Annotated in this window: 46 protein-coding genes; 36 read left to right on the forward strand and 10 right to left on the reverse strand. The window is 65.0% G+C overall.

Translation table 11 applies throughout. From position 1 onward, the window contains the following. Window positions 1-140: 140 nt before the first annotated feature. The gene (locus RhoFasB10_RS22970; protein WP_068423691.1) at window positions 141-704 is read right to left on the reverse strand and encodes a type II toxin-antitoxin system PemK/MazF family toxin; all 564 of its coding nucleotides are present in this window, start codon (window positions 702-704) and stop codon (window positions 141-143) included. A 150-nt stretch (window positions 705-854) separates the two neighbouring features. On the opposite strand from RhoFasB10_RS22970, the gene lepA reads away from it, so the two are divergent. Continuing rightward, window positions 855-2,702, forward strand: coding sequence for a translation elongation factor 4 (lepA, locus tag RhoFasB10_RS22975; protein WP_243636952.1), 1,848 nt, complete (start codon window positions 855-857; stop codon window positions 2,700-2,702). Between the two features lie 91 nt (window positions 2,703-2,793). Beyond that, window positions 2,794-3,813 (forward strand): nitronate monooxygenase, encoded by a 1,020-nt coding sequence (locus RhoFasB10_RS22980; protein WP_068423687.1) that lies wholly within the window; start codon window positions 2,794-2,796, stop codon window positions 3,811-3,813. Window positions 3,814-3,868: 55 nt separating this feature from the next. Here RhoFasB10_RS22980 and RhoFasB10_RS22985 read toward each other — a convergent pair whose 3' ends face one another. Further along, window positions 3,869-5,911, reverse strand: a complete 2,043-nt coding sequence (locus tag RhoFasB10_RS22985) for a glycoside hydrolase family 15 protein (protein WP_068423685.1) — start codon at window positions 5,909-5,911, stop codon at window positions 3,869-3,871. A gap of 77 nt (window positions 5,912-5,988) precedes the next feature. On the opposite strand from RhoFasB10_RS22985, the gene RhoFasB10_RS22990 reads away from it, so the two are divergent. The 5 genes from RhoFasB10_RS22990 to RhoFasB10_RS23010 all read left to right on the forward strand — a co-directional run bounded on the left by RhoFasB10_RS22990 (window position 5,989) and on the right by RhoFasB10_RS23010 (window position 10,383). Then, a complete protein-coding gene (locus tag RhoFasB10_RS22990) occupies window positions 5,989-6,219 on the forward strand; it encodes a hypothetical protein (RefSeq protein ID WP_174551379.1) in 231 nt (76 codons plus the stop codon). A 449-nt stretch (window positions 6,220-6,668) separates the two neighbouring features. Next, window positions 6,669-7,691 carry a sulfate ABC transporter substrate-binding protein gene (locus RhoFasB10_RS22995; protein ID WP_167678793.1) on the forward strand — a complete coding sequence of 341 codons (1,023 nt, stop codon included), beginning with the start codon at window positions 6,669-6,671 and terminating at the stop codon, window positions 7,689-7,691. Window positions 7,692-7,696: 5 nt separating this feature from the next. Continuing rightward, window positions 7,697-8,560: a sulfate ABC transporter permease subunit CysT gene (gene cysT / locus RhoFasB10_RS23000; RefSeq protein WP_068423681.1), complete on the forward strand. Its 864-nt coding sequence runs from the start codon at window positions 7,697-7,699 to the stop codon at window positions 8,558-8,560. Continuing rightward, window positions 8,557-9,357: a sulfate ABC transporter permease subunit CysW gene (cysW, locus tag RhoFasB10_RS23005; RefSeq protein WP_068423679.1), complete on the forward strand. Its 801-nt coding sequence runs from the start codon at window positions 8,557-8,559 to the stop codon at window positions 9,355-9,357. The genes cysT and cysW overlap by 4 nt, the downstream gene beginning before the upstream one ends. Beyond that, the gene (locus tag RhoFasB10_RS23010; RefSeq protein WP_068423678.1) at window positions 9,358-10,383 is read left to right on the forward strand and encodes a sulfate ABC transporter ATP-binding protein; all 1,026 of its coding nucleotides are present in this window, start codon (window positions 9,358-9,360) and stop codon (window positions 10,381-10,383) included. Here RhoFasB10_RS23010 and RhoFasB10_RS23015 read toward each other — a convergent pair. From RhoFasB10_RS23015 to RhoFasB10_RS23035, 5 genes are read right to left on the reverse strand one after another with little or no spacing between them, the layout of a single operon-like run. Further along, a complete protein-coding gene (locus RhoFasB10_RS23015; protein ID WP_167678795.1) occupies window positions 10,380-11,174 on the reverse strand; it encodes a sirohydrochlorin chelatase in 795 nt (264 codons plus the stop codon). The two genes, RhoFasB10_RS23010 and RhoFasB10_RS23015, sit on opposite strands and share 4 nt — an antisense overlap. 1 nt (window position 11,175) lies before the next feature. Continuing rightward, a complete protein-coding gene (locus RhoFasB10_RS23020; RefSeq protein ID WP_167678797.1) occupies window positions 11,176-12,513 on the reverse strand; it encodes a GTP-binding protein in 1,338 nt (445 codons plus the stop codon). After that, window positions 12,513-13,448 (reverse strand): sulfate adenylyltransferase subunit CysD, encoded by a 936-nt coding sequence (cysD, locus tag RhoFasB10_RS23025; RefSeq protein ID WP_068420397.1) that lies wholly within the window; start codon window positions 13,446-13,448, stop codon window positions 12,513-12,515. The genes RhoFasB10_RS23020 and cysD overlap by 1 nt, the downstream gene beginning before the upstream one ends. Further along, window positions 13,445-14,155 (reverse strand): phosphoadenylyl-sulfate reductase, encoded by a 711-nt coding sequence (locus RhoFasB10_RS23030; protein ID WP_167678799.1) that lies wholly within the window; start codon window positions 14,153-14,155, stop codon window positions 13,445-13,447. Before RhoFasB10_RS23030 ends, cysD begins: the two co-directional genes overlap by 4 nt. After that, entirely contained in the window at window positions 14,152-15,885 is a 1,734-nt protein-coding gene (locus tag RhoFasB10_RS23035) for a nitrite/sulfite reductase (protein WP_167678801.1), read from the reverse strand. Before RhoFasB10_RS23035 ends, RhoFasB10_RS23030 begins: the two co-directional genes overlap by 4 nt. Window positions 15,886-16,262: 377 nt before the next feature. Here RhoFasB10_RS23035 and hemW point away from each other — a divergent pair, with 377 nt between their 5' ends. Beyond that, window positions 16,263-17,471, forward strand: coding sequence for a radical SAM family heme chaperone HemW (hemW, locus tag RhoFasB10_RS23040; RefSeq protein WP_167678803.1), 1,209 nt, complete (start codon window positions 16,263-16,265; stop codon window positions 17,469-17,471). Between the two features lie 4 nt (window positions 17,472-17,475). Here hemW and RhoFasB10_RS23045 read toward each other — a convergent pair whose 3' ends face one another. After that, window positions 17,476-17,781, reverse strand: a complete 306-nt coding sequence (locus tag RhoFasB10_RS23045; protein ID WP_068378754.1) for a type II toxin-antitoxin system VapB family antitoxin — start codon at window positions 17,779-17,781, stop codon at window positions 17,476-17,478. A 119-nt stretch (window positions 17,782-17,900) separates the two neighbouring features. Between RhoFasB10_RS23045 and hrcA the strand changes: the two genes are divergently transcribed. From hrcA to RhoFasB10_RS23180, 27 genes are all read left to right on the forward strand, one after another. Beyond that, window positions 17,901-18,944 (forward strand): heat-inducible transcriptional repressor HrcA, encoded by a 1,044-nt coding sequence (gene hrcA, locus RhoFasB10_RS23050; RefSeq protein ID WP_068420403.1) that lies wholly within the window; start codon window positions 17,901-17,903, stop codon window positions 18,942-18,944. A gap of 74 nt (window positions 18,945-19,018) precedes the next feature. Further along, a complete protein-coding gene (dnaJ, locus tag RhoFasB10_RS23055) occupies window positions 19,019-20,173 on the forward strand; it encodes a molecular chaperone DnaJ (protein WP_068420404.1) in 1,155 nt (384 codons plus the stop codon). Between the two features lie 2 nt (window positions 20,174-20,175). After that, window positions 20,176-20,952, forward strand: coding sequence for a 16S rRNA (uracil(1498)-N(3))-methyltransferase (locus RhoFasB10_RS23060; RefSeq protein WP_068420410.1), 777 nt, complete (start codon window positions 20,176-20,178; stop codon window positions 20,950-20,952). Continuing rightward, window positions 20,949-21,707 carry an alpha/beta hydrolase gene (locus tag RhoFasB10_RS23065; RefSeq protein ID WP_167678805.1) on the forward strand — a complete coding sequence of 253 codons (759 nt, stop codon included), beginning with the start codon at window positions 20,949-20,951 and terminating at the stop codon, window positions 21,705-21,707. The genes RhoFasB10_RS23060 and RhoFasB10_RS23065 overlap by 4 nt, the downstream gene beginning before the upstream one ends. A 135-nt stretch (window positions 21,708-21,842) precedes the next feature. Further along, on the forward strand, window positions 21,843-22,844 hold the full coding sequence (locus RhoFasB10_RS23070) for a PhoH family protein (protein ID WP_240931419.1): 1,002 nt from the start codon (window positions 21,843-21,845) through the stop codon (window positions 22,842-22,844). 41 nt (window positions 22,845-22,885) lie between these two features. Further along, window positions 22,886-23,428, forward strand: coding sequence for an rRNA maturation RNase YbeY (gene ybeY, locus RhoFasB10_RS23075; RefSeq protein WP_068420416.1), 543 nt, complete (start codon window positions 22,886-22,888; stop codon window positions 23,426-23,428). Further along, on the forward strand, window positions 23,425-24,747 hold the full coding sequence (locus RhoFasB10_RS23080; protein WP_068420418.1) for a hemolysin family protein: 1,323 nt from the start codon (window positions 23,425-23,427) through the stop codon (window positions 24,745-24,747). Before ybeY ends, RhoFasB10_RS23080 begins: the two co-directional genes overlap by 4 nt. Further along, the gene (era, locus tag RhoFasB10_RS23085; protein WP_068420902.1) at window positions 24,740-25,654 is read left to right on the forward strand and encodes a GTPase Era; all 915 of its coding nucleotides are present in this window, start codon (window positions 24,740-24,742) and stop codon (window positions 25,652-25,654) included. The genes RhoFasB10_RS23080 and era overlap by 8 nt, the downstream gene beginning before the upstream one ends. Window positions 25,655-25,873: 219 nt before the next feature. Continuing rightward, window positions 25,874-26,566, forward strand: coding sequence for a response regulator transcription factor (locus tag RhoFasB10_RS23090; protein ID WP_240931418.1), 693 nt, complete (start codon window positions 25,874-25,876; stop codon window positions 26,564-26,566). Window positions 26,567-26,846: 280 nt separating this feature from the next. Further along, on the forward strand, window positions 26,847-28,451 hold the full coding sequence (locus RhoFasB10_RS23095) for an ABC transporter substrate-binding protein (protein ID WP_068420420.1): 1,605 nt from the start codon (window positions 26,847-26,849) through the stop codon (window positions 28,449-28,451). Beyond that, the gene (locus RhoFasB10_RS23100; RefSeq protein ID WP_068420421.1) at window positions 28,448-29,407 is read left to right on the forward strand and encodes an ABC transporter permease; all 960 of its coding nucleotides are present in this window, start codon (window positions 28,448-28,450) and stop codon (window positions 29,405-29,407) included. Before RhoFasB10_RS23095 ends, RhoFasB10_RS23100 begins: the two co-directional genes overlap by 4 nt. Beyond that, a complete protein-coding gene (locus RhoFasB10_RS23105) occupies window positions 29,404-30,327 on the forward strand; it encodes an ABC transporter permease (RefSeq protein ID WP_114332109.1) in 924 nt (307 codons plus the stop codon). Before RhoFasB10_RS23100 ends, RhoFasB10_RS23105 begins: the two co-directional genes overlap by 4 nt. Then, window positions 30,324-31,202: an ABC transporter ATP-binding protein gene (locus RhoFasB10_RS23110; RefSeq protein ID WP_068420424.1), complete on the forward strand. Its 879-nt coding sequence runs from the start codon at window positions 30,324-30,326 to the stop codon at window positions 31,200-31,202. The genes RhoFasB10_RS23105 and RhoFasB10_RS23110 overlap by 4 nt, the downstream gene beginning before the upstream one ends. Window position 31,203: 1 nt before the next feature. Further along, window positions 31,204-32,016, forward strand: coding sequence for an ATP-binding cassette domain-containing protein (locus tag RhoFasB10_RS23115; RefSeq protein WP_068420426.1), 813 nt, complete (start codon window positions 31,204-31,206; stop codon window positions 32,014-32,016). Beyond that, window positions 32,013-32,195: a hypothetical protein gene (locus RhoFasB10_RS23120; protein ID WP_068420428.1), complete on the forward strand. Its 183-nt coding sequence runs from the start codon at window positions 32,013-32,015 to the stop codon at window positions 32,193-32,195. The genes RhoFasB10_RS23115 and RhoFasB10_RS23120 overlap by 4 nt, the downstream gene beginning before the upstream one ends. Next, window positions 32,192-33,607: an amidase gene (locus RhoFasB10_RS23125; RefSeq protein ID WP_068420429.1), complete on the forward strand. Its 1,416-nt coding sequence runs from the start codon at window positions 32,192-32,194 to the stop codon at window positions 33,605-33,607. Before RhoFasB10_RS23120 ends, RhoFasB10_RS23125 begins: the two co-directional genes overlap by 4 nt. Then, window positions 33,604-33,801, forward strand: a complete 198-nt coding sequence (locus RhoFasB10_RS23130) for a hypothetical protein (protein WP_068420430.1) — start codon at window positions 33,604-33,606, stop codon at window positions 33,799-33,801. Before RhoFasB10_RS23125 ends, RhoFasB10_RS23130 begins: the two co-directional genes overlap by 4 nt. Before the next feature lie 28 nt (window positions 33,802-33,829). Next, complete coding sequence (locus RhoFasB10_RS23135) at window positions 33,830-35,245, forward strand: amidase (RefSeq protein WP_167678807.1); 1,416 nt, start codon at window positions 33,830-33,832, stop codon at window positions 35,243-35,245. Next, window positions 35,242-35,718 (forward strand): urease accessory protein UreE, encoded by a 477-nt coding sequence (locus tag RhoFasB10_RS23140; protein ID WP_068420433.1) that lies wholly within the window; start codon window positions 35,242-35,244, stop codon window positions 35,716-35,718. Before RhoFasB10_RS23135 ends, RhoFasB10_RS23140 begins: the two co-directional genes overlap by 4 nt. Beyond that, on the forward strand, window positions 35,715-36,365 hold the full coding sequence (locus RhoFasB10_RS23145) for an urease accessory UreF family protein (protein WP_114332114.1): 651 nt from the start codon (window positions 35,715-35,717) through the stop codon (window positions 36,363-36,365). Before RhoFasB10_RS23140 ends, RhoFasB10_RS23145 begins: the two co-directional genes overlap by 4 nt. Before the next feature lie 22 nt (window positions 36,366-36,387). Further along, window positions 36,388-37,026 (forward strand): urease subunit beta, encoded by a 639-nt coding sequence (ureB, locus tag RhoFasB10_RS23150; RefSeq protein WP_114332115.1) that lies wholly within the window; start codon window positions 36,388-36,390, stop codon window positions 37,024-37,026. Then, the gene (gene ureC, locus RhoFasB10_RS23155; protein WP_206031261.1) at window positions 37,026-38,729 is read left to right on the forward strand and encodes an urease subunit alpha; all 1,704 of its coding nucleotides are present in this window, start codon (window positions 37,026-37,028) and stop codon (window positions 38,727-38,729) included. Before ureB ends, ureC begins: the two co-directional genes overlap by 1 nt. Beyond that, complete coding sequence (gene ureG, locus RhoFasB10_RS23160) at window positions 38,726-39,340, forward strand: urease accessory protein UreG (RefSeq protein WP_167678809.1); 615 nt, start codon at window positions 38,726-38,728, stop codon at window positions 39,338-39,340. Before ureC ends, ureG begins: the two co-directional genes overlap by 4 nt. Next, window positions 39,337-40,110: an urease accessory protein UreD gene (locus RhoFasB10_RS23165; protein ID WP_114332118.1), complete on the forward strand. Its 774-nt coding sequence runs from the start codon at window positions 39,337-39,339 to the stop codon at window positions 40,108-40,110. The genes ureG and RhoFasB10_RS23165 overlap by 4 nt, the downstream gene beginning before the upstream one ends. Next, window positions 40,107-40,931: a DNA repair protein RecO gene (gene recO, locus RhoFasB10_RS23170; RefSeq protein ID WP_084423493.1), complete on the forward strand. Its 825-nt coding sequence runs from the start codon at window positions 40,107-40,109 to the stop codon at window positions 40,929-40,931. Before RhoFasB10_RS23165 ends, recO begins: the two co-directional genes overlap by 4 nt. Further along, a complete protein-coding gene (locus RhoFasB10_RS23175; protein ID WP_068420444.1) occupies window positions 40,888-41,706 on the forward strand; it encodes an isoprenyl transferase in 819 nt (272 codons plus the stop codon). Before recO ends, RhoFasB10_RS23175 begins: the two co-directional genes overlap by 44 nt. Then, window positions 41,699-42,094, forward strand: a complete 396-nt coding sequence (locus RhoFasB10_RS23180) for a hypothetical protein (RefSeq protein WP_068420445.1) — start codon at window positions 41,699-41,701, stop codon at window positions 42,092-42,094. Before RhoFasB10_RS23175 ends, RhoFasB10_RS23180 begins: the two co-directional genes overlap by 8 nt. A gap of 1 nt (window position 42,095) precedes the next feature. On the opposite strand, the gene RhoFasB10_RS23185 is transcribed toward RhoFasB10_RS23180, so the two are convergent. Both RhoFasB10_RS23185 and RhoFasB10_RS23190 read right to left on the reverse strand, forming a co-directional pair. After that, on the reverse strand, window positions 42,096-42,518 hold the full coding sequence (locus RhoFasB10_RS23185) for a Fur family transcriptional regulator (protein ID WP_068420447.1): 423 nt from the start codon (window positions 42,516-42,518) through the stop codon (window positions 42,096-42,098). Window positions 42,519-42,523: 5 nt separating this feature from the next. After that, window positions 42,524-42,913, reverse strand: a complete 390-nt coding sequence (locus tag RhoFasB10_RS23190; RefSeq protein WP_068420448.1) for a metalloregulator ArsR/SmtB family transcription factor — start codon at window positions 42,911-42,913, stop codon at window positions 42,524-42,526. A 205-nt stretch (window positions 42,914-43,118) separates the two neighbouring features. Here RhoFasB10_RS23190 and RhoFasB10_RS23195 point away from each other — a divergent pair, with 205 nt between their 5' ends. Further along, the gene (locus RhoFasB10_RS23195; RefSeq protein ID WP_114332122.1) at window positions 43,119-44,504 is read left to right on the forward strand and encodes a glycine--tRNA ligase; all 1,386 of its coding nucleotides are present in this window, start codon (window positions 43,119-43,121) and stop codon (window positions 44,502-44,504) included. Window positions 44,505-44,632 lie beyond the last annotated feature (128 nt).

The raw sequence follows: 44,632 nt of genomic DNA on the forward strand, positions 1-44,632 counted from the left end.
AAACGACTCGCCCAAGGCAAAAGCAAACGCGACATCATCCGCTGCCTCAAACGAGCCGTCGCCCGCGAAATGTTCCAGCTACTCACACAGAAAATCAGCAGTTGACACTCATAGGAGCATCACGGGTCGCGCAGCGGCACTCAGGACCAGCTGTACTCCGAACGCAAGCGCGCCGCGACGGCGTCGAACTTGCCCTTCGCGAGAACGGCACCCTCGCGGCGGATTCCGGTCTCCGGGACGTCCAGGACACGGTCGAGTCGGATCCAGCTCGGCCGTCCTTCGGCATCCCATGATCCGGAGCCGATCGCGACCCAGTCTCGGTCACCGTCGTGCTTCTGCTGGCTGGACAACATCAGTCCGAGAAGGGTGCTGCCGTCGCGGCCGACGACGAGGACGGGACGGTCCTTGCCCTGGCTCGCGTCCTCCTCGTAGGTGACCCACGTCCACACGATCTCGCCGGGGTCGGCTTTGCCGTCGAGGTCGGGGGAGTATTCGACGCGTCGTGCCCGGTGTGCCGTGGGAACGGCGTTCGACGACACCGGCCGCCCGGCGGGAGCGCTCGGGGCGGGCGTGGTCCTGGAGGCGATAGCGTCCTTGCCCTTCTGGAGGGCACCGGAGTTCTGCAGCTGGCGAAAGAGCCTGGGGCCCTCGCGGAGTGCGATCTTGCCGAGTTCCTTACCGAGTCTGCTCCAGTTGCCAGCCATGGGAGCCGAGTGTAGTCAGGCGGTGAATCGGCTGCGGCGCGACGCGGAACCGGTGGAACGACGCCGGTGTGGGACGGGCGGGAGTGAAGCCTGCGGAACGACCCTCGTGTGGGAGCATGGAGCAGTTGCTCCTGCAAACGCCAGCAAAGGATACGAGTGCCCAGCTTCGCCGACACGACGTTCACCGATCCCACCCGGATCAGGAACTTCTGCATCATCGCCCACATCGACCACGGAAAGTCGACGCTGGCCGACCGGATGCTGCAGCTCACCGGTGTCATCGACGATCGCTCGATGCGGGCGCAGTACCTCGACCGCATGGACATCGAACGCGAGCGCGGCATCACGATCAAGGCGCAGAACGTCCGGCTGCCGTGGACGGTCGACGGCGAAGAATTCGTGCTGCACCTCATCGACACACCCGGGCACGTCGACTTCACGTACGAGGTGTCGCGTGCACTCGAGGCCTGTGAAGGTGCCGTGCTGCTCGTCGATGCGGCGCAGGGCATCGAGGCGCAGACTCTGGCGAATCTTTATCTGGCGCTCGAGAAGGACCTGACGATCATCCCGGTCCTCAACAAGATCGACCTCCCTGCCGCCGACCCGGATCGCTACGCGGGCGAGATCGCGCACATCATCGGCTGCGAGCCGGACGAGGTGCTGCGTGTGTCCGGCAAGACCGGCGTCGGCGTCACGGAACTGCTCGACGAGGTCGTCAAACAGATGCCTGCACCCGTCGGCGACCCCGACGGCCCGGCCCGCGCGATGATCTTCGACTCGGTCTACGACACCTACCGCGGCGTCGTCACCTACGTTCGTGTCGTCGACGGCGAGCTCAAGCCGCGGGAGAAGATCACCATGATGTCGACGGGTGCGACGCACGAGCTTCTCGAGGTCGGCATCGTGTCGCCCGAACCGAAGGCGTCGACGGGTCTCGGCGTCGGCGAGGTCGGCTACCTCATCACCGGTGTGAAGGACGTGCGCCAGTCCAAGGTCGGTGACACGGTCACGACGTTCCGCAAGGGCGCCACCGATCCGCTGACGGGATACCGCGAGCCGCGCCCGATGGTGTACTCCGGCCTCTATCCGGTCGACGGCTCCGACTACCCCGATCTGCGCGACGCGCTCGAGAAGCTGCAGCTCAACGATGCGGCGCTCACCTACGAGCCGGAGACGTCGGTTGCGCTTGGGTTCGGCTTCCGCTGTGGCTTCCTCGGCCTGCTGCACATGGAGATCACCCGCGAACGTCTCGAACGCGAATTCGGCCTCGACTTGATCTCGACGTCACCGAACGTGGTCTACCGCGTCGAGATGGAGGACGGCACCGAGCACACCGTCACCAACCCGTCGTACTGGCCCGAGGGCAAGACACGCGACGTGTTCGAGCCGATGGTGCGATGCACCATCATCTCGCCGAGCGAGTTCATCGGCTCGATCATGGAGCTGTGCCAGGGACGACGCGGTGAGCTGGGCGGTATGGACTACCTGTCGGAGACCCGCGTCGAGCTGCGGTACACCATTCCGATGGCCGAGATCATCTTCGACTTCTTCGACATCCTGAAGTCGCGGACCCGCGGATACGCCAGCCTCGACTACGAGGAGGTCGGCGAGCAGAGCGCGGCCCTCGTCAAGGTCGACATCCTGCTGCAGGGTGAAGCCGTCGACGCGTTCTCCGCGATCGTGCACAAGGACGCGGCTGCGGCCTACGGCAACAAGATGACAACCAAGTTGAAGGAACTGATCCCGCGCCAGCAGTTCGAGGTGCCGATCCAGGCTGCCATCGGCTCGCGCATCATCGCCCGCGAGAACATCCGCGCCATCCGCAAGGACGTCCTCGCGAAGTGTTACGGCGGTGACATCAGCCGTAAGCGCAAGCTGCTCGAGAAGCAGAAGGAAGGCAAGAAGCGCATGAAGACCATCGGTCGCGTCGACGTGCCGCAGGAGGCCTTCGTTGCAGCGCTGTCGTCGGAGTCGTCGGCGGACAAGCCCAAGAAATAGTGCGCCTGCGGCGCCCGTGCGCGAAAAGTTGGCGCCCGCTCCAACTATGCACGCACGGGTGGCGCAGCCGCCGGGAGTAAGTTCGCACAGTATGACGACACGGATACTGAGCGAACTGAGGATTCCCATCGTCGGAGCACCCATGGCGGGAGGTCCGTCGACGCCCGAGCTGGCGGCAGCAGTGTCGAGCGCAGGTGGCCTCGGCATGATCGCCGGTGCGCTGCTGACGCCCGAAAAGCTTGCCGAGCAAGTGAATTGGGTGCGTGGCACGCTCGGGTCGGTGCCGTTCGGTGTCAATCTGTTCATGCCCGAGGACGCGACGGGCGCCGACGTCGACGCCTACGCAGCTCGGCTGCAGCCCTGGTTCGAGAAGTACGACGTCGAACCAGGAGCGCTGCCGCGTCGCGACGACTTCTACCCCGAGAAGTTCGAGTGGCTGATCACCGACCCGGTGCCCGTCGTGTCGAGCACGTTCGGCACGTTCACCGCCGACGAGGTCGCACGTCTGCACGCCGTCGGGACCGAGGTGTGGGCGACGGTCGCGCGCGCCGAGGACGCGTCGGTGGCCACTGCGAACGGGGTCGACGCGCTGATCGTGCAGGGGCCGGAGGCCGGGGGTCATCGCGGTACGTTCGACGGTTCTGCGCCCGAGGCTCCGCTGGCCGAGGTTCTCGACGCGGTGGCCGCGGTCTCGGGCCTGCCGCGCATCGCAGCAGGCGGCCTCATGGACGGCAACGACGTTGCGCCGCTGTTGGATTCGGGTGCAGCGCACGCAGCTCAGCTCGGGACCGCGTTGCTCGACACCCCGGAAGCCGGCACGAGGCCGGTGCACCGTGAACAGCTCACCCGCATCGCGAACACTGCTGTCACGCGGGCGTTCTCGGGGCGCCCTGCACGGGGTCTCGAGAACGACTTCATGCGCGAGAACTCCGCTGACGCACCGCTGGCGTACCCCGACGTGCACTACCTGACCGGGCCGATGCGCGCGAAGGCCGCGGCCGCACACGATCCGTCGGCGCTGTCGATGTGGGCCGGTACGGGACATGCTCGCGTGCAGTCGCTTCCGACTGCCGAGCTGATGGCGACATGGGCGAGGCAGTTGGGCCGCTGACGCGGCCCGTGCGTGCGAATGTGCAGCCCGCTGCACATTCGCACGCACGAAAGGGTCAGCTGGTGTGCGCCGGCTGGAAGTGCCCGGCCGCCTGTGCTTCCTCCGCACGGATGACGTGCACGACGGCGTTGATCAGCGCGAGGTGCGTGAACGCCTGCGGGAAGTTGCCGAGGTGCCGACCGGTGCGCGCGTCGATCTCCTCCGCGTACAGCTTGAGCGGACTCGCGTATCCGAGCAGACGCTCGCACAGGTGCTTGGCCCGCTGCAGTTCACCGATCTCGACGAGCGCCGACACCAGCCAGAAGGAACAGATGGTGAAGGTGCCTTCCTCGCCCTCCAGGCCGTCGTCCGTGGTGTCGACCTTGTATCGGAGAACGAGTCCGTCGACGGTCAGCTCGTCGGCGATCGCGAGAACCGTTGCGCGGACGCGTTCGTCGTCGGCGGGCAGGAACCGCAGCAGCGGCACGAGCAACAACGACGCGTCGAGCGAGTCGTGGCCGTACCGCTGGGTGAGTACGCCACGCTCGTCGACGCCGTTCGCGAGCACGTCCTCGCGGATCTCGTCGGCGATCTTGTTCCACTCGTCCGCGTACTCGTCCTCGCCGTGGATCGACGCCAGCTTGGCGCCGCGGTCGAGCGCGACCCAGCACATCACTTTCGACGACGTGAAGTGCTGCGGCTCGCCGCGCACCTCCCAGATGCCGCGGTCGGGCTTTCTCCAATTGGCGATGGCCTCTTCGACCTGACGCTTGAGCAGCGGCCACAGCGACTCCGGAACGTGCTCCCGTGAACGCACGTGCAGGTACACCGAATCGAGCATGGTGCCCCAGATGTCGTGCTGCTCCTGGTTGTACGCGCCGTTGCCGATGCGGACGGGCTTCGCGCCGTCGTAGCCGGAGAGGTGGTTCAGTTCGCTTTCCTCCAGCGTCTTCTCACCACCGATTCCGTACATGACCTGCAGGGGATTGGCGCTGCCGTCGTCGGAGACCGAGACGTCCGACATGAACGAGAAGAAGTCGTTGGCCTCACGGTCGAGTCCGAGTGTGTACAGGCCCCACAACGCGAACGTCGAGTCGCGCACCCAGGCGTAGCGATAGTCCCAATTTCGTTCGCCCCGTGGGGTCTCCGGTAGAGACGTGGTCGACGCGGCCAGTAGGGCGCCCGTCGGCGCGTACGTCAGGCCCTTGAGAGCCAGTGCGCTGCGCTGAAGGTATCCGCGCCACGGGTGATCGGGGAAGCGTCCGATGGTGATCCACTGACGCCAGCATTCGGACGTGCGCCACATCTTCTCGGCGGCCTCGTCGAACGTCTTGGGTGCCGGGAGGTCGGACCACGAGAGTGCGACGAACACGTTGTCACCCTCGGTCATTCGCGTGCGGGCGCGAGCCTCGCGACCTTCGATGCCGATGCGCAGGTTGGTGGTGAGCTTGAGCGTCGGCTGATCACCGATCGAACTGGCCTCGCACGTCGCAGTCGCTTCTTCGTAGACCTTGCCGGTGTACTCCCAGCGGGCGGGCGCTCGGTGGTAGTCGAACGCGGGCTCACAGCTCATCTCGAGTTCGACGGTCCCGCTGACGCATTTGACCGTGCGAAGCAGTATGTGTTCGGCGTCCCAGTCGCTCGGGGCGCGCTTGTGCGTGCGGGAACGCTGATCGGTGTTGTGCCAGGGCCCCATCACCAATGCGTCGCGCACGATGATCCACCCGGTTTCGGTCTGCCACGTCGTCTCGACGATCAGTCCGCCGGGCAGGTAGCGACGCGCGGCGGGAACCGACTGTCCGTAGGGGCCGACGCGGAAGTGGCCTGCGCTTCGGTCGAGGACGGCGCCGAAGACGCTGGGGGAGTCGGGACGCGGCACACACATCCACTCGACCGACCCGTTGCGCGCGATCAGGCATGTGGTCTCGCAGTCGGAGAGAAACGCGTAGTCGTCGATGGGGGGAAACGCGCTGCGGTAGGAGATCGGAGTCGAGATCGGGGCTTCCGTGCTGGCCAGGGCGCCCTGGCCGTCGTGTCCGTCCATGTCGGGTGCGCCCGGTAGCGGAATCATGTCGTCGCGTACGGGTACGTTGATCGACTTGTCCTCGTATGCCGTCATACGCCAATCATCGACGCAGGAGTGCGCGTCGTCCACCGATGCGGGTCGTCGGCGTGGCGGCTACTACAGTGACACAGGTGCACGCGTTAGCCACATGGTGGGACGGAATCGAGCTGTGGGTCACCGGACTCCCGTTCGTTCCCCAGTCGATCGTCGTGCTTCTGGTTCTCGTGCCGATCGCGTTCGGGGTGGCGCGGTTGTTCGACCGCGTGCTGGCCGAGGTTCTGCGTGCGCTCGGACGCGATGCCCGGTCCGACCGCGACGTCGCTGTCGCAACGGACGATTCACCGTCGAGGGAAGGTCACTGATGCCGAAGTCGAGAGTCACTCTCGCGCTGATCGCGCTGCTGGTACTCGTCGTACTGGCGTGGCTGCTGACCCGGTAGACCGACGCGATGAGGGGCGCGGAGTCGGATTTTCGGTCCGTCGAAGTCCTCTGCTAGATTTCTGACCGTGTCTGCCGCTGCCGAGTACCGGGTCCGCCATGAGTTGGCGTTGATTGCGGTCGGCAAGCTCGATGTCGCAGATATCGACTGTTGTCGAATCACGTCCTAGACGCGAACTGTTCTCCGGCGGTAGATCGCGCATCCATGTAGAGGGTGCGCCTGCGTCGGTGCACGTCTCGCGGACGGTTCGGCTCGTTCGTCGCCCTCTCGGGGGTTGTCGACGGCGCAGTCCACGGACCGTCCTCCGGCACGACTTCCGTACGACCTTCCGTGGATCCATCCGAGGCAACACTCGATGAAAGGCCCTACTCGATGAGGCACAGCTCTCGTTACCTGCTCACCACGTTCGCAGCCGTCGGAACCCTCGTTCTCGCTGCGTGCGGGGGTGGATCGAGTGACACGGTCGGCGGCTCGACCGACACGTCGAGCGGTCCTGCTCTGACGCTGGTCGGCTACGCGGTGCCGAAGAACGGGTGGGACGCCATTGCTCCCGCGTTCGCGGCCACCGAGGACGGCGACGGTACGTCGATCAATGCCGACTACGGCGCGTCGGGCAACCAGTCGCGCAAGGTGGCCGACGGCGCGCCCGCCGACATCGTCAACTTCTCCGTCGAGCCGGATGTGACCCGTCTGGTCAAGGCAGGCAAGGTCGACGAGGACTGGAACCAGAACGCATACGGCGGTGTTCCATTCGGTTCGGTGGTGACTCTCGTTGTGCGCGAGGGTAATCCGAAGAACATTCAGACGTGGGACGATCTGCTGAAGCCGGACGTCCAGGTCATCAGCCCCAGCCCGCTCAGCTCCGGCTCGGCCAAGTGGAACCTGTTGGCTCCTTACGCGGCCAAGAGCAACGGTGGCCAGGACAAGCAGGCCGGCCTCGACTACGTGCAGCAGCTGGTCTCCGGCCACTTCCCCGTGCAGCCCGAGTCGGGACGCGCGGCGACCGAGGCGTTCCTGCAGGGACAGGGTGACGTCCTGATCAGCTACGAGAACGAGGCGTTGCTCATCGAGGAGCAGGGACAGCCGGTCGAGCATGTCGACGTCGCCGACACCTTCCGCATCGACAACCCCGTCGCCGTCGTCAACACGAGCGCGCAACTCGACAGGGCGAACGCGTTGAACGATTTCGTCTACACCGACGAGGGACAGCGCATCTGGGCCGAGGAAGGGTTCCGGCCGACGAACCCGGAGATCGCCGCCGAGTTCACGGACAAGTTCTTCACGCCCGCGACGCTGCGCACGATCGACGATCTCGGTGGTTGGGAAGCCGTCGACGCCGAGCTCTTCGGTGACAACGGAGCCATCACCACTATCTACAAAGAGAACACGCAGTAATCACCATGTCCTCGACGCACATCGATTCGGCCCCCGGCACGCGGCCTTCCCCCCGAAAGGGGCGGAAGTTCCGCGGGTCGGGTTCGGTCGGGCCCTTCGGTCTCGGGGTCGCGGTGCTCTGGCTGAGCATCATCGTTCTGCTGCCGCTGGCGGCTCTGACCGTGAAATCGTTCGACGACGGCATCTCGGGCTTCTGGGATGCGATCACCGAGCCGCGCGCCATCGCCACGTTCAAGGTCACCCTGGAGGTGTCGGTGGCCGCCGCGGTCATCAACCTCGTGTTCGGAACGCTGATCGCCTGGGTGCTCGTCCGCGACGATTTTCCGGGCAAGCGCATCGTCAACGCGCTGATCGATCTGCCGTTCGCTCTGCCGACGATCGTCGCGAGCCTCGTGCTGCTGTCGCTGTACGGTCCCGCGAGTCCGATCGGTCTGGTGTTCAACGCGACGAAGCCGGCAGTCGTCGTCGCGCTGCTGTTCGTGACGCTTCCGTTCGTGGTGCGCGCCGTCCAGCCGGTCCTGATCGAGCTGGACAAGGAAGTGGAAGAGGCTGCCGCGTCCCTGGGCGCGAACAACTGGACGATCTTCCGCTCGATCGTTCTCCCCGTGTTGCTGCCGTCGATTCTCAGCGGTGCCGGCCTTGCGTTCGCCCGTGCCATCGGCGAGTTCGGTTCCGTCGTGCTGATCGGCGGCAACATTCCCGGTGACACGCAGATCGCGTCGCAGTACATCCGTGAGCTGATCGAGTACGACCAGCCCGTCGATGCCGCTGCCATCTCCGTCGTCCTGCTCGCGCTGGCGTTCGTGGTGCTGTTCGTGCTGCGCATCGTCGGTAACCGGCTCGCTCGGCGTGAGGAGCAGATCCGATGAAGGTCGGGCTTCCCGTCAAACTGTCGCTGCGCACGGTCGCGCTGCTGTACCTCGCGGCACTCGTGCTGTTCCCTCTTGCGGCGATTCTCTACCGCACGTTCGAGAACGGTTTCGCCGAGTTCTGGGGACTGATCACGACGCCTGCAGCGCAGTCGGCGCTGCAGTTGTCGTTGCTGATCGTCGCGATCGTCGTGCCGGTCAACGTCGTGTTCGGTGTCATCACCGCGTTGGCTCTCGTCCGCGGGCGCTTCCGCGGCAAGGGCATCCTCGAGGCCGTCGTCGATCTGCCGTTCGCCGTGTCGCCCATCGTCACCGGTGTCGCCCTCATTCTGCTGTGGGGTGCCAACGGATGGTTCGGTGGTGTCGAGTCCCTCGGTTTCAAGATCATCTTCGCGTTGCCCGGCATGGTCATCGCGACGATCTTCGTGACGCTTCCGTTCGTCGTCCGCGAAGTCGAGCCGGTGCTCTACGAGATCGGCGAAGAGCAGGAGGAGGCGGCGTCGACGCTGGGCGCGTCGTCGTGGCAGACGTTCTGGCGCATCACATTGCCTGCGATCCGCTGGGGTCTGACCTACGGCATCGTCCTCACTGTTGCCCGTTCACTGGGTGAGTTCGGTGCGGTGATCATGGTGTCGACGAACCTCCCCGGCATTTCGCAGACGCTCACGCTCCTGGTGAACTCGCGGTACGAGGACTTCAACCAAGCAGGCGCCTACGCCGCGTCGACTCTGCTCATGGCAATCGCCGTCATCGTGTTGCTGCTGATGACTGCCCTCGACAAAAAGAGGACGAAGTAAATGACCGCACAGAAGAGTTCCGACATCGAGATCTCCGTGGTGGGTGCCAAGAAGAACTACGGCGACTTCGCGGCTCTCGACAACGTGAGCATCGACATCCCCAAGGGGTCGTTGACCGCGCTTCTCGGTCCGAGCGGTTCGGGCAAGTCCACGCTGCTGCGTTCGATCGCCGGTCTCGAACAGCTCGACTCCGGCCAGGTCATTCTGGCGGGCGAGGACGTGACGTGGGTCAGCCCTCAGAAACGCGAGATCGGCTTCGTGTTCCAGCATTACGCAGCCTTCAAGCACTTGAGCGTGCGTGACAACGTCGCGTTCGGATTGAAGATTCGCAAGCGTCCGAAGGACGAGATCAAACGCCGCGTCGACGAATTGCTCGAGATCGTCGGGCTCGCGGGCTTCCAGACGCGTTTCCCCGCGCAGCTGTCCGGCGGTCAGCGTCAGCGCATGGCGTTGGCGCGAGCACTCGCCGTCGACCCTCAGGTTCTGCTGCTCGACGAGCCGTTCGGTGCACTCGACGCGAAGGTGCGCGAAGACCTTCGGACGTGGCTACGCCGCCTGCACGACGAGGTGCACGTGACGACGGTCCTGGTCACTCACGACCAGGAGGAGGCGCTCGACGTCGCCGACCGCATCGCCGTCATGAACAAGGGACGGATCGAACAGGTCGGGTCACCCGAGGATCTCTACGATCGTCCCGAGAACGACTTCGTCATGTCGTTCCTCGGACAGGTCGCCAAACTCAACGGAATGTTGGTGCGGCCGCACGACATTCGCGTCGGACGGGATCCGGCACTCGCACTCGCGCAGAAGAACGGCACCGCGGAGTCGGCCGGTGTGACGCGGGCGATCGTCGAACGCGTCGTTCACCTGGGATTCGAGGTCAAGGTGGAGCTGAAGAACGCTGCGACGGGTGAAGCGTTCTCCGCGCAGATCACGCGAGGCGACAGCGAAGCTTTGCAGCTCGAGCCCGGTGAGACGGTGTACGTGCGGGCGACGCGCATCCCGGAGATCGTCCCGACCGGCTAGGGGCCTGCGGCCCCCGTGCGCGGGAATGTACAGCCCGCTACGCATTCGCGCGCACGGGTGGCGGAGCCGCCCACCGCCGCGTCGTACCGTGCCGACACGACATCGGCGACGAAGGGGTGGTCGCCGAGAACGTCGGCATGGGTGACGTCGATGTCGAGTGCGTCGACCTCGTCGCGCACTCGGTCGGTGAGCAGCCCGGGGGCGATGAACCACGGGGCGATGACGATACGACGCGCCCCGGCTGCCGTCAGGTGCGAGATCGCTTCGGTGGGACCGGGATTGCGGTTCGTCGCGAAGCACGTCACCGCGCCTGCCCATCCCGTTCCGGCGGACACACGCGCTGCCAGTGCGCGGGTACGTCGGTTCGCAGCCTCCCTGGACGATCCGACTGCGGCGACCGCGACGCCGATCGTCGGGTCGTCCATGTCCACGCCGGCGCCGAGAATGCGGGCACGCAGCGCATCGACGAGGCGATTGTCGTCGCCGAGAACCTCGGCTTGCACCAGCGAGAGGGACGGGTGCCGCCGTCGCGCGGCATCCAGAATTCCGGGCAGATCGACCCGGGCATGAAAAGCATTGCCGAGCAACAACGGAACGAAAGCAGCGGATTCGTGCCCGTCGGCGGCGACTTCGTCGATGACCTGTTCCACGCTGGGTTCGGTCAGATCCAGATATGCGACCCTGACGTCGAGGTCGGGCCGACGCACGCGAACGCGGTCGACCACCGCGCCCACGGTCCGCGACGAACGAGGGTCGCGGCTACCGTGGGCGACGGCGATCAACACACCCATGTCAGGACGGAACCGGTTCTCCCAGTTCGACTGCCGACAGCGCGTCGCCGACGAGACCGGCGGCGAGGGTGTTGCCTCCGGCAGGATCGATCAGCAGGAAGCTGCCGGTGTGCCGGTTGACGGCGTAGTCGTCGGCGACGATGGGCTCGGCGACGCGCACAGAGATGCGCCCGATGTCGTTGAGCTCCAACGTTTCCGGAGACGGATCGGCCGTCAGGTTCTGTTCGTCGAACTTCTCGACCAGTGCGCCGACGATGGCCTGCGTCGTCCGGGTTCCGTGCTTGAGCAGCAGGCGTGCACCCGGGCGAAGGGGCTTCTCGGCCAGCCAGCACACGGTGGCGTCGAACTCGCCGATGGGCTCGGGAGCGTCCTGCGGCGAGACGATGGAGTCTCCGCGGGACACGTCGACGTCGTCGGCGAGGATCAGCGTGATGCTGCGTCCGGCGCTTGCGGAATCGAGTTCGCCATCGGCGGTGTCGATGCGCTCGACCGTGGTCCGGGTGCCGGACGGCAGGACGACGACCTCGTCACCGGGGGCGACGGTGCCTGCGGCGACCTGGCCCGCGTAGCCGCGGTAGTCCGGGAATTCGGCTGTGCGAGGACGGATCACGTACTGCACGGGGAAACGAAGTCCGACGCGGTGCGGCTCGGCGTCGACCGGAACCGACTCGAGGTGCTCGATGAGCGTCGGGCCGTCGTAGTAGGGGGTGTTGGTGGATCGGACGGCGACGTTGTCTCCGTGCAGAGCCGACACCGGGATCTCGACGACGTCCTCCGCGGCCCAGCCGAGCGACGAGGTCAGCGAGTTGAACTCGGCGGAGATGTCCGCGAACACCGTCGCCGGATCCTCGACGAGGTCGATCTTGTTGACGGCAAGCACCAGCTTGGGCACACCGAGCAGGGCGAGAACCGCCGCGTGCCGACGCGTCTGCGTGATGACGCCCTTGCGCGCATCGACGAGCAGGATGACGAGCTGAGCCGTCGACGCGCCCGAGACGGTGTTGCGGGTGTACTGCACGTGGCCCGGGGTGTCCGCGAGAACGAAAGATCGTGCAGGCGTGGCGAAGTAGCGGTACGCGACATCGATGGTGATGCCCTGCTCGCGCTCGGCGCGCAGACCGTCGACGAGGAGCGACAGGTCGGGAGTGCTGAGGCCGCGGTCGACCGATGCGCGTGTGACGGCGTCGATTTGGTCCGCGAGAACGGACTTCGTGTCGTACAGCAGCCGACCGACGAGGGTCGACTTTCCGTCGTCGACGCTGCCTGCGGTGGCGAGACGCAGTAACTGGGAGCCGGGAGTGGAGCCTGCGGAATGACCAGAAATGGCAGCACTGCTCATCAGAAGTATCCTTCGCGCTTGCGGTCTTCCATGGCCGCCTCGGAGACGCGGTCGTCGCCGCGGGTGGCGCCACGTTCGGTGAGTCGGGAGGCGGCGACCTCGGCGAGAATCGCCTCGTTGTCCGCGGCGTCGGACAGGACGGCTCCGGTGGTGGACCCGTCACCGACGGTGCGGTAGCGCACGGACAGCGTCTGCAGCTCTTCGGCCTCGGTGGGACCGCCCCACACGCCAGGGGTCATCCACATGCCGTCGCGCTGGTACACCGGACGCTGGTGCGCGTAGTAGATGCTCGCCAACTCGACGTTCTCGCGCGCAATGTAGCGCCAGATGTCCAGCTCGGTGAAGTTGCTGAGCGGGAAGACGCGAACCTGCTCACCGGGGGAGTGCTTGCCGTTGTACAGGTTCCACAGTTCCGGCCGCTGCTTCTTGGGGTCCCACTGACCGAATGCGTTGCGCAGCGAGAAGATTCGTTCCTTGGCGCGGGCGCGTTCCTCGTCCCGTCGGGCACCGCCGAAGACGGCGTCGAAGCGGTTCTCGGAGATGGCGTCGAGCAGCGGCACCGTCTGCAGCGGGTTGCGGATGCCGTCGGGGCGCTCGGTGAGGCGGCCGTCGGCGAGGTAGTCCTCGACCTTGGCCACGTGCAGGCGCAGGTTGTACTTGGACACGACGTGGTCGCGGAAGTCGAGGACCTCCTGCAGGTTGTGCCCGGTGTCGACGTGCAGCAGCGAGAAGGGCAGGGGCGCAGGCCAGAACGCCTTGATCGCGAGGTGCAGCAGGACGGTCGAGTCCTTGCCTCCCGAGAACAGGATGACCGGCCGTTCGAACTCGCCCGCGACCTCACGGAAGATGTGGATGGCCTCGGACTCGAGTGCGTCGAGGGTGTCGAAGCGCGTGCTGTCGACCTGGGGGCGCTCGGTGGCGAAGTTGAGTGTCATGAGGCGTGCAACCCACATTCCGTTTTGGCCTTACCGGCCCACCGTCCGCTACGCGGATCGGCGCCGGGGGCGGGCTTGACGGTGCACGGCTGGCACCCGATCGATGGATACCCCTCGTCGACGAGAGGATTGACGAGAATTCCGTGTTCGTCGATGTACCGCTGCATGTCGTCGTCCGACCAGGCCGCGATGGGATTGATCTTGACGAGGCCGAACGCGTCGTCGAAGGAGATCAGCGGCGCGTTCGCCCGAGTGGGAGCCTCGACGCGTCGGATGCCGGTGACCCACGCGCTGTAGTTCGCGAGTTCCTTCTTCAGCGGCGCGACCTTGCGCAGCGCGCAGCAGCGGTTCGGCTCGCGGGCGAAGAGGTCCTTGCCTTCGATCGAATCCTGTTCGGCGACACTGTGTTCGGCGCGTGCATCGATGACGTTGACGCCGTAGACGGCCTCGACGGCGTCACGGGTTCCGATGGTCTCCGCGAAGTGGTAACCGGTGTCGAGGAACAGGACGTCGACGCCGGGATGCACCTGAGTCGCGAGGTGCACCAACACTGCGTCCTGCATGTTCGACGCCACGATGTAGTCGTTGCCGAACTCGCGCTCGGTCCACTGCATCAATTCGGTGGCATTCGCACCGTCGAGTTCACGGGCGCCGCGCTCGGCGATCGCCTTCAGCTCGTCGACCGTCAGATTCATTCTCGTGCTCATCGCAAATCCGCCTCGTCTGCTCGCACGGCCCACTGCGCGAACCGCTCTCCATCTTCGCGGTGCTTGACGAAGTTCCGCACCACTCGTTCGATGTAGTCGCCCAGCTCGGTGCTGTTCACCTTGTGCTGGCGCAGCTTTCGGCCGAACGCACTGTCCAGGCCGAGGCTGCCACCGAGGTGAACCTGGAAGCCCTCGACCTGATTCCCGTCGCCGTCGTCGACGAGCTGTCCCTTGAAGCCGATGTCCGCGATCTGCGAGCGCGCGCACGAGTTGGGGCAGCCGTTGATGTTGATGGTCACCGGGACGTCGAGCTGGGCGTTGACGTCGGCGAGCCGAGCCTCGAGATCGGGCACGAGGACCTGCGATCGCTTGCGCGTCTCGGCGAACGACAGCTTGCAGAACTCGATTCCGCTGCACGCCATCAGGTTCTTGCGCCAGTGCGACGGCCGAGCCGGCAGCCCGAGTGCGTCGAGATCGGCGATGAGATCTTCGAGCTTGTCGTCCGGGACGTCGAGCACGATGAGCTTCTGGTACGGCGTGAACCGGATGCGGTCCGATCCGGCCTTCTCCGCGGCGTCGGCCACCTTGCCGAGGATGGTGCCCGAGACACGACCGGCGATCGGTGCGACGCCGACGGCATTGAGCCCGTTCTTGAGCTTCTGGATGCCGACGTGGTCGCGCGGACGCGCGGGCTTCTCGGGCGCGGGACCGTCGATCAGCTTGCGGTGCAGGTACTCGTCCTCGAGAACCTGGCGGAACTTCTCGATGCCCCAGTCCTTGATCAGGAACTTCAGGCGCGCCTTCGTGCGGAGGCGACGGTAGCCGTAGTCGCGGAAGATCGAGACGACGCCTTCCCAGACGTCGGGTACCTCGGCGAGCGGCACCCAGACGCCGACGCGCTGCGCCAGCATCGGGTTGGTCGACAGTCCGCCGCCGACCCACAGGTCGAGACCGGGGCCGTGCTCGGGGTGGTTCACGCCGATGAACGCGACGTCGTTGATCTCGTGCACCACGTCCTGCAGGCCGGAGATCGCCGTCTTGAACTTGCGGGGCAGGTTCGAGTACTCGGGCTTACCGATGTAGCGCTCGACGATCTCGTCGATGGCAGGCGTCGGATCGAGGATCTCGTCGACGGCCTCGCCTGCGAGAGGAGACCCGAGCACGACGCGGGGGCAGTCACCGCACGCCTCGGTGGTCTTCAGGCCGACGGCTTCGATGCGACGCCAGATCTCGGGGACGTTCTCGACCTCGATCCAGTGGTACTGAACGTTCTCGCGGTCGGAGAGGTCGGCGGTGTCGCGAGCGAACTCCTTGGAGATACCGGCGAGCGTGCGCACCTGCTCGACGTTCAGCGCGCCTGCGTCGCACCGAATGCGCATCATGAAGTACTTGGCTTCGAGCAGATCGATGTTGTCGTCGCCGGTGTACGTGCCGTCGTATCCCTGCTCGCGCTGGGTGTAGAGACCCCACCAGCGGAAGCGGCCGCGCAGATCGCTCTTGTCGATGCTGTCGAAGCCTTGCTTGGAATAGATGTTCTCGATGCGAGCCCGCACGTTCAGCGGGTTGTCGTCCTTCTTGGACTGCTCGTTGGGGTTGAGCGGCTCGCGGTATCCGAGTGCCCACTGGCCCTCGGCCCGTCGCTTGGCCGGACGCGGCGTGCGTTCCCGCGGGGCTACGCGCGCCGGGGCGGACGAACCCGCGTCGGTCGGGGCGTCGGTGGTCGACGACATCTACTGCTCCTGCATCTTTTCTCTACCGGGCGGCCAAGGGGAGGGGCTGAGACTCACCACTTGCACACGCGTCCGGACGGATCGGGGGTGTGGCGGGGAACTACCGGGAACGAGCTGTGGGTCGAGGGGGAGCCGGCAACGGGCTCAGCAACACACTCGACAGCATCGACACGACGAGCTGCAGACACGCTTGAGGTCGACGTGGCGGCGCGCCACGAGTCGGATCCCGGTGTCAGTCACGGCGACCATTGTGCCACGTCATTCGGCCAGGTCCGACCATGGACGCCTATTTACCCGAAATTCACGGTAAATAGGCTGGCAGAGACGTTGCCCTCACGCCGGAAAGTGTGCCGCACTCGGTCTGGAACACTGGACGGGTGAACATCGTCGCCGCTCCACCCGTGCCCTTCGAGCTGCCCGACGCGGCATTCGACGGCGTCGGGCAACGGCCGTTCGGTGTGTACGTCCATGTTCCGTTCTGTGCGACGCGGTGCGGCTACTGCGATTTCAACACCTACACCGCCGGGGAACTCGGAACTTCCGCGTCACCGCAGTCCTGGCGCGAGGCGATGCGTCGGGAGTTGGAGGCGGCTGCGTCGCTGCTCGCCGATCGCGCGGGCGTCGTGCCGACGGCCGACACCGTGTTCGTCGGAGGCGGGACGCCGTCGCTGCTCGGAGGCGACGGCTTGACCGACGTTCTGAATGCCGTCCGCGCCAGTTTCGGTCTGACCCCGGGGGCCGAGGTGACGACGGAATCGAACCCGGAGTCGACGTCACCCGAGTTCTTCGACGCGCTCCTGTCGGCAGGGTTCACGCGTGTCTCGCTCGGAATGCAGTCCGCGGCACCGCACGTCCTTCGGGTTCTCGATCGCACGCACACCCCGGGCCGGGCAGTGGCCGCCGCGAGGGAAGCGAAGGCGGCCGGCTTCGGCCACGTCAACCTCGATCTCATCTACGGCACGCCGGGGGAGCGTCCCGAGGATCTCGACAGCTCGCTCGACGCGGTGCTGACGGCAGGCGTCGACCACGTCTCGGCCTACGCGCTCATCGTCGAGGACGGCACGGCCATGGCACGCAAGGTGCGTCGCGGGGAGCTGCCGATGCCCGACGACGACGTCCTCGCCGCCCGCTACGAACGGATCGACTCCGTTCTGTCCGGTGCGGGGCTGAGCTGGTACGAGGTGTCCAACTGGGCGAGCGACGCCGACGCGGAGTGCAAGCACAACGTCGGCTACTGGGACGGCGGAGACTGGTGGGGTGCCGGGCCGGGTGCGCACAGCCACGTCGGCGGTACGCGGTTCTGGAACGTCAAACACCCTGCGCGGTACGCGGATCAGCTGGCGTCGGGCGCGTTCCCGGTGGCAGGCAGCGAATTGTTGACGCGCGAGGATCGGCATCTCGAAGAACTGATGCTGAAGATCAGGCTCAGGACGGGCCTTCCGGCCGACGTGCTCGACGCGGACGAGCGTCACGCGGCGGACCAGGTCGTCGCCGATGGGTTGATGACGTTCGCCGATGGGCGATTCGTACTCACCGATCGCGGCCGACTGCTCGCCGACGCCGTCGTACGCAGCATCGCTGCGTGAGGGCTCAGGCTCCCAACAGGTCGTAGTCGAAGACGCGGGCGTGCAGGACGGTTCGGTTGCGTAGCGCGGCGCGCACGGCCCGGTGCAAGCCGTCTTCCAGGTACACGACGCCTCGGTAGTGCACGGCGTGTGGGAACAGGTCGCCGTAGAACGTGGAGTCCTCGGACAGCAGACGATCGAGTTCGAGCACCTTCGTGGTCGTGACGATCTCGTCGAGTCTGAGCTGGCGCGGCGGGATCTTCGACCAGTCACGCAGCGACAACCCGTGCTCCGGGTAGGGCTTGCCGTCGCGAACGCCTTTGAAGATCATTCGGTATCCGTCGTCGTCGAATGGGGCACCCGACCACAGTAAGGCCTTGCCGTCACCGACGGCGGTAGGGCCACTAGACTCGAACTCCGACGTGAACAGTGGAATGGAGGTGGGCACCGATGTCGAGCACCGAAGACAGACGGTTCGAGGTTCTACGCGCGATCGTCGCCGACTATGTCTCCACCCAGGAACCCGTCGGCTCGCGGGCTCTCGTCGAGCGACACAACCTCGGGGTGTCCAGTGCGACAGTGCGCAACGACATGGCTGTTCTGGAGGCCGAGGGGTACATCGCGCAGCCGCACACCAGTTCGGGGCGTGTCCCGACGGACAAGGGGTACCGGCAGTTCGTCGACCGCATCGCCGACGTCAAGCCGCTGTCGACGTCCGAGCGTCGCGCGATCCTCGAATTTCTCGAGAACGGCGTCGATCTCGACGACGTCCTGCGCCGCGGTGTGAGGTTGCTCGCGCAGCTGACCCGACAGGTGGCCGTCGTGCAGTATCCGACGCTGTCGGTGTCGTCGGTGCGGCACCTCGAAGTGGTCGCGTTGACGCCTGCACGCCTTCTTCTGGTTCTGATCACCGACTCCGGTCGCGTCGACCAACGCATCGTCGAGTTGGGCGACGTCATCGACGACGAGAATCTCTCCCAGCTGCGCAACCTGCTCGGTGGCGCGCTCGAAGGCAAGCGCCTCGCGGCCGCGTCGGCCGCGGTCGCGGAACTCGCCGAGAATTCGCCGCCCGCGTTGCGCGACGCCATGATTCGGTCGGCGACGGTATTGATCGAATCGCTCGTCGAACATCCCGAGGAGCGTCTGGTTCTCGGCGGCACCGCCAATCTGACGCGCAACGCCGCCGATTTCGCCGGGGACGCGGGATTCCCCGGTTCGCTGCGCGCGGTGCTCGAAGCGCTCGAGGAGCAGGTGGTCGTCCTGAAGCTGCTGGCCGTGACGCAGGACACGCGCACGGTGACCGTGCGTATCGGGGAGGAGACGCAGGTCGAGGAGATGCGCGGTACCTCGGTGATTTCCACCGGATACGGTTCGGCTGGCATGGTGCTCGGGGGCATGGGCGTGCTCGGACCCACACGAATGGACTATCCAGGAACTATTGCATCGGTTGCAGCCGTTGCGAGATACATCGGAGAGGTTCTCGCGGAACGCTGAGGGCCGTCATCCACTCATGACGCGTCGACGACGTCGGCGCACACGGAAATTCGACGAGGACGAAAGAGACATACGTGGCACGGGACTATTACGGGACGCTCGGGGTCGGCCAGAAGGCGACCGATCAGGAGATCAAGCGCGCGTATCGCAAGCTCGCGCGCGAACTTCACCCCGATGTCAATCCGGACGAGGCCGCGCAGGCTCGCTTCAAGGAGATCTCGACGGCGTACGAGGTGCTGTCCGACCCGGAGAAGCGCCGGATCGTCGATCTCGGCGGAGATCCGCTGCAGCAGGGCGGCGGCGGAGGCGGCGGCTTCGGCGGCGCGGGCTTCGGCGGTGGACTCGGCGACGTGTTCGAGGCGTTCTTCGGCGGCGGTGGCGGGGGAGCCGGCCGTGGTCCGCGCGGACGCGTCCAGCCAGGAGCCGACTCGCTGCTGCGCACCAAGTTGACACTCGACGAGTGCGCGACCGGCGTCACCAAGCACATCACCGTCGACACGGCGATCCTGTGCGACCTGTGCACCGGCTCGGGCACCAACGGCGACTCGAAGCCCGTTCGGTGTGAGACATGTGGCGGCGCGGGTGAGGTCCAGTCGGTGCAGCGTTCGTTCCTCGGTCAGGTCATGACGTCGCGTCCGTGCCCCACCTGCCGCGGTGCGGGCGAGACCATTCCCGACCCCTGCCGCAAGTGCGCAGGCGACGGTCGGGTTCGTTCGCGACGCGACATCACCGTGAAGGTTCCCGTCGGCGTCAGCAACGGCATGCGTATCCGTCTGGCCTCGCAGGGTGAGGTCGGCCCGGGTGGTGGCCCGGCAGGTGACCTGTACGTCGAGATCGTCGAGCAGCAGCACGAGGTGTTCGTCCGCGACGGCGACGACCTGCACTGCACCATTCGCGTCCCCATGGTCGACGCGGCCCTCGGCACCAAGGTGTCGGTCGACGCGATTCTCGACGGCCCGACGGACATCGTCGTCGATCAGGGCACACAGCCCGGTTCGATCGCGGTCCTGCGCGGACACGGTATGCCCAAGCTGCGTTCCGGCGTCCGAGGCGACCTGCACGCTCACCTCGAGGTCGTCGTGCCGTCGAAGCTCGACAACAAGCAGACGCAGTTGCTCGAAGACCTGCGCGCGCTCCGCGACCGTGACGCGGCCGAGGTGGTCACCACCGGCTCACAGCACAGCGGCGGGTTGTTCTCCCGGCTGCGGGAAGCGTTCAGCGGTCGCTGACGATGGCGGCGACGGTCTTCTACCTCGATCCTCTGCCCGACGTCGGCGGTACGGCCGTGCTCGACGGCAAGGAAGGGCGTCACGCCGCCACGGTGCGTCGCATTCGGGTCGGTGAGCGCATTCTGCTGTCCGACGGTCACGGCCGCATCGCCGAGACCGTCGTCACGGCCGCCGAACGCGACCGCCTCGAGATGGCCGTCGAAACCCGGTCCGACGTTCCCCGCCCGACGCCGTCGGTCGGGGTGGTCCAGGCGCTGCCCAAGGCCGACCGTTCCGAATTGGCCGTCGAACTCGCGACCGAGGCGGGGATCGACAGCATCGTGCCGTGGCAATCGTCACGATGCGTCGCCAAGTGGGAGGGGGCGAAGGCCGACAAGGGCGTCGCCCGGTGGCAGGCCGTCGCGACCGCTGCGGCGAAGCAGTCGCGTCGTCCGTTCGTCCCGGAAGTTGCACCGCTGCACACCAATTCGGCAGTCGTCGCCTTGGCCCGCGGCGTCGTCGAGCGCGGGGGAATCGTCGCGGTGCTGCACGAGGCTGCGTCCGTTCCCTTCTCGTCGCTGTCGTTCCGCGAGGTGCCCGAAGTTCTGCTCGTCGTCGGTCCCGAAGGTGGTCTCACCGATTCCGAGGTCGCTGCGCTGACCGATGTCGGTGCGACCCCGGTCATGTTGGGGCCCACCGTGTTACGGACGTCGACCGCTGCAGCGGTCGCGCTCGGCGCGCTCGGAGTCATGACGAATCGCTGGGCGCAGACGCCGCTCGACTTCCAGGCCACTCGGTGATCCGGCAGACCATCGCCTACGGCGACCATCCCGAACAGTTCGGTCATCTCTACCTCCCGGAAACCCCTGTGACCGTTCCGGTTCCGGTGGTCATGGTGGTTCACGGCGGGTTCTGGCACGGCCGCTACGCGCTGAACCTCGGCACGCAGTACGCCGTCGAATTGTCGCGAGCCGGGTTCGCCGCCTGGAACATCGAGTACCGGCGCGTCGGTGCGGGCGGGTCGTGGCCGGAGGTCAGCCGAGACGTCGTCGACGCACTGCAGGCCGTGGGCGACGTCGTGCAGGAGCGCTCGTCGATCCCACTCGACACCGGCGATGTTCGGCTTCTCGGTCACTCCGCGGGCGGTCACCTCGCGGCATGGCTGGCGAGTCGACGAGAGTTGCCGATCAGGCCGGCGCGGGTCGTCGCGCAGGCAGGGGTGCTCGACTTCGTCGTCGGGCCTGCGGCAGGTGACATCAACCCTGCGGTGCGGGAACTGCTCGGGACGAGCTTCGAGAACGACCCCGATCTGTACCGTTCGGCATCTCCGTTGTGCCTGCTGCCGACCGGCGTTCCGGTGCACTGCATTCATGGCTCGCGCGACGTGCAGGTGCCGGTGTCGCAGAGCGAACGCTACGTGTCCGCGGCCCTCGACGCCGGCGACGACGCGAGTTTGTCGGTGGTCGACGGGGAGGACCACTTCGACTTCCTGAGGCCGGGATCGACGTGCTGGACCGAGTCCATGGCGGCCTCGACCGCGCCCGCCGCCGGGTAATTGGAATGCGAGCCCCGCTGCGCGCGTTAAACTCGTGGGCAGTTCGAGCCCCGTCCGCGACACCCGAAAGCAGGCCATACACACCACGTGAGTGAACACAGCGATCTTCCCGCCGAACGTCTGGTTCGGTCCAGCATGGAACTGGCGCCCGAGGCAGTGCTTCCGCTTCTCGGCGCATCGGACGAGAACCTCAGGACCCTCGAGCAGCTGCTGTCCGCCGACGTGCATGTCCGAGGTAACACGGTCACCCTGAGCGGCAAGGTAGCCGACGTCGCGCTGGCGGAACGTGCCATCACCGAGCTCGCTGCCGTCGTCAAGCGGGCGCAGCCGCTGACCCCCGACGCCGTCCGGCGCACGGTCGGGATGCTCACCGACGGAGTCTCCGAGTCGCCTGCAGAGGTGCTCAGCCTCGACATTCTCTCGCGTCGCGGCAAGACCATCAGGCCCAAGACACTCAACCAGAAGCGGTACGTCGACGCGATCGACGCCAACACCATCGTGTTCGGTGTCGGACCCGCCGGTACGGGCAAGACGTACCTGGCGATGGCCAAGGCCGTGCAGGCGTTGCAGGCCAAGCAGGTCAGCCGCATCATCCTGACGCGTCCCGCCGTCGAGGCCGGTGAGCGGCTAGGATTCCTGCCCGGCACGCTGCACGACAAGATCGATCCGTACCTGCGCCCGCTGCACGATGCGCTCCACGACATGATGGACGTCGAGGCCATTCCGAAGTTGATGCAGGCGGGAGTCATCGAGGTCGCGCCGCTCGCGTACATGCGTGGACGCACCCTCAACGACGCGTTCATCATCCTCGACGAGGCGCAGAACACCACGGCCGAGCAGATGAAGATGTTCCTCACCCGTCTCGGTTTCGGTTCGAAGATCGTCGTGACCGGTGACATCACCCAGGTCGATCTGCCCGGTGGCGCGAGGTCGGGCCTGCGTGCCGCGACCGAAATCCTCGGCAGTGTCGACGACATTCACTTCGCGCAGCTCACCAGCAGCGACGTGGTCCGGCATCGCCTGGTGTCGGAAATCGTCGACGCGTACGAGCGGTTCGAGTCGTCGAGCAACAGCGATCTCGGGGTGGGCAACCGTGCGCAGCGACGCTCCGGCGGTGCGCGCTCGGCACGCCGGTAAGGTCTGCTGGTCACATTGTCGAGAAAGAGTAGAGAGCAGTAATGAGCATCGAGGTGTCCAACGAGTCGGGGATGGACGTCTCCGAAGCGGAGCTCGTGAGCGTCGCCAGGTTCGCCATCGCGAGCATGGACGTGCACCCTGCAGCGGAACTGTCGATGGTTCTCGTCGACTCGGCAACGATGGCCGATCTCCACATGCGGTGGATGGACCTCCCCGGTCCGACGGACGTCATGTCGTTCCCGATGGACGAATTGGAGCCGGGTGGCCGTCCCGACGCGCCCGAACCAGGCCCGTCGATGCTCGGTGACATCGTGCTGTGCCCGTCGTTCGCGGCGGACCAGGCGGCAGCAGCAGGGCATCCCCTCGAACACGAGTTGGCGTTGTTGACCGTCCACGGCGTGTTGCACCTGCTGGGCTACGACCACGCCGAACCGGACGAGGAAAAAGAGATGTTCGGCCTGCAGAACCGCATTCTCGAGGAGTGGTACGAGGATCTGCGCCGTGCCGAGGAGAGAGAATTGCAGGCAGCGCGCGATCGTCGACTGCTCGGCAAGACTGGCTTCGCCCGGGGCGACAACCTGTGATCAGTGCGCCGGTTCTCATCGTCGCTGCAGTGATTCTGGTTCCGGTCGCGGGATTGTTCGCGGCAGTCGACTCGGCCCTCAACACCGTCTCGCGCGCACGTGTCGAGGACATGGCCAAGGACGAACGTCCGGGAGCCGTCGGACTGCTGACGGTCGTCGCCGATCGGCCGCGGTACGTCAATCTGACTGTGCTGATGCGCATTCTGTGCGAGATCGGCGCGACGGTCCTGCTGGCGGGCGGCTTGATCGAGCTTCTCGACGAGACCCTCGCGCTCGTTGTCACCGCCGTCGTGATGGTCCTCGTCAGCTACGTCGTCGTCGGTGTCGGTCCCAGAACGCTCGGTCGTCAGCACGCGTATTCGATCGCGTTGTCCGCCGCGCTCCCGTTGCGTGGGCTCGGATGGATACTCGGACCCATCAGCCGTCTGCTCATTCTGATCGGTAACGCCATCACCCCCGGCCGTGGTTTCCGCAACGGCCCGTTCGCATCCGAGATCGAACTGCGCGAACTCGTCGACATGGCGCGTGAGCGCGGCGTCGTCGCGGACGGTGAGCGAAAGATGATCCAGTCGGTGTTCGAGCTGGGCGACACGTCGGCGCGTGAGGTGATGGTGCCGCGTCCGGAAATGGTGTGGATCGAATCAGGCAAGTCCGCGGGCCAGGCGACGTCGCTCGCCGTGCGCAGCGGTCACTCGCGAATCCCGGTGATCGGCGAGAACGTCGACGACATCGTCGGCGTCGTCTACCTCAAAGACCTTGTGCAGCAGACGTATTACTCCACCGACGGCGGACGTGGAGTCAAGGTCGATCAGGTCATGCGTCCTGCGGTGTTCGTACCCGATTCGAAGGCGCTCGACAGCCTGTTGGCGGACATGCAGCGTTCACGCAATCACATGGCTGTGCTCGTCGACGAGTACGGCGGCACAGCCGGATTGGTGACCATCGAGGATGTTCTCGAAGAGATCGTCGGTGAGATCGCCGACGAGTACGACGCCGACGAGGTCGCACCGATCGACGATCTGGGCGACGGCAGCTTCCGTGTCTCTGCGCGAGTTCCGCTCGAGGACGTCGGCGAATTGTTCGGCCTGGACATCGAATCCGAGGACGTCGACACCGTCGGCGGGCTGCTGGGCTACGAGCTCGGCCGCGTGCCGTTGCCCGGATCGCGCGTCGAGTCGCACGGGTTGATTCTCGTCGGCGAGGGCGGTGCGGATCAGAAGGGGCGAGTTCGGGTGACTACTGTTCTCGTCGAGAAAGCGCAGTCCTCGGAGCCGTCCGGGAACGACGACGACCACGACACCGAGGATGCCGATGCCTGAATCGAACGACCGAAACTTCCATTCCGGCTTCATCTGCTTCGTCGGACGACCGAACACCGGGAAGTCCACGCTGACCAATGCGTTGGTCGGCACGAAGATCGCCATCACGTCGTCGCGGCCGCAGACCACGCGTCACACGATCCGCGGCATCGTGCATCGCGAGCACGCGCAGTTGATCCTCGTGGACACTCCCGGATTGCACCGTCCCCGAACGCTTCTCGGGCAACGGCTCAACGACCTGGTGCAGGACACGTACTCCGAGGTCGACATCATCGGACTGTGCATCCCCGCCGACGAGAAGATCGGCCCCGGTGACCGCTGGATCCTCGAGCAGGTGCGTCACATCGCGCCCAAGACCACGTTGATCGGCATCGTCACCAAGATCGACAAGGTCAAGAAAGAGCGCGTCGTCCAGCAGTTGATGGCGCTGTCGAACCTCCTCGGCGAGAACAGCCACGTCATCCCGGTGTCCGCCGCGTCGGGTGAGCAGGTCGAGAAGTTGGTCGATCTGTTCGCGGCCGAGCTGCCCGAGGGCCCCGCGTTCTACCCCGACGGCGAGCTGACCGACGAGCCCGAAGAGATCTTGATGGCCGAACTCATCCGTGAGGCCGCACTCGAAGGCGTGCGCGACGAATTGCCGCACTCTCTCGCCGTCGTCATCGAGGAAGTCAACCCTCGCGAGGGGCACGACAACATGCTCGACGTGCACGCCATCCTCTACGTCGAGCGCCCCAGCCAGAAGGCCATCATCATCGGCAAGGGTGGATCGAGGCTCAAGGAAGTCGGAACTGCCTCCAGACTTCAGATCGAGAAGCTTCTCGGCACGAGGATCTACCTCGATTTGCACGTCAAGATCGCCAAGGACTGGCAGACGGACCCCAAGCAGATGGGAAGGCTTGGTTTCTGAGTCTCGCCCCACGGTTCACGCAAACGCATATGCATTTGCGTGAACTGGGTGCCCTTCCCACGCAAACGCATGTGCATTTGTGCGGGTTCGGCGATCCAACAGTTGAAACGGTGAGTTAACACCACTGAAAGCGTTCTGCTGTTTACTCGGATCGACTGCCCGTCGATCCGAAGGACGCACATTATGCCCGATCACGACATCGCGTCCATTGTTGCTGCCATGTCCTCGTCAGCGGCGCCGCGACGTATGCACGGCGCAATCGATTACCTTCGGTACGAAGGCCGTTGCGACAGTTTCCTTCTCGCATACCGAGACCAGTCGACCGAACGGTTCGTGACCGTCGAACAGCGCGGATACGGAGACGACGTAGCGCAGTTCCTCACCGGCGACATCGATACGCTGCCGGAGTTCGAGAAACAGTTCAGCCACCTGGACGAGGTCTTCGACTGGACCGAGGTCCCGGGCTTCGGGACATCTGAGACGGCGGTGACGGTGTTGCGCCCCGGCGGGTTCGCCAACGGCGTCCTCATGCTCCTGCACGACGACGCCGGTTCGATCATCGGAATGTGTCACGGAAACGTAGAGCGGGAGCAGTTTCCCGATCCCGCGAAGGCTATCCTCGAGCGAATGCGGCCCGCATTCACCAGGTACGCGAGTGATCTGCGCGCGAAGTCGCGCTTCCGGCTCACCGCACGCGAGACGGAGATCTTGTCGCTCGTGCGTCAGGGACTGTCCAACGCCGAGATAGGGGAGACTTTGGTGCTGTCCCCACGCACGGTCACGACCCACGTCGAGAAAATTCTGCGCAAACTCGGTGTACCCAACCGCGTCATGGCTGCGGTCTACGCCACCGAACTCGGCCTCGGTGACGACCGACGTACCGTCGATTCGATGGCGCTTGCGGCGCCGTAGCGTACTTTCTCACACACTTCCAACACGGCCGTTACACGGCGGAAACATCGGGCTTTGTCATGCCCGATAGATTCATATGCTCTGTGACGCACGGCATTTCGAAGAGTGAAGAGATACGCATTTCGACGTATTCCTTCCGGCTTCTCGGTTCCTTACGGTTGCACTATCCCGCTCGGTTCGACGGTGCACCGTTCGGCAAAACGGAGGCGTATCGCTCTCCTTCAGACCCGTAGATCGAAGGAACAACTTCCATGAACATCGCTCTTGACGGGTTGAACGAATGAAGCCCGGTCGTACACTGGCAGGCCTCGCTGTCGCCGCTGTGCTGACGATGTCGTCCCTCACTGCGTGCAGTACTGCCGACGCCGTCGTCACCGACAACACGTTCGTCATCGCCATCGAATCCGAAGCGGACGTCCTCGATCCGCAAGTCGCGGGCGGTTGGGTGACGTGGCGTATCAATCAGCAGATCTTCGAACCTCTCGTCACCGAGGACTTGCGGACTCCGTCCAGCGAAGCGCCCGTGCCCGCGCTGGAACCCGGTCTGGCCGAATCGTGGGACATCTCGCCCGACGGGCTGACTTATACGTTCCATATTCGGCAGGGCGTGAAGTTCCACGACGGGACGCCGCTGGACGCCGCAGCCGTGGAGTACAACTTCCGCCGCATGTGGGACAAAGAGGCTCCGCAGTACTCGGCCAAGGCGGCTGGCCAGACGAACTTCATCTGGCAGAACACCGAATCGATCCAGGCGACAGACGAATTCACGCTGGTCGTGAAGCAGAGCACTCCGTTCTCACCATTCCTTCGTATGCTGGCACAGGGCGGCAACGGGTCCACTGCGATCATGAGCCCGACGGCCATCGAGACGTACGGCGCGGACATCGCCGATCACCCCGTCGGCACCGGCCCGTTCGTGTTCGACGAGCGTATCCGCGGTGAGCGGATCAGCCTGAAGCGCAACGACGATTACTGGGGCACCGAGCCGTCCATCCAGGGTGTCGTATTCCGCCCCCTTCCCGACGCGTCGGCCCGCGTCGCCGCACTGCGCAGCGGTGACGTCGACATGATCGCCGTGCCGAGTCCGGACAGCGTCGACAACCTCGTCGACGAGGGTTACCAGTTGTCCGAGGGCACTCCGCCTCACGTCTGGTACCTCTCGTTCAACATGCAGGACCCGAACATGGCCATCAAGGAGGTTCGCCAGGCGATCAACCTCGCGATCAATCGCGACGGAATGGCCACGGACCTGCTGCGTGGCACGGTGAATCCGGCCTACGGAGTGCAGGCACCCGCCAACGGTGCCTACGTCGAACGCACGGACGCCTACACCCGTGACATCGACAAGGCAAAGGAGCTTCTCGCGTCCGTCGGACTACAGGATGGTTTTTCGACCACGTTGATCACGTCGGTCGACGGCTCCGGCCAGATCATCCCGACGCAGATGGCCGAATACCTCCAGCAGAACCTCGCCGAGATCGGCATCACGATGAACATCGAGACGCAGGAATGGATCTCGTACCTCGGTACCTGGGCGCAGGGAATGAAGCCCGGGACCGGAATGGCGCAGATGTCCTGGGGAATGACGACGCCGTACTGGCTGTACATCGTCACATCGTCGAAGCTGCAGGCGCCGAACGGCGTCAACGTCGGCTATTACTCGAGTCCGGAGTTGGATGCGGTGATGGACAAGGCGATTCAGGCCACCGACGAGAACGTCGCGAACGACTTCTGGCGGCAGGCGAACGACATCGTCACCGAGGACGCGGCACTGGCGCCGGTCGTCAACGACAAAGCTCCTTACGTTCTCGCGCCGTACGTCTCGGGATTCGTCTCGGCCAGCGAGGAGTGGTACGACCTGAAAGAAGTGAGGCTCGAGCAATGACCGGAACTCTGCGTTCACGACTACTGTCCACCGTCGCTGTACTTCTCGGCGTCAGTCTTATCGTCTTCCTGCTCCTTCAGTTGGTCCCGGGTGACCCTGCTTTGACCATTCTGGGTTCGGGCGCGACACAGGAATCCGTCGCGGCAGTCCGGAGCGAGCTGGGGCTCGATCGCTCCCTGCCCGTTCAGTACCTCGACTACATGGGCGGCCTGCTCCAAGGCGATCTCGGACGGTCGCTAACGGTCAGCAAGCCCGTCACCGAGATCATGATGCCGCGGTTCTGGAACACGATCATCTTGACCGTCGCTGCTCTCGCGTTGTGCATCGTCATCGGTGTTCCGCTCGGAATTGCTGCGGCCCGCAAGCAGAACGGCGTGTTCGACCGCATCGCGATGTTCGTGTCGCTGGCCGGTGCCAGCGTCCCGGTGTATTGGTTCGGGCTTGTCCTGATCGGTTTCTTCTCGATCAACCTCGGAATCTTTCCGACGTCGGGCATGTACAACAGCCGGCACCCGGGTGGCTTCGTCGACATGCTGACGCACCTCGCCCTTCCGGCGCTCGCGGCGGCACTCGTGCCCCTTGCCGTGATCGCTCGCATGACGCGAAGCGTCATGGTCGACGTCCTGCAGCAGGACTACATCCGTACCCTGCGCGCGTCGGGCCTGTCCGAGCAGTCGATACTGTGGCGGCACGGACTCCGAAACGCGTTGCCGCCCATCGTGAACGTGATAGGCCTGCAGGTCGGCTACCTGCTCGGTGGCGTGGTGTTCGTCGAGGTGGTCTTCGGATGGCCTGGCCTCGGTCAGCAGCTCTACACCTCGATCACCCAACGCGACATTCCCGTCGTGCAAGCGGGTGTGCTGTTCATCGCACTCGCATTCGTCGTGGTCAACCTCATCGCCGACATTGCCGTCGGACTCCTCGATCCGCGTACCAGAAAGACGGTGAACGCATGAACGCCGCAGTCGACATCGATATTCGTACGACCACTGCCGCGGCGCAGGGAGCAGCTGCTCCCGAAGCCTCTACGTCGCAGTGGAGATTGGGGCTCCGCACGTTCTGTCGTGACAAGGTGGCACTGGTCTCGGCGATCTTTCTGATCCTGGTGGCACTCGCCGCGATTTTCGCGCCGATGCTGACGTCGTACAGTCCGATCGCGGGCGATCCGGTGAACAGATTGGCCGGCATCGGAACCGACGGGCACATCCTCGGTCTCGACGGCCAAGGTCGAGACATTCTCGCACGCCTACTCTACGGCGGTAGGAATTCGCTTCTCGTGGCAGTGATTCCGGTGCTCGTCGTGTTCCCGCTGGCACTGCTGATCGGACTGTTCGCAGGCTACAAGCGCAGCCGTGCGGGCGAGGTCCTCATGCGGGTACTGGACGTGCTGTTCGCGTTCCCGCTGGTGCTTCTCGCCATCGCGCTGTCTGCTGTTCTCGGTGCGGGGCTGGGCAACGTGATGCTGTCGATCGGCGTGACGTTGGTGCCGTACATGGCCCGCGTCGCCTACACCGCGACCGTGCAGGAAGCGAGCAAGGAATACATCGAAGCCGCTCGGGCGTACGGAGCCAACCCCGGGCACCTGATGTTCCGCGAACTCGCACCGAACGTCGTCGCGCAGCTGATCGTGTACGCAACGACGTTGTGCGGCCTGATGATCGTCGTCGCGGCCGGATTGAGCTTCCTCGGTGTCGGTGTCGTGCCTCCGACGCCGGACTGGGGCATCATGACCTCCGACGGCTCGAGCGTTCTGCTCGAAGGCATCTATCACATCGCCACCATCCCCGGCCTTGTCATTCTTTTCGTCGCTCTCGCGTTCAACCTCGTCGGCGACGGAATCCGTGACGCTCTCGACCCCAGGAAGCAGACACGATGACCAACCAGCCTTTGTTGGACGTGCAGAATCTGCGCGTCGACTTTCACACCGACGGCGGCGTCGTACATGCCGTCAAGAACGTGTCGATCACGGTGCAGCCGGGCGAGATTCGCGGCCTGGTCGGCGAATCAGGTTCCGGTAAGAGCGTCACGTCGCTCAGCGTCCTCGGATTGCTGGGGACCGACCGCGCCCGCATCGAGGGCGGAAGGATCATGTTCCGCGGAGAGAATCTGCTGGAGAAGTCCGACAAGGACATGCGCGGAATCCGCGGTAGTCACATAGGACTCGTGTCACAGAATGCCTTGAGCGCGCTCGATCCGTCGTTCACGATCGGCTCGCAGCTGATCGAGGTCATCCGGCTGCACCAGAAGGTCGACAAGGAGACCGCACGCAAGAAGGCGCTCGAATCCCTCGAATTGGTCGCGCTGCCAGATCCGGTACGGCGCATGAAGGCTTACCCGCACGAGCTCAGTGGTGGTCAGCGTCAGCGCGTCGTCATCGCGATCGCGTTGGCGTGCAGGCCGGAACTTCTGCTCGCGGACGAGCCGACGACGGCTCTGGACGCCACCGTGCAGAAGCAGATTCTCGACTTGCTGCTCGACATCAATCGTGAACTGGGAACGGCGGTTCTGATCGTCACCCACGACTTCGGCGTCGTCGCCCACCTGTGCTCTCAGGTAACGGTCATGCGTCACGGCGAGGTCATGGAATCCGGTGCGACCTCCGACGTACTGGAACGTCCGCAGCACCCGTACACGCAGGGGTTGATGAACGCAGTACCGAAACTGCATCTGGACGAGTCGGCGCGTGCGATACCGCGCCGCAACCGCCGGCTCTTCGAATTCAAGCAACTCGCCACCGCCGGAGGTAATTGAGATGATCGAACCAGACTTTGCCGACCCCCTGATTGCCGTGCGCGACCTGCGCAAGGTGTACAAGGTTCGCGGTGACAAGAAGGCCGCCACTGAATTCGTCGCCGTCGACTCGATCAGTTTCGACATTGCCAAGGGCGAAACCTACGGCCTGATCGGGGAATCCGGGTCGGGTAAGACCACTACGGGCCGCATGGTCCTCGCTCTCGAGAAGGCCACATCGGGTTCGGTTCATTTCGAGGGCAACGACATCACCACGATGTCCGAGCTCGACATGCGTCGTTACCGCAAGCGCATGCAGATCGTGTTCCAGGATTCCGGGTCGGCATTCAACCCGCGTCGCAGCGTCGGCGCGCAGATCGGATTCGCGCTCGAACGATTCCGCATGGCGGACAAGGGAGAGATTCGCAGCCGCGTCCTCGACATGCTCAGCCGCGTCGGCATGGAAGCGGCGCACTACGACCGCTACATCCACGAATTCTCCGGCGGTCAGCGTCAGCGCCTGGGCATCGCGCGGGCGCTGATCACCGACCCCGACTTCCTCGTACTCGACGAACCCACCGCAGCCCTCGACGTCTCGGTGCAGGCGCAGATCCTGAACCTTCTCAAAGACCTTCAACAGGAACGAGATCTGACGATGCTTCTGATCACCCACAACCTCGCGCTGGTCGAGCACATGTGCGACCACGCAGGTGTCCTCGACCACGGAACGCTCGTCGAATCGGGGCCCGTCGACGATCTGCTGACCACACCCGAGACTGCCATCACACGCGCTCTCGTCGACGCGGTCCTCGAACCCGCGGCGGTGGCATCGTGAGCGAATACAGTTGGGCAGCAGAATATCTGCGCTCTCACGGAATTCCAGACGCAATCGTCGGCGACGTCGACCAGGCGGCTGGGTCATCGCTGGCATCGGCGAAGCGACTGGCTGCGGCCGTCGCACCCAGCGATCCACTGCCGCTGATTCTCGACACGACCGCAGGAGGCCCGCGATGATCGAACCCACACAGGCGACCGCGCTGGCCATCAATCGCGGCGTCGAATCGGGCGAGCTCGACCCCGTCGACGTCGTGGACGCATACTTGGACCGGATCGCGGCCGTCGACCCAGCTCTCGAATCGTTCGTCCTCGTCGCTGCCGAAGAAGCACGAGCCGATGCGCTGCTGCAGCGTGAAGCCGTGCGGTCCGGCATCCCAGGTGGGCCGCTGCGCGGAGTTCCGTTCGCGGTCAAAGACCTGTACGACACCGTCGGGCATCCCACCCGATCCGGATCGCTCGCGTCGTCGGATGCACCGGCGGCAGCCGACGCGGCAACGGTGACGGCACTGCGGGACGCTGGTGCAATCTTGATCGGCAAGACCACGACGCACGAGTACGCGTACGGCGTCACGACGCCACCGACGAAGAACCCGTGGGGGTTCGATCGTGTCCCCGGTGGGTCGAGCGGTGGTTCGGGTGCGGCGGTCGGTGCTCGGTTAACGCCCATCGCGATGGGAACCGACACCGGTGGTTCCATCCGCATCCCGGCTGCACTGTGCGGGGTCACGGGCATGAAGGCGACGTACGGCCGAGTCAGCAAACGCGGTGTGACCGTACTCAGTTGGACGCTCGACCATGCCGGACCGTTGACGACCACCGTCGCCGACGCGGCCGCCGCTCTCGGTGTGCTCGCGGGTCACGACCCGCAGGATCCGTACAGTGCGCAGATCGCGGTACCGAATTTCACCGCGATGCTGGACCGCGGAGTCGACGGCCTGCGTCTCGGAGTCAGCGAGCAGTACTTCTGCGATCGCCTGGAGCCCGGCGTGGCGTCGGCGTTCGAGGACGCCGTTCGCGAACTGGAACGGGCGGGCGCGACCATCGTGCCGGTGACGTTCCCCGGCGTCGAATTGTCGCCGGACATTGTCGGAGTCGTCGCCAGCGTCGAAGCGGCGTCGTTCCATCAGCACCGCGCGAACGAACGCCCGGATCTGTTCGGCCCCGACGTCGTCGACGCGCTCCGCGCCGGTCACCTTCACACGGGAGTTGCATACGTGGACGCGCAGCGCGCCCGATCCGTCGTCACGGCCGGCATGCACAGCGTTTTCGCCGGCGTCGACGCGTTGCTGTCGCCGACGATCGCCGGTACCGCACCCGTTCTTGGCTCCGTCCGATCGCCGTTGGGCGACAACGACATCGACGTGCTCAACGCACTCAACGCACTGACAGTCCCCGCCAACGTCACCGGGATGCCCGCGCTGTCGGTGCCGTGCGGATTCGACGGAGGGCTGCCGGTGGGCTTGCAAATCATGACACCACCATTCCAGGAAGCACTTGCCTTCGCCGTCGGGCAGGCATTCGAAGCCCGGACCGACTTCGCCGCGGCAGTACCCTCCGCGGCATCCGTCAAGACAGGAGAATTACTATGACAGACAACGATTTCCAGCCGTCGAAAGAGCAGCTCGCGACGGTGTTCGAGTACGCCGGATTACCGGTGAGTGCCCAGCGTCTCGACTCCGAATTCGACACCTACAGCTCCACTCTCGCGCTCATCCGCAAAGCCAGCATCCGCGGCATCGGCGAAACCGTCCCCGCCGCAGCATTCAACGCGTCCTGGGAATAGGCACACATAGCATCGGAAAGGCACGCACATGGAACTCTACGAACTCTCGCTGTCCGACGTCGCTGACAAGATCAAATCGAAGGAAGTCTCGCCCGTCGAGGTCGCGCAGTCCTCACTCGATCGTCTCGCCGAGGTCGAACCCGCCATCACGTCGTTCGTCACGGTGACGGGGGAGCACGCACTCGCGCAGGCCGCGGCCGCCGAGGCGGAGATCGCCGCAGGTAACTACAAGGGCGCACTGCACGGAATTCCGCTCGGCGTCAAGGACCTCTACGACACCGCAGGGATCCTCACCACCTCCAGTTCGGCGCAGCGTGCCGACAACGTGCCGACGGCGGACTCGGCGTCCGTGGCGAAGTTGTACGACGCGGGCATGATCATGGTCGGCAAGACCCACACGCACGAGTTTGCCTACGGCGCAACGACTCCGACGTCCGGAAACCCGTGGGATCCCACACGCACACCCGGTGGGTCGTCGGGTGGATCGGGCGCGGCCGTCGGTGCAGGCATCGTCCACGTGGCTCTCGGTAGCGACACGGGCGGTTCGATCCGTATTCCGGCGGGTCTGTGCGGAACCGTCGGGCTCAAGCCGACGTTCGGACGCGCTTCGCGAGCAGGCGTCGCGTCGCTGTCGTGGTCGCTCGACCATGTCGGACCACTGACACGCAACGTCGTCGACGCAGGCCTCGTCATGGCAGCCATGTCGGGATACGACCGTCGCGACCCGGCCTCGGTGAATCTCGGCATTCCCGACTTCGTCACCGGGATCGACGGCGGTGTGGCAGGCAAGCGAATCGGCATCCCGACGAACTTCTACACCTATCACGTCGAGCAGGAGACCCAAGACGTCGCGCGACGCGCAGCGGAGGTGCTGCAGGGCCTCGGAGCAGAACTGGTCGAGGTGGAGATCCCGCTGGCCGAGTACATTCTGCCGGTCGAATGGGGCATCCTGACGGCCGAAGCCAGTGCCTACCACATGGATGCGCTGCGGCACTCTCCCGAGAAGTTCACCGAGGAAGTCCGGACTCTCGTCGAGGCAGGCGAAGCCGTTCTGGCCACCGACTACATCAACTCCATTCGCCTGCGCACTCGGATTCAGGAAGCGTGGCGGGACATGTACAAGGACATCGATGTTCTACTCGGTCCGACTGTTCCCGGTGTCGCAGCGTTGCGCGAGGACCCGTACTTCCGCTGGAACGACGGTGTGGTCGAGGGCGCGACGAGCGCGTATTCGCGAATGTCCGCTCCGGCCAACGTGACCGGCCTTCCCGCGTTGCAGGTCCCTGCAGAGTTCTCCGCGATGGGCCTCCCGATCGGTGTCCAGATCATCGGCAAGCCATTCCACGAAGCCGAAATCCTGCAGGTCGGGTACGCGCTGGAGCAGGCGAGCGACGTCGTCGGACGTATCGCGCCGGTGGCCTCTGCGGCGCCAGTACCGGTATGACGGCCTCACGTGCCGCGGTCTCGTCTATCGTCGTGATCGAGGAGATCGTGGGGCACGAGCTCGAGTCCGATATCGCGACCGTCTTGCACGAACTGCGTCACGGGCATCGCGTCGAGTACGTGCACCTCGATCCCGCCGATCTCGATCGCAGTCGTCTTCGGGTGACGTCCGACGCCGGTGTCGACTACGCGATCGCACTGCCGCGAGACAAGAGGTTGGTCGACGGGGCCGTCCTGCTGATGAACGACAGCGGCGCGGTCGTCGTCCGTGCCGGGCAACCACGTGAAATGGTCCTGCACGCGACGGATGCAGCATCGGCACTCCGGTTGGGCTTCCTGGCAGGGCACCTGCACTGGAAGGCAGCGATGGTGGACGCGACGATGACGGTGACGCTCGAAGGACCCGAATCGGACTACCGTGCACGCATCGAGGACCTACTCGCATCGGGCGGCGTCGAACAGATTCCCGAGTGACGTCGACGGAGCTACTCGCCGTTCTCCGGTTGGCGGACAGCGCCTTCCCATCGGGAGGATTCGCTTTCTCCTCGGGACTCGAAGGCGCCGTCCGTGACGGATTCGTCGTCGACGAGGCCGACGTCGCCGCGTTCGCGGAGGAAGCCATTGCTTCTCGGTGGCACACCCAAGATCGTGTCGTGCTTCGGCGGGCATGGAACGATCCTCGTGAGGCGGACGACCTTGCGGAGGCGTCGACCGTGACGTCGACCCTCCGCGAGGCGTCGCGGCGATCGGGAGCGGCGTTGCTGTCGACCTTCGCCTCGCTCGACAATGCCGACGCCGTCGCCTATCGGGCCATGGTCCTGACAGGCGATGCACCCGGTCATCTCCCGGTCGCACAGGCAGTCTCCTACCGCGGCCTCGGTCTGAGTACGTCGGCGGCCGAGGCAATCAGCGGATGGCAGGTTCTGTCCGGAATCGCCAGCGCTGCACTGCGACTCGGTGTGACCGGACACATCGGGTCGCAGCGAGTGATGATAGCCGCAGAGGCCGTGCTGTCCGAGATCCTGGACGCGCCCGTCGACCGACAACCGTCGTCGTTCACCGCGTTCGCAGATATCGCCGCGCAGCGTCGCAGCGACGGAATCCGATTGTTCGCCAGCTAATTTTCTTCCGAAGGAGACATCGGTGTTGCTCACCCCTACCGAGATGGAGCGTCTGACGGTGTTCACCGCAGCGCAGATCGCTCGGCGCAATCTAGCCGAGGGCGTCCGGCTCACCCACCCCGAGGCCGTCGCTCTTTTGACCGACGAAATCATGCTGGCCGCCAGGAAGGACATGACGTTCGACGCGGTCATCGACCACGCGTGCCACGTGCTGACCGCCGATCAGGTGATGGACGGTGTGCCGCAGATGATTTCGATCCTGCTCGTCGACGCCCCGTTCGCGGAAGGAACCAAGCTCGTCACCGTCGTCGACCCGATTGCGGGCGGCCCTGACGAGATCGTGCCCGGTGAAATTCTCGCGTCGGACTCGCCCGTCGAGGTGTTCGGCGATCTCGAATCGATCGAAGTGCGCGTCGTCAACACCGGAGACCGGGACGTGCAGGTCCGTAGCCAGACGCATTTCTTCGAAGTCAACGACGCACTCGAGTTCGACCGGCGGGCGGCGTGGGGACACAAGCTCGAGGTCGCGGCGGGAGCGGGAGTCCGCTTCGAGCCGGGGATTGCGGTGACGGTCCGGCTCGTGCCGATGCAGGGCGATCGCGTTGCACACGGTTTTCGCGGTCTGGTCAACGGTCCGCTCGATGGAGGTGAGGCCGCGTGATGCGTATCGATCGTGCGTCGTACATCCGCATGTTCGGCCCGACGACGGGAGACCGTATCCGGCTGGCGGATTCGAATCTGTTCGTCGAGATCGAGAAGGATTTGACGACATCCGGATACGAGTTGCTGGCCGGCGCAGGGAAGAACGTACGTGACGGCGAGGGATATCGACCGAATACGACGTCGTCGACCGGGGCGCTGGACTACGTGTTCACGAACGCGACCATCATCGATGCGGTTACGGGAATCATAAAGGCGGACATAGGTATTCGTGACGGAATAATCGTGGGTATCGGCAAGGCGGGTAATCCCGACGTCATGCCCGACGTGACTCCGGGGATGACCGTCGGGCACATGACCACACCGATTCCGTCCGAAGGCTTGATAGTCACGGCCGGCACGATCGAGACTCATGCACATCTGATTTCTCCGCAACAGTCCGAACATGCTTTGTCCACGGGCACGACGACGTTGATCGGTGGTTCACCGGGCCCGGCGTTCGAGGTCGGGTCCGGTAGTACGCGCAACCTCGGACTGTTCCTCCGGGGCGGTGAGTATTCCGCGATGAACTTCGTGGCGTTCGGACGTGGGTCGTCCGACGCGGATTCCGTCCTGGAATCCGTTGCGGCAGGGGCGGGGGCGGTGAAGATCCACGAGGACTTCGGTGCGTCGCCCGCGGTCATCGACGCCACGTTGCGTGCGGCCGATTCGGCGGACTTCGCCGTCCACCTGCACACCGACTCCATCAACGAGTTCGGATTCGCAGAGACGACGATGTCGACCATCGGCGACCGCACCATCCACATGTATCACGTCGAGGGAGCAGGCGGAGGGCACGCACCCGACCTGATCCGATGCGTCGGATACGACAATGTGATTCCGGCGTCGACCAATCCGACGAATCCGTACACCGCGTACGCGCTCGACGAAGGTGTACCGATGACGATGGAAGCGCACAACATGAACTGGAACGCGCCGGAGGATGTCGCGTTCGCAGAAGCACGGATTCGGCCGCAGACGATGATCGCCGAAGACTTCCTTCACGACATGGGAGCGATCTCGATCTTCGGAAGCGACACCCAGGGAATGGGTCGAGTCGCCGAAAACACCGCGAATTGCTGGCAGTTGGCGGACGTCATGAAGCAGCGCGTCGGGCGGCTTCCCGAGGAGACAACGGCCGCGTCGGACAACGAACGCGTCAAGCGGTATGTGGCGAAGCTGACGGTCAATCCGGCGATTTCGATCGGTGCGGGACGGCACCTCGGGTCCGTGGAGGTCGGCAAGATCGCGGATCTCGTCCTGTGGTCACCTGCGTTCTTCGGGGTGAAGCCGAACTTCGTCATGAAGAACGGATTCGTCGCGTGGGCAGCGCTCGGTGACGCCGCCGGAAGCATCTCACGGTCCGAACCCGTTGTGCAGAGGGCGAACTGGGGTTCACTCGGCAGCGCGCCCGAGAAGCTCGGTTTCGTCTTCATGTCGTCCTTGGCGACCGACGCCGGACTTCCCGAGGCGCTGGGCCTGCGGAAGAACGTCGTGACGATCGACTCCGTACGGCACTTGCGCAAGAGCGACATGGTGCGCAATTCGGCATTGCCACACATCGACGTCGACCCCCGCACATTCGACGTGCGTGCCGACGGACAACTGCTCACCGGTGAGCCGGCAACGTCGGTTCCCTTCTCGCGGAGGTACATGCTTCGATGAACGCATTACGGGCGGCACGAATCGGAATCGGCGGACCCGTCGGCTCGGGAAAGACGGCTCTGGTCGAACAATTGATCGCGGAGTTCGCCAGGCGACATCGGTCGGTGTCGGTCATCACCAACGACCTGGTGACCGAGGAAGACGCCGAACGAGTCCGGCGATCGGGCTTGATCGACCCGGCGCGCGTCCGTGCGGTCGAAGCTGGGGGATGCCCGCACACCGTGATCCGAGAAGACCCGTCGCTGAACATCGCGATGGCCGACCGGCTCGAAGCCGAATTTCCCGACACCGAGGTTCTGCTGCTCGAGAGCGGCGGTGACAACCTGGCGTCGACATTCTCGCGCGACCTCGTCGACTATTGGGTGTTCGTCATCGACGTTGCCGGGGGAGACGACATACCGCGTAAGCGCGGACCGGGCGTCGTGCGCTGTGATCTGTTGGTGGTCAACAAGATCGACCTCGCGCAGTACGTGGGTGCCGATCTGCAACTGATGCTGAAACAAGCCGACGACGTGCGCGGCGGACGTCCGATCGTGTGCACCAACGCGCGCGCAGGAATCGGAATCGGCGAGGTGGTCGACGTATTCGACCGCGAGGTTCTGTTCGTGTGACCACTCCGCTGGCACTGGACCTGTCGTTCACCACGACCGGGGCGCGCACGGTGTTCGATCGGCGACGCTATCGCTGGCCCCAGACGGTGGGCCGGATGTTTTACCTCGACGCGTCGGATCCCGGTCGTGGTCGGGTCATCGTGCAGAACTCGGGTGCGTCGCTGCATCCGGGGGATCGGATCGGACAACGGATCGCGGCAACGACTGGCGCCCGCATCGAGGTCGTCGGGCAGGGGGCGATGCTCGTCACCGGTGTGCCCGACGGTCGCGCAGGTGCCGAGCGCACCGAGCTACGCGTCGACGACGGTGCGGAGCTGGCCTTCCGACCCGAACCGCGGATACTCACTGCGTTCGCGCATGCGCGTCAGGACACGCACGTGAAGTTGGGGTCGGGAATCGTAGTGCTCACCGACGCGGTCGTCGTGCACACCGAGGTGACGGCCGAGACGTTCGGCAGCTTTCGCTCGTGTGTCAGGGTGACTACGGCCGGTCGCATCCTGGCGCTCGACGCCCAGCATGCGTCGTCGTTGCCGTCTCCACGCTCGGGCCTGCGTGCCTTCGCAACGGTGTATTTGCTTGGGCGTCGCCCCGATGATGCGGTCATGAAGCGTACGACCGCACCACTGGACAAGATGGACGGTCGATCCGGCGTCTACGCAGCGGTGACCTCGCTGCCGAACGGCGTTGGGCGTGCGGTTCGGCTCGCAGCGACAGGAGGAGGACTCTTGCGAGCTGCGATGGCGGAGGTCGTGGGACACTGGACCACGTGAGGCTCTACCGGGACAACGCAGTCGTGCTGCGCCAGCACAAGCTGGGCGAAGCCGACCGCATCGTCACGCTCCTGACGCGCGACAACGGCATCGTCCGAGCCGTTGCGAAGGGGGTGCGCCGCACGAAATCGAAATTCGGCGCGAGGTTGGAGCCGTTCGCGCACATCGACGTTCTGCTCCACCCTGGCCGCAATCTGGACATCATCACCCAGGTGCACACGGTCAACGCGTTCGGTGGCGACATCGTCACCGATTACGGCTGCTACACCACCGGCTGCGCGATCCTCGAGACCGCCGAGCGGCTCGCGGGTGAAGAACACGCGCCGGCGAAGCGGCTGCATCAGCTCACGGTCGGGGCATTGCGTGCATTGGCCGACCGCACTCGGCCCCCCGAACTGATTCTCGACGCGTTCCTGCTGCGTGCGATGGGTTTCGCAGGCTGGGCGCCGTCGTTGACCGAATGTGCACGCTGCGCGGCGCCTGGACCGCATCGTGCGTTTCACGTCGCCGCGGGTGGTTCGGTGTGCGTGCACTGCAGGCCTCCCGGCTCGGCGACGCCGACGAGCGGTGTCCTCGACTTGATGGTCGCGCTCGAACGCGGGGAGTGGGCCTTCACCGAGACGACGTCGGTGGCCGTGCGTGGTCAGGCCAGCGGTCTCGTCGCAGCCCACCTGCAGTGGCATCTGGAGCGGCAACTGCGGACGTTGCCGCTCATCGAAAGAGAAGCGCCGCATCGCAGCGAGCCTGATTCGGCCCCGGCGCCGGTCGTCGGGCAGGATGAAGACCGTGATTCTTCGACGCGAGCCGCGCACTCAGCCTGACGGGATGCGGGGGGTACGTCCTCCGGATCCGCACCCGTCGGGGGCCAAGCCGCCGATCCTGCAGCCGGAGTTGATTCCGAAGCACGTCGCACTCGTCATGGACGGTAACGGTCGCTGGGCGCAGGAACGTGGCATGCCGCGTACTGCGGGCCACGAGCGTGGCGAGGCAGTGCTTATGGACACCGTGTGCGGATGCATCGACATCGGCGTCAAGTGGTTGTCGGCGTACGCGTTCTCGACGGAGAACTGGAAGCGCAGTCCGGACGAGGTGAAGTTCCTGATGGGCTTCAACCGCGACGTGATTCGTCGTCGACGCGACGAGATGAACGAGATGGGTGTTCGGGTCCGGTGGGCAGGTAGACGACCGCGGTTGTGGCGCAGCGTCATCAAGGAACTCGAGATCGCCGAGGAACTGACGAAGAAGAACACCGTCATGACGTTGACGATGTGTGTCAACTACGGCGGCCGCGCCGAGATCGCCGATGCGACAAAGGAAATTGCACGCGAGGTCGCGGCAGGTAGGTTGGATCCGGAACGAATCACCGAGGCAACCGTCGCCAAGTATCTCGACGAGTCCGACATGCCCGACGTCGATTTGTTCCTGCGCCCGTCGGGGGAGCAGCGCACGTCGAACTTCCTGATCTGGCAGTCGGCGTACGCGGAGTTCGTGTTCCAGAAGAAGCTGTTTCCGGACTTCGACCGCCGAGACCTATGGGAAGCGTGTGTCGAATTCGCCTCTCGCGACCGCAGATTCGGGGGAGTCAAGTATGAGTGAGGGCCTGACGCTGCAGTCACGAGCCGAGATCGCGCTGTCGCAGTTCGCGACCGTGAACGTGGGGGAGGACGGTTCGCTCGGATTCGATTATGCGGGCGCGCTGTGCTCGCTCAGGTCCGTCGAGCTCGCACCGGGTCTGGAAGTGCTGTCGTTGACGGCGGTCTTGGCGTGGGATCGGCCCGTCAAAGCATCGCTGCACAAGAAGGTGGCGGATCGCAATTCCGAGTCGCAGTTCGGATCCATCTCCGTGAACGTACACGGCAAGATGGCAGATGTGTTGCTGCGCTACATCTTTCCGGCATCCGGCCTGAACGACGAGCCGTTGATGACAATGCTCGTTCTCGTCCTGGCCGGAGTCGAGAAGGCCCGCGAGGGACTCCTGCCCTGAGCTACTTGGCCTTGCACTCGCTGCAGGTGCCGAAGATCTCGATCGTGTGGCTGACGTCGCTGAACCCGTTGCTCTCGGCGACGTTCTGCGACCACTTCTCGACCGTCGGGCCCTCGACCTCGACCGTGTAACCGCAGTCGCGGCACACGAGGTGATGGTGGTGACCGGACGAGCAGCGTCGGTAGACGGATTCGCCGGTGTCGGTGCGCAATACGTCGACGGTGCCCGCGTCGGCCAGCGTCTGCAGCGTTCGGTACACCGTGGTCAGGCCGATTCCCTCACCGCGCTTGCGCAGTTCGTCGTGCAGATCCTGTGCCGACCGGAACTCCTCGATGTTGTCGAGAAGATCGGAAATGGCGCTGCGCTGCTTGGTTGCGCGGACGCCGACGGCCACAGGTTTGCGCGGCGCGGGAGATTCGGTCACGAATATCAGCTCTCTTCTGCGTGGGCGACGGCGTCGACGACGATGTGTGCGAGATGATCGTCGACGAGACGATAGAGCACCTCACGACCGTTGCGTTCACCGCGGACCACACCTGCCGACTTGAGCACACGCAGGTGCTGGCTGATCAAGGGCTGGGTGACGCCGAGCGCACCGACGAGCTCGTGGACGCATCGCTCGGACTCGCGCAGTTGGAGAACGATCGCGATGCGTACGGGCGCTGCCAATGCGCGCAGAATGTCACCGGCTGCGACCAGCGTGTCCTTCGGAGGAACGGGAGCAGGGGGGACCGACGCGAACGGGTCGTGGGAGTGGGCAGCCAGGCCCTCGTCCGTGCGATCGTCGTCCCCGAGAGGTGAAGGGTCGGTTTCCAGCATTGCCAACGGAAAACTCCTTCGGGTGGTGTCGGGGTATCGCTACAGACTAGTCCAGCGACTGTTAATGCAAATCACTTCCATTTTGATATGCACAAGTGCGCATGTCAAACGAGGTAGGCAGTGTTCGGAGAAAGTGGTCACGACCGATAGGCTCGGTGCCTGAAGAAAGTCCCTCTCACCAGACACAAGATGGAGAGCTCCGCCAGTGGCACCCAAGTCCAAAGTCGAAACCGTCGCCAACCTCGCCAAGCGTCGAGGACTCGTGTACCCCTGCGGCGAGATCTACGGCGGTACCAAGTCTGCCTGGGACTACGGCCCCCTCGGCGTCGAGCTCAAGGACAACATCAAGAAGCAGTGGTGGCGCAACATGGTCACCAGTCGCGAAGACACCGTCGGCCTCGATTCGTCGGTGATTCTGCCGCGTGAGGTGTGGGAGGCTTCCGGCCACGTCGAGACGTTCTCCGACCCGCTGGTCGAGTCGCTCATCACGCACAAGCGCTACCGTGCCGACCACCTCATCGAGGCGTACGAGGAAAAGCACGGGCACCCTCCCGAGAACGGCCTCGCCGACATCCGCGATCCCGAAACCGGCGACCCTGGCCAGTGGACCGAGCCGCGCGCGTTCTCCGGTCTGCTCAAGACCTACCTCGGTCCCGTCGACAACGAAGAGGGCTTGCACTACCTGCGCCCCGAAACGGCACAGGGAATCTTCGTCAACTTTGCCAACGTGCTGACGACGTCGCGGAAGAAGCCGCCGTTCGGTATCGGTCAGATCGGCAAGAGCTTCCGCAACGAGATCACCCCCGGCAACTTCATCTTCCGCACGCGCGAGTTCGAGCAGATGGAGATGGAGTTCTTCGTCAAGCCCGGCGAGGACGACGAGTGGCACCAGTACTGGATCGACTACCGCATGAAGTGGTACACCGACCTCGGCATCGACCCGGAGAACCTGCGTCTCTACGAGCACGCTCAGGAGAAGCTGTCGCACTACTCCAAGCGGACGGTCGACATCGAGTACCGCTTCCGCTTCCAGGGCAGTGAGTGGGGCGAGCTCGAAGGCATCGCCAACCGCACCGACTACGACCTGTCGGTGCACTCGAAGGCGTCGGGCCAGGACCTCAGCTTCTACGAGCAGGCCACCGACACTCGCTACACGCCGTACGTCATCGAACCTGCAGCAGGTCTGACGCGTTCGCTGATGGCGTTCCTCGTCGACGCGTACACTGAGGACGAGGCCCCCAACGCCAAGGGCGGCGTCGACAAGCGCGTCGTGCTCAAGCTCGACCGTCGTCTGGCGCCGGTCAAGGTCGCGGTTCTGCCTCTCTCGCGTAACGCCGACCTGACGCCGAAGGCGAAGGACCTCGCTCAGCAGCTGCGTCAGTTCTGGAACGTCGAATTCGACGACGCCGGTGCCATCGGCCGTCGCTACCGTCGCCAGGACGAGATCGGTACACCGTTCTGCATCACCGTCGACTTCGACACCCTCGACGACCAGGCCGTCACCATCCGTGAGCGTGACACGATGGCGCAGGAGCGGGTCGCCCTCGATCAGGTCGAGGCCTACCTGGGAGCGCGCCTGCTGGGTGCGTGATTCCGGCTAGCAGCACTACCGAATGACGCCCTCGGTCACTCAGAGTGACCGAGGGCGTCATTCGCTCTATCCGGGGGAACCCGCGGACTAGAACCGGCCACCGCTTGCGCGTCCGCCGCCCCCTCCGC

The organism is Rhodococcus sp. B10, assembly GCF_011770055.1.
In the GTDB taxonomy this organism is placed as follows: domain Bacteria; phylum Actinomycetota; class Actinomycetes; order Mycobacteriales; family Mycobacteriaceae; genus Rhodococcoides; species Rhodococcoides kyotonensis_B.

What these genes read in the sequence shown, in the direction of transcription:
- RhoFasB10_RS22970 (WP_068423691.1), bottom strand. Translation starts at nt 704, where the DNA reads ATGGCTGGCAACTGGAGCAGACTCGGTAAGGAACTCGGCAAGATCGCA.
- RhoFasB10_RS22980 (WP_068423687.1), top strand. Translation starts at nt 2,794, where the DNA reads ATGACGACACGGATACTGAGCGAACTGAGGATTCCCATCGTCGGAGCA.
- RhoFasB10_RS22985 (WP_068423685.1), bottom strand. Translation starts at nt 5,911, where the DNA reads ATGACGGCATACGAGGACAAGTCGATCAACGTACCCGTACGCGACGAC.
- RhoFasB10_RS22995 (WP_167678793.1), top strand. Translation starts at nt 6,669, where the DNA reads ATGAGGCACAGCTCTCGTTACCTGCTCACCACGTTCGCAGCCGTCGGA.
- cysT (WP_068423681.1), top strand. Translation starts at nt 7,697, where the DNA reads ATGTCCTCGACGCACATCGATTCGGCCCCCGGCACGCGGCCTTCCCCC.
- cysW (WP_068423679.1), top strand. Translation starts at nt 8,557, where the DNA reads ATGAAGGTCGGGCTTCCCGTCAAACTGTCGCTGCGCACGGTCGCGCTG.
- RhoFasB10_RS23010 (WP_068423678.1), top strand. Translation starts at nt 9,358, where the DNA reads ATGACCGCACAGAAGAGTTCCGACATCGAGATCTCCGTGGTGGGTGCC.
- RhoFasB10_RS23015 (WP_167678795.1), bottom strand. Translation starts at nt 11,174, where the DNA reads ATGGGTGTGTTGATCGCCGTCGCCCACGGTAGCCGCGACCCTCGTTCG.
- RhoFasB10_RS23020 (WP_167678797.1), bottom strand. Translation starts at nt 12,513, where the DNA reads ATGAGCAGTGCTGCCATTTCTGGTCATTCCGCAGGCTCCACTCCCGGC.
- cysD (WP_068420397.1), bottom strand. Translation starts at nt 13,448, where the DNA reads ATGACACTCAACTTCGCCACCGAGCGCCCCCAGGTCGACAGCACGCGC.
- RhoFasB10_RS23030 (WP_167678799.1), bottom strand. Translation starts at nt 14,155, where the DNA reads ATGAGCACGAGAATGAATCTGACGGTCGACGAGCTGAAGGCGATCGCC.
- RhoFasB10_RS23035 (WP_167678801.1), bottom strand. Translation starts at nt 15,885, where the DNA reads ATGTCGTCGACCACCGACGCCCCGACCGACGCGGGTTCGTCCGCCCCG.
- RhoFasB10_RS23045 (WP_068378754.1), bottom strand. Translation starts at nt 17,781, where the DNA reads ATGATCTTCAAAGGCGTTCGCGACGGCAAGCCCTACCCGGAGCACGGG.
- hrcA (WP_068420403.1), top strand. Translation starts at nt 17,901, where the DNA reads ATGTCGAGCACCGAAGACAGACGGTTCGAGGTTCTACGCGCGATCGTC.
- RhoFasB10_RS23060 (WP_068420410.1), top strand. Translation starts at nt 20,176, where the DNA reads ATGGCGGCGACGGTCTTCTACCTCGATCCTCTGCCCGACGTCGGCGGT.
- RhoFasB10_RS23070 (WP_240931419.1), top strand. Translation starts at nt 21,843, where the DNA reads ATGGAACTGGCGCCCGAGGCAGTGCTTCCGCTTCTCGGCGCATCGGAC.
- ybeY (WP_068420416.1), top strand. Translation starts at nt 22,886, where the DNA reads ATGAGCATCGAGGTGTCCAACGAGTCGGGGATGGACGTCTCCGAAGCG.
- era (WP_068420902.1), top strand. Translation starts at nt 24,740, where the DNA reads ATGCCTGAATCGAACGACCGAAACTTCCATTCCGGCTTCATCTGCTTC.
- RhoFasB10_RS23090 (WP_240931418.1), top strand. Translation starts at nt 25,874, where the DNA reads ATGTCCTCGTCAGCGGCGCCGCGACGTATGCACGGCGCAATCGATTAC.
- RhoFasB10_RS23095 (WP_068420420.1), top strand. Translation starts at nt 26,847, where the DNA reads ATGAAGCCCGGTCGTACACTGGCAGGCCTCGCTGTCGCCGCTGTGCTG.
- RhoFasB10_RS23100 (WP_068420421.1), top strand. Translation starts at nt 28,448, where the DNA reads ATGACCGGAACTCTGCGTTCACGACTACTGTCCACCGTCGCTGTACTT.
- RhoFasB10_RS23105 (WP_114332109.1), top strand. Translation starts at nt 29,404, where the DNA reads ATGAACGCCGCAGTCGACATCGATATTCGTACGACCACTGCCGCGGCG.
- RhoFasB10_RS23110 (WP_068420424.1), top strand. Translation starts at nt 30,324, where the DNA reads ATGACCAACCAGCCTTTGTTGGACGTGCAGAATCTGCGCGTCGACTTT.
- RhoFasB10_RS23115 (WP_068420426.1), top strand. Translation starts at nt 31,204, where the DNA reads ATGATCGAACCAGACTTTGCCGACCCCCTGATTGCCGTGCGCGACCTG.
- RhoFasB10_RS23125 (WP_068420429.1), top strand. Translation starts at nt 32,192, where the DNA reads ATGATCGAACCCACACAGGCGACCGCGCTGGCCATCAATCGCGGCGTC.
- RhoFasB10_RS23130 (WP_068420430.1), top strand. Translation starts at nt 33,604, where the DNA reads ATGACAGACAACGATTTCCAGCCGTCGAAAGAGCAGCTCGCGACGGTG.
- RhoFasB10_RS23135 (WP_167678807.1), top strand. Translation starts at nt 33,830, where the DNA reads ATGGAACTCTACGAACTCTCGCTGTCCGACGTCGCTGACAAGATCAAA.
- RhoFasB10_RS23140 (WP_068420433.1), top strand. Translation starts at nt 35,242, where the DNA reads ATGACGGCCTCACGTGCCGCGGTCTCGTCTATCGTCGTGATCGAGGAG.
- ureC (WP_206031261.1), top strand. Translation starts at nt 37,026, where the DNA reads ATGCGTATCGATCGTGCGTCGTACATCCGCATGTTCGGCCCGACGACG.
- ureG (WP_167678809.1), top strand. Translation starts at nt 38,726, where the DNA reads ATGAACGCATTACGGGCGGCACGAATCGGAATCGGCGGACCCGTCGGC.
- RhoFasB10_RS23175 (WP_068420444.1), top strand. Translation starts at nt 40,888, where the DNA reads ATGAAGACCGTGATTCTTCGACGCGAGCCGCGCACTCAGCCTGACGGG.
- RhoFasB10_RS23180 (WP_068420445.1), top strand. Translation starts at nt 41,699, where the DNA reads ATGAGTGAGGGCCTGACGCTGCAGTCACGAGCCGAGATCGCGCTGTCG.
- RhoFasB10_RS23190 (WP_068420448.1), bottom strand. Translation starts at nt 42,913, where the DNA reads ATGCTGGAAACCGACCCTTCACCTCTCGGGGACGACGATCGCACGGAC.